This is a genomic window from Alistipes sp. ZOR0009 (assembly GCF_000798815.1).
GTDB lineage: Bacteria > Bacteroidota > Bacteroidia > Bacteroidales > ZOR0009 > Acetobacteroides.
This window is the reverse complement of the sequence record NZ_JTLD01000031.1, coordinates 1-57,671: the sequence shown is the minus strand read 5'-3', so window position 1 is coordinate 57,671 and position 57,671 is coordinate 1. Positions and strand designations below refer to the sequence as shown.

At 42.7% G+C, this 57,671-nt stretch carries 57 protein-coding genes and 1 tRNA gene (1 of these 58 running past the window's edge); 34 read left to right on the top strand and 24 right to left on the bottom strand.

The features are described 5' to 3' along the window. On the bottom strand, positions 1–184 hold the 5' portion of the coding sequence (gene pncB, locus L990_RS09535; protein WP_047448077.1) for a nicotinate phosphoribosyltransferase. Its footprint begins 974 nt before the window's first position; only the first 184 of its 1,158 coding nucleotides appear in the window; its start codon is at positions 182–184; the stop codon falls past the left edge of the window. A gap of 3 nt (positions 185–187) precedes the next feature. Beyond that, positions 188–967 carry an isochorismatase family protein gene (locus tag L990_RS09530; protein ID WP_047448075.1) on the bottom strand — a complete coding sequence of 260 codons (780 nt, stop codon included), beginning with the start codon at positions 965–967 and terminating at the stop codon, positions 188–190. Between the two features lie 244 nt (positions 968–1,211). Between L990_RS09530 and L990_RS09520 the strand changes: the two genes are divergently transcribed. The 6 genes from L990_RS09520 (at position 1,212) to L990_RS09495 (ending at position 6,977) form a co-directional block, all read left to right on the top strand. Then, on the top strand, positions 1,212–3,368 hold the full coding sequence (locus L990_RS09520) for an elongation factor G (RefSeq protein ID WP_047448071.1): 2,157 nt from the start codon (positions 1,212–1,214) through the stop codon (positions 3,366–3,368). 182 nt (positions 3,369–3,550) lie between these two features. Next, positions 3,551–4,258, top strand: coding sequence for a DUF6090 family protein (locus L990_RS09515; protein WP_047448065.1), 708 nt, complete (start codon positions 3,551–3,553; stop codon positions 4,256–4,258). Between the two features lie 11 nt (positions 4,259–4,269). Then, positions 4,270–4,779 carry a GNAT family N-acetyltransferase gene (locus L990_RS09510; RefSeq protein ID WP_052180885.1) on the top strand — a complete coding sequence of 170 codons (510 nt, stop codon included), beginning with the start codon at positions 4,270–4,272 and terminating at the stop codon, positions 4,777–4,779. Positions 4,780–4,952: 173 nt separating this feature from the next. Then, entirely contained in the window at positions 4,953–5,777 is an 825-nt protein-coding gene (locus L990_RS09505) for a hypothetical protein (protein ID WP_047448062.1), read from the top strand. 105 nt (positions 5,778–5,882) lie between these two features. Then, positions 5,883–6,152, top strand: coding sequence for a DUF4884 domain-containing protein (locus tag L990_RS09500; protein ID WP_047448059.1), 270 nt, complete (start codon positions 5,883–5,885; stop codon positions 6,150–6,152). A gap of 84 nt (positions 6,153–6,236) precedes the next feature. Continuing rightward, entirely contained in the window at positions 6,237–6,977 is a 741-nt protein-coding gene (locus tag L990_RS09495; protein ID WP_047448054.1) for a DUF6090 family protein, read from the top strand. 51 nt (positions 6,978–7,028) lie between these two features. On the opposite strand, the gene dnaJ is transcribed toward L990_RS09495, so the two are convergent. The 4 genes from dnaJ to L990_RS09475 all read right to left on the bottom strand — a co-directional run bounded on the left by dnaJ (position 7,029) and on the right by L990_RS09475 (position 10,904). Next, the gene (dnaJ, locus tag L990_RS09490) at positions 7,029–8,189 is read right to left on the bottom strand and encodes a molecular chaperone DnaJ (RefSeq protein ID WP_047448048.1); all 1,161 of its coding nucleotides are present in this window, start codon (positions 8,187–8,189) and stop codon (positions 7,029–7,031) included. Between the two features lie 26 nt (positions 8,190–8,215). Next, positions 8,216–8,806 carry a nucleotide exchange factor GrpE gene (locus tag L990_RS09485; protein WP_047448045.1) on the bottom strand — a complete coding sequence of 197 codons (591 nt, stop codon included), beginning with the start codon at positions 8,804–8,806 and terminating at the stop codon, positions 8,216–8,218. Between the two features lie 110 nt (positions 8,807–8,916). Beyond that, on the bottom strand, positions 8,917–10,224 hold the full coding sequence (murA, locus tag L990_RS09480; RefSeq protein ID WP_047448038.1) for a UDP-N-acetylglucosamine 1-carboxyvinyltransferase: 1,308 nt from the start codon (positions 10,222–10,224) through the stop codon (positions 8,917–8,919). A 26-nt stretch (positions 10,225–10,250) separates the two neighbouring features. Then, positions 10,251–10,904: a DUF4290 domain-containing protein gene (locus L990_RS09475; protein WP_052180884.1), complete on the bottom strand. Its 654-nt coding sequence runs from the start codon at positions 10,902–10,904 to the stop codon at positions 10,251–10,253. Positions 10,905–11,191: 287 nt separating this feature from the next. On the opposite strand from L990_RS09475, the gene hydF reads away from it, so the two are divergent. After that, positions 11,192–12,394 (top strand): [FeFe] hydrogenase H-cluster maturation GTPase HydF, encoded by a 1,203-nt coding sequence (hydF, locus tag L990_RS09470; protein WP_047448033.1) that lies wholly within the window; start codon positions 11,192–11,194, stop codon positions 12,392–12,394. Positions 12,395–12,444: 50 nt separating this feature from the next. On the opposite strand, the gene L990_RS09465 is transcribed toward hydF, so the two are convergent. The 3 genes from L990_RS09465 to L990_RS09455 all read right to left on the bottom strand — a co-directional run bounded on the left by L990_RS09465 (position 12,445) and on the right by L990_RS09455 (position 14,551). Further along, positions 12,445–12,861: a hypothetical protein gene (locus L990_RS09465; RefSeq protein ID WP_047448030.1), complete on the bottom strand. Its 417-nt coding sequence runs from the start codon at positions 12,859–12,861 to the stop codon at positions 12,445–12,447. Positions 12,862–13,035: 174 nt separating this feature from the next. Further along, positions 13,036–13,111: transfer RNA gene (locus L990_RS09460), tRNA-His, on the bottom strand. Positions 13,112–13,279: 168 nt separating this feature from the next. Then, the gene (locus tag L990_RS09455) at positions 13,280–14,551 is read right to left on the bottom strand and encodes a lipopolysaccharide biosynthesis protein (protein WP_047448028.1); all 1,272 of its coding nucleotides are present in this window, start codon (positions 14,549–14,551) and stop codon (positions 13,280–13,282) included. Positions 14,552–14,677: 126 nt separating this feature from the next. On the opposite strand from L990_RS09455, the gene L990_RS09450 reads away from it, so the two are divergent. The 7 genes from L990_RS09450 to L990_RS09420 all read left to right on the top strand — a co-directional run bounded on the left by L990_RS09450 (position 14,678) and on the right by L990_RS09420 (position 22,336). After that, positions 14,678–15,361, top strand: coding sequence for a DNA alkylation repair protein (locus L990_RS09450; RefSeq protein WP_047448026.1), 684 nt, complete (start codon positions 14,678–14,680; stop codon positions 15,359–15,361). Between the two features lie 53 nt (positions 15,362–15,414). Further along, complete coding sequence (locus L990_RS09445) at positions 15,415–16,164, top strand: Bax inhibitor-1/YccA family protein (protein WP_047448024.1); 750 nt, start codon at positions 15,415–15,417, stop codon at positions 16,162–16,164. Between the two features lie 144 nt (positions 16,165–16,308). Continuing rightward, on the top strand, positions 16,309–16,569 hold the full coding sequence (locus L990_RS09440) for a type B 50S ribosomal protein L31 (RefSeq protein ID WP_047448021.1): 261 nt from the start codon (positions 16,309–16,311) through the stop codon (positions 16,567–16,569). Between the two features lie 75 nt (positions 16,570–16,644). Beyond that, positions 16,645–17,832: a putative sugar nucleotidyl transferase gene (locus L990_RS09435; RefSeq protein ID WP_047448018.1), complete on the top strand. Its 1,188-nt coding sequence runs from the start codon at positions 16,645–16,647 to the stop codon at positions 17,830–17,832. 86 nt (positions 17,833–17,918) lie between these two features. Next, on the top strand, positions 17,919–20,375 hold the full coding sequence (lon, locus tag L990_RS09430) for an endopeptidase La (protein ID WP_047448016.1): 2,457 nt from the start codon (positions 17,919–17,921) through the stop codon (positions 20,373–20,375). A gap of 81 nt (positions 20,376–20,456) precedes the next feature. Next, positions 20,457–20,933: a pantetheine-phosphate adenylyltransferase gene (gene coaD / locus L990_RS09425; protein ID WP_047448014.1), complete on the top strand. Its 477-nt coding sequence runs from the start codon at positions 20,457–20,459 to the stop codon at positions 20,931–20,933. Then, a complete protein-coding gene (locus tag L990_RS09420) occupies positions 20,933–22,336 on the top strand; it encodes a TlpA family protein disulfide reductase (RefSeq protein ID WP_047448012.1) in 1,404 nt (467 codons plus the stop codon). The genes coaD and L990_RS09420 overlap by 1 nt, the downstream gene beginning before the upstream one ends. A gap of 79 nt (positions 22,337–22,415) precedes the next feature. On the opposite strand, the gene L990_RS09415 is transcribed toward L990_RS09420, so the two are convergent. Then, on the bottom strand, positions 22,416–23,030 hold the full coding sequence (locus L990_RS09415) for an NUDIX hydrolase (RefSeq protein WP_052180883.1): 615 nt from the start codon (positions 23,028–23,030) through the stop codon (positions 22,416–22,418). 1 nt (position 23,031) lies between these two features. Here L990_RS09415 and pyrE point away from each other — a divergent pair, with 1 nt between their 5' ends. Both pyrE and L990_RS09405 read left to right on the top strand, forming a co-directional pair. Beyond that, positions 23,032–23,664, top strand: coding sequence for an orotate phosphoribosyltransferase (gene pyrE / locus L990_RS09410; RefSeq protein WP_047448010.1), 633 nt, complete (start codon positions 23,032–23,034; stop codon positions 23,662–23,664). Positions 23,665–23,671: 7 nt separating this feature from the next. Then, on the top strand, positions 23,672–24,085 hold the full coding sequence (locus tag L990_RS09405; RefSeq protein ID WP_047448008.1) for a hypothetical protein: 414 nt from the start codon (positions 23,672–23,674) through the stop codon (positions 24,083–24,085). A 1-nt stretch (position 24,086) separates the two neighbouring features. Here the strand turns inward: L990_RS09405 and L990_RS09400 are convergent, their stop codons facing one another. Then, the gene (locus L990_RS09400; protein WP_052180882.1) at positions 24,087–24,854 is read right to left on the bottom strand and encodes a biotin--[acetyl-CoA-carboxylase] ligase; all 768 of its coding nucleotides are present in this window, start codon (positions 24,852–24,854) and stop codon (positions 24,087–24,089) included. A gap of 151 nt (positions 24,855–25,005) precedes the next feature. Between L990_RS09400 and rsfS the strand changes: the two genes are divergently transcribed. From rsfS to L990_RS09370, 6 genes are all read left to right on the top strand, one after another. Further along, the gene (gene rsfS / locus L990_RS09395; RefSeq protein ID WP_052180881.1) at positions 25,006–25,383 is read left to right on the top strand and encodes a ribosome silencing factor; all 378 of its coding nucleotides are present in this window, start codon (positions 25,006–25,008) and stop codon (positions 25,381–25,383) included. 85 nt (positions 25,384–25,468) lie between these two features. After that, on the top strand, positions 25,469–27,484 hold the full coding sequence (gene ftsH / locus L990_RS09390) for an ATP-dependent zinc metalloprotease FtsH (protein ID WP_052180893.1): 2,016 nt from the start codon (positions 25,469–25,471) through the stop codon (positions 27,482–27,484). Between the two features lie 93 nt (positions 27,485–27,577). Beyond that, complete coding sequence (locus L990_RS09385; protein ID WP_047448007.1) at positions 27,578–28,456, top strand: phosphatidate cytidylyltransferase; 879 nt, start codon at positions 27,578–27,580, stop codon at positions 28,454–28,456. Between the two features lie 9 nt (positions 28,457–28,465). Beyond that, a complete protein-coding gene (locus tag L990_RS09380; RefSeq protein ID WP_047448005.1) occupies positions 28,466–29,116 on the top strand; it encodes a phosphatidylserine decarboxylase family protein in 651 nt (216 codons plus the stop codon). Positions 29,117–29,225: 109 nt separating this feature from the next. Beyond that, positions 29,226–30,326 (top strand): AI-2E family transporter, encoded by a 1,101-nt coding sequence (locus tag L990_RS09375; protein ID WP_047448003.1) that lies wholly within the window; start codon positions 29,226–29,228, stop codon positions 30,324–30,326. A gap of 18 nt (positions 30,327–30,344) precedes the next feature. Continuing rightward, positions 30,345–30,668, top strand: a complete 324-nt coding sequence (locus L990_RS09370; RefSeq protein ID WP_047448001.1) for a gliding motility-associated C-terminal domain-containing protein — start codon at positions 30,345–30,347, stop codon at positions 30,666–30,668. A 9-nt stretch (positions 30,669–30,677) separates the two neighbouring features. On the opposite strand, the gene L990_RS09365 is transcribed toward L990_RS09370, so the two are convergent. Both L990_RS09365 and L990_RS09360 read right to left on the bottom strand, forming a co-directional pair. Continuing rightward, a complete protein-coding gene (locus tag L990_RS09365) occupies positions 30,678–31,559 on the bottom strand; it encodes an NAD-dependent epimerase/dehydratase family protein (RefSeq protein ID WP_047447999.1) in 882 nt (293 codons plus the stop codon). Then, on the bottom strand, positions 31,556–32,224 hold the full coding sequence (locus L990_RS09360; protein ID WP_047447997.1) for a phosphoadenylyl-sulfate reductase: 669 nt from the start codon (positions 32,222–32,224) through the stop codon (positions 31,556–31,558). The genes L990_RS09365 and L990_RS09360 overlap by 4 nt, the downstream gene beginning before the upstream one ends. Positions 32,225–32,568: 344 nt before the next feature. Between L990_RS09360 and L990_RS09355 the strand changes: the two genes are divergently transcribed. The 4 genes from L990_RS09355 to L990_RS20515 are packed head-to-tail and all read left to right on the top strand — an operon-like array spanning position 32,569 to position 35,656. Further along, positions 32,569–32,802, top strand: a complete 234-nt coding sequence (locus L990_RS09355) for a DUF4492 domain-containing protein (RefSeq protein WP_047447995.1) — start codon at positions 32,569–32,571, stop codon at positions 32,800–32,802. A 7-nt stretch (positions 32,803–32,809) separates the two neighbouring features. After that, complete coding sequence (locus L990_RS09350) at positions 32,810–34,369, top strand: cytochrome ubiquinol oxidase subunit I (protein WP_047447992.1); 1,560 nt, start codon at positions 32,810–32,812, stop codon at positions 34,367–34,369. 1 nt (position 34,370) lies between these two features. Next, positions 34,371–35,522 carry a cytochrome d ubiquinol oxidase subunit II gene (gene cydB / locus L990_RS09345; protein ID WP_047447990.1) on the top strand — a complete coding sequence of 384 codons (1,152 nt, stop codon included), beginning with the start codon at positions 34,371–34,373 and terminating at the stop codon, positions 35,520–35,522. Positions 35,523–35,533: 11 nt separating this feature from the next. Next, positions 35,534–35,656, top strand: a complete 123-nt coding sequence (locus L990_RS20515) for a hypothetical protein (protein ID WP_262480646.1) — start codon at positions 35,534–35,536, stop codon at positions 35,654–35,656. A 204-nt stretch (positions 35,657–35,860) separates the two neighbouring features. Here L990_RS20515 and L990_RS09340 read toward each other — a convergent pair whose 3' ends face one another. The 3 genes from L990_RS09340 to L990_RS09330 form a co-directional block, all read right to left on the bottom strand. Further along, on the bottom strand, positions 35,861–36,430 hold the full coding sequence (locus L990_RS09340) for a hypothetical protein (protein ID WP_047447987.1): 570 nt from the start codon (positions 36,428–36,430) through the stop codon (positions 35,861–35,863). Positions 36,431–36,641: 211 nt separating this feature from the next. After that, positions 36,642–37,994 carry a cyclic 2,3-diphosphoglycerate synthase gene (locus L990_RS09335; protein WP_047447985.1) on the bottom strand — a complete coding sequence of 451 codons (1,353 nt, stop codon included), beginning with the start codon at positions 37,992–37,994 and terminating at the stop codon, positions 36,642–36,644. An 802-nt stretch (positions 37,995–38,796) separates the two neighbouring features. Next, positions 38,797–39,771, bottom strand: coding sequence for a hypothetical protein (locus L990_RS09330; protein WP_156121479.1), 975 nt, complete (start codon positions 39,769–39,771; stop codon positions 38,797–38,799). Positions 39,772–40,438: 667 nt separating this feature from the next. Between L990_RS09330 and L990_RS09325 the strand changes: the two genes are divergently transcribed. Further along, a complete protein-coding gene (locus tag L990_RS09325; protein ID WP_047447981.1) occupies positions 40,439–41,008 on the top strand; it encodes an acyltransferase in 570 nt (189 codons plus the stop codon). Between the two features lie 119 nt (positions 41,009–41,127). Next, positions 41,128–41,763: an ACP phosphodiesterase gene (locus L990_RS09320; protein ID WP_052180880.1), complete on the top strand. Its 636-nt coding sequence runs from the start codon at positions 41,128–41,130 to the stop codon at positions 41,761–41,763. Here the strand turns inward: L990_RS09320 and rodA are convergent. Genes rodA through purH form a run of 6 tightly spaced genes read right to left on the bottom strand, consistent with a single transcriptional unit; the run spans position 41,726 to position 49,081 of the window. After that, complete coding sequence (gene rodA / locus L990_RS09315; RefSeq protein WP_047447979.1) at positions 41,726–43,141, bottom strand: rod shape-determining protein RodA; 1,416 nt, start codon at positions 43,139–43,141, stop codon at positions 41,726–41,728. The genes L990_RS09320 and rodA overlap by 38 nt on opposite strands. Next, positions 43,128–45,149 carry a penicillin-binding protein 2 gene (mrdA, locus tag L990_RS09310; RefSeq protein ID WP_081981661.1) on the bottom strand — a complete coding sequence of 674 codons (2,022 nt, stop codon included), beginning with the start codon at positions 45,147–45,149 and terminating at the stop codon, positions 43,128–43,130. The genes rodA and mrdA overlap by 14 nt, the downstream gene beginning before the upstream one ends. Positions 45,150–45,167: 18 nt before the next feature. Further along, a complete protein-coding gene (locus L990_RS09305; RefSeq protein ID WP_047447977.1) occupies positions 45,168–45,674 on the bottom strand; it encodes a hypothetical protein in 507 nt (168 codons plus the stop codon). Further along, positions 45,667–46,494, bottom strand: coding sequence for a rod shape-determining protein MreC (gene mreC / locus L990_RS09300; RefSeq protein ID WP_047447975.1), 828 nt, complete (start codon positions 46,492–46,494; stop codon positions 45,667–45,669). Before mreC ends, L990_RS09305 begins: the two co-directional genes overlap by 8 nt. A gap of 15 nt (positions 46,495–46,509) precedes the next feature. Next, complete coding sequence (locus L990_RS09295; protein WP_047447973.1) at positions 46,510–47,532, bottom strand: rod shape-determining protein; 1,023 nt, start codon at positions 47,530–47,532, stop codon at positions 46,510–46,512. Positions 47,533–47,560: 28 nt separating this feature from the next. Next, positions 47,561–49,081 (bottom strand): bifunctional phosphoribosylaminoimidazolecarboxamide formyltransferase/IMP cyclohydrolase, encoded by a 1,521-nt coding sequence (purH, locus tag L990_RS09290; RefSeq protein WP_047447971.1) that lies wholly within the window; start codon positions 49,079–49,081, stop codon positions 47,561–47,563. Between the two features lie 214 nt (positions 49,082–49,295). Here purH and L990_RS09285 point away from each other — a divergent pair, with 214 nt between their 5' ends. Next, the gene (locus L990_RS09285) at positions 49,296–50,564 is read left to right on the top strand and encodes an ABC transporter permease (protein WP_052180878.1); all 1,269 of its coding nucleotides are present in this window, start codon (positions 49,296–49,298) and stop codon (positions 50,562–50,564) included. A gap of 21 nt (positions 50,565–50,585) precedes the next feature. Here the strand turns inward: L990_RS09285 and rsmA are convergent, their stop codons facing one another. Further along, positions 50,586–51,365, bottom strand: a complete 780-nt coding sequence (rsmA, locus tag L990_RS09280) for a 16S rRNA (adenine(1518)-N(6)/adenine(1519)-N(6))-dimethyltransferase RsmA (RefSeq protein ID WP_047447969.1) — start codon at positions 51,363–51,365, stop codon at positions 50,586–50,588. A 58-nt stretch (positions 51,366–51,423) separates the two neighbouring features. Here rsmA and L990_RS09275 point away from each other — a divergent pair, with 58 nt between their 5' ends. Beyond that, on the top strand, positions 51,424–52,392 hold the full coding sequence (locus L990_RS09275; protein WP_047447968.1) for a lysylphosphatidylglycerol synthase domain-containing protein: 969 nt from the start codon (positions 51,424–51,426) through the stop codon (positions 52,390–52,392). An 11-nt stretch (positions 52,393–52,403) separates the two neighbouring features. On the opposite strand, the gene L990_RS09270 is transcribed toward L990_RS09275, so the two are convergent. After that, positions 52,404–53,351 carry a diacylglycerol/lipid kinase family protein gene (locus L990_RS09270; protein WP_047447966.1) on the bottom strand — a complete coding sequence of 316 codons (948 nt, stop codon included), beginning with the start codon at positions 53,349–53,351 and terminating at the stop codon, positions 52,404–52,406. A gap of 221 nt (positions 53,352–53,572) precedes the next feature. Between L990_RS09270 and L990_RS09265 the strand changes: the two genes are divergently transcribed. From L990_RS09265 to L990_RS09250, 4 genes are all read left to right on the top strand, one after another. Beyond that, on the top strand, positions 53,573–54,373 hold the full coding sequence (locus L990_RS09265) for a ParA family protein (RefSeq protein ID WP_047447963.1): 801 nt from the start codon (positions 53,573–53,575) through the stop codon (positions 54,371–54,373). 33 nt (positions 54,374–54,406) lie between these two features. Next, entirely contained in the window at positions 54,407–55,321 is a 915-nt protein-coding gene (locus L990_RS09260) for a ParB/RepB/Spo0J family partition protein (protein WP_047447961.1), read from the top strand. A 17-nt stretch (positions 55,322–55,338) separates the two neighbouring features. Next, positions 55,339–56,286 carry a DUF5683 domain-containing protein gene (locus tag L990_RS09255; RefSeq protein ID WP_156121477.1) on the top strand — a complete coding sequence of 316 codons (948 nt, stop codon included), beginning with the start codon at positions 55,339–55,341 and terminating at the stop codon, positions 56,284–56,286. Between the two features lie 21 nt (positions 56,287–56,307). Continuing rightward, on the top strand, positions 56,308–57,671 hold a 1,364-nt coding region (locus L990_RS09250), incomplete at its 3' end, for a lytic transglycosylase domain-containing protein (protein ID WP_052180876.1).

The following is a 57,671-nucleotide window of genomic DNA, read 5'->3' as shown; positions in this document are numbered from 1 at the left end:
AAAGCGTCAGGTTGGCCATAGAATCGACCTCGGCCCTTAGCGCACGGTCAAAACCCTCCGGAAATTTGGTCTTCGCACGATTAACAAAGCGGTAAACCACCTCGGCATTCGGAAACTTCTTCTGAATGGCGTTCATGGTGGTAAATTTATATAGATCGTTGTCTAAAAATTCGGTAATAATCATTGTTTACAGGGTTAAGTCGTTAGACAATACGGAAACCATGCCCAGCGCATGCGCCTTCTGGTAAATTGGATCGGCAATGGTCTCGAAGGAGGGCACGTTGCTGGTACAATCGGCCAACAAAATGGTTTTGGAGATGACGGACGGAAAATCGGCCATTTGGCGGATGGTATTGGCCACGCAGTGCGACTTAGCCTCACCGGCAACCACAATACGATCGTAGCGCATGAGCTCGGCCAGCAAGGATTGGTTTAAGCAAGTCTCGGGGGCATCCTCTAAAGGGATGTTGGCCCTTAATGCTCCAAAATGTTCGGTAAGCGGATTAGCACCCTTGGCAAAAACCGAGTAGTATCGGCCATCGCGCGCCCAAGTGGCCAACGCGTCCATCAGCGCAGGAACAAACGCCGCGCCCTGGCTGCCAATCAGGCAGTGCTCGGGCCAAATTGTGTGCGGATACTCGCCCTGCAGCTCGAGCTGCTCGATGTAAATGCGCACCCGATCGGCCTCAAAGCGCGGCATCCATCGTCCCGAGGCGATATCCTGCGAAGAAATCCCCGTAAACGGAGCTGGCGAATGGCCCTGGGCATCCATCCAAAACGACGGATGCGAAATATCGAGCACGTGGTGCGAATCCTGCGTAAGAACCACCCCGTCAATCTGCGCGGAGTTCTTCTGGATAAACGCAACGAGGTTATCCACGTCGGCTTCGGCGTTAGGAACGTAAAGAGCCCCCTGTGGCGAGCAGAAATCGTTCTGCATATCGACGATAAAAAGCAACGTTTTCATTAAAGCAGCAGGTTACGGGTGATCAATCCTAAAAATTGACGCGCAATTTAGTAAAATATAAGGCGATGCTTCGCCGCAATACAAGCGCTCTATTAATCCAAATAGATTATTTTCAAAATTCCTTCAAATTATTTAAGAAAAAAGTTCACCGAGTCGTTCTTTTTGATAACTTTCGAGACGTCCAACCCCTCATTTTCCCCAAAAACGAGGGCGGCGTGTTTGAAATAACTAAAACATGTTCCTTATGAGAACGTACCAAACTAACGAAATTAAAAATGTTGTTTTGCTTGGGAACTCAGGTTCGGGCAAAACGACCATGGCGGAAGGGATGCTTTACGAAGGCAAAGTCATCGACCGTAGAGGTAGTATTGACGCCCAAAATACCGTATCAGATTACACAGAGGTGGAACATATTTACAAGCGTTCTATCTACTCTACGGTGCTCTTTACAGAATATCTCGACCACAAGCTAAACATCGTAGACACTCCCGGTTCCGACGACTTCTCGGGAGGAGTTTTTTCCGCCTTCCGTATTGCCGACACGGGCATAATGGTTATCAACGCCGTAAATGGTGTTGAAGTAGGCACGCAAATCTTCGGGCGCTACGCCGAGGAGAATGAGAAGCCGTTTATCCTTGCAGTTAACCAGCTCGACCACGACAAGGCGAACTGGGATAACACCATCGAGTCGCTACAAAAAACTTTTGGAAAGAAGGTAGTTATTATTCAGTACCCATTAACCACCGGAGCCGACTTCGACACTTTCATCGACGTGCTAACCATGAAAATGTACAAGCACGACGGCGATTCGGGCGTGGTACACGAATTACCAATCCCCGCCGATGAGGAAGATCGCGCCAACGAGCTGCACAACGCGCTCGTAGAGGCTGCCGCCGAGAACGACGACGCCCTAATGGAGATGTTCTTCGAAAAAGGAACGCTATCGGAAGAAGATATCCGCATCGGGTTACGAGCAGGAATCGCTCACCGCGACGTATTCCCTGTTCTTTGCCTTTCGGCCAAGAAGGATGTCGGAATTCGCCGTATGATGGAGTTTTTAATCAACAATACTCCTAGTCCAAACCAGAAACCAAAGCCAACCACCATAGATGGCACCGAAGTAGCCTTTGATGCTGCTGGTGCTCCTTGCCTATTTGTTTTCAAGACACAGATAGAGCAGCACTTGGGCGAAATCAGCTACTTCAAGGTAGTCTCCGGAAAAATTTCGGAGGGCATGGAGCTTATCAACAACAACAACGGAACAAGAGAGAAGATCTCGCAAATATTCGCAACTGCCGGAAAGAACCGCGTAAAGGTTCCCGAGTTGGTAGCTGGCGACGTAGGATGTACCGTGAAGCTCAAAAACACCAAAACCAGCCACACCCTTGCGGGCAACGGCAAAACTTGGGAATTTGCGCCTATGGCATTCCCCGAAGCAAAGTTCAGAACGGCAATCAGACCCAAGAACCAAGCCGACGAGGAGAAGCTCGGTGAGCTGCTAAACAAGGCCCACCAGGAAGATCCTACCATACTGGTAGAATACTCGAAGGAGCTAAAGCAAACCATCGTATCCGGACAAGGTGAACACCACCTTAACATCCTAAAGTGGCAGCTGGCAAATATCAACAAGCTCGAGATAGAGTTCTATCCGCCCAAAATTCCTTACAGGGAAACCATAACCAAAATAGCCAACGCCAGCTACCGCCACAAGAAGCAGTCGGGCGGTGCCGGACAGTTCGGAGAGGTGCACATCATCATCGAACCAATTGTGGAAGGCGTAGAGGCGCGCTCGAAGTTTAAGATCGACGGAAAAGAGCTTAACCTCAACCTTAAAGGTAAGGAGGTATACCCTCTCGACTGGGGCGGCCACCTCGAATTCTACAACTGCATTGTTGGCGGAGCAATCGACGCACGCTTCCTTCCTGCCATCCAAAAAGGAATAATGGAAAAGATGGAAGAAGGACCGCTTACTGGCTCCTACGCTCGCGACATCCGTGTTTACGTTTACGACGGTAAGATGCACCCGGTAGACTCCAACGAACTTTCGTTTAAGCTGGCAGGTCGCTACGCCTTTAAGGATGCCTTCAAGAACGCCGGACCAAAAATCATGGAGCCAATCTACAATGTCACCATCCTTGTCCCAGCCGAAAGAATGGGCGACGTGATGAGCGACTTGCAGAACCGCCGTGCCATGATCGAAGGAATGAGTTCGGCCAAGAGCTTCGAGAAAATTGTAGCTAAGGTACCTCTGTCCGAAATGCACAAGTACTCTACCACGCTCAGCTCGCTGACTAGCGGTAGCGCAACCTACTCCATGAAATTCTCTAGCTACGAGCAGGTTCCTTCCGAAGTGCAAGAAAAGCTGCTAAAGGCTTACGAGGCCGTTGCTGTAGAAGATTAATCCACGTATCCATACTAATCAAAGAAGGAGAGCTGCAAAGTTCTCCTTTCTTCATTCCTATAGCAAGGAAAAAATGCATTTTAATTAAATAAAAGACTATTTTCGCCTCACACAAAATGGAAAATACCATTAAAATGTGGCTTGAAAACTATTAGATAAACCATAACAACGTAATTAAAACAATGCAAGAAGAGGTAAGCAAGCATGTTCGAAAAATACACAGCGTTGCAAAATCAAAGAAGCTTTCTATCCGCAACAAGATCACGGATATTCTTATCGAGATTTTTATTATCGTATTTGCCGTAAGCCTTTCCATTTACCTCCACGGATGGAACGAGCACCGCAAGGAGCAAAAAGAGGTAAAGGTATTTCTTGCCAACCTAAAGGAAGACTTAGAAAAAGACATCAAGCTATTCGAAGATGATAAGAAAGAGTACAAAATGATTGACAGCATCTACAATAAGATGCTAGCGCTCACCCAAAAGGAGCTCGACGCCTACGACAAGCAAAACGGGAAGCTGCAATTTGCCATGCAAGCATTCTCCGACAAGTACAGTAGCGCCAGCTACGAGGGCTTCAAGTCGAGCAGCAAGCTGGGACTCATCGAAAACGAATCCCTTAAAAAACAAATCCTACTCTACTACCAAAACTACGCGCAAACCATACTAGAACTCGATCGATTCTACAATCAATCATCGTCCAACACCTTCGACCAGTTTATGCGTATGGCCTCAAAAAGCAACAAGGCAACATATCTCGATCCGGAGTTTAGAATGAGGATCAACTTCCTTCTATTTTTATCGCAAAACAACAAATCGCTGTACGACAAGTATGCCATAAATCCAGCAAAGAAAATAGTAAAGATGATAGACAAGGAGTTGGCCAACTAAAGCAGGTTATAATGATAATCATCTCCCAACGTTTAATCGTACGAGCGCTTACCTACGGGCAGGTCATCAAGTACCTCCAAAACGATGGATCTCTCGAAAAGGAGCTAACGCTAAACATAGCCCCCCGAAGCGTAGATCCTGAGCTTAGGGAGGCTGTAGAGTCGGTGCTGCTGCCAAACATTGCAGAGCTATGCACCGACGTTCTATACTCCACCATTTGGACTGTAATCGATACAGAAAAAAACGTAATGGTAGCCGACCTCTGCTTTTACGGAGAGCCCAACAAGAAGGGCAAAGTAGAAATTGGCTACGGAACCTATCCCCAATATCAGGGCAAAGGTTACATGACAGAGGCCGTAGGAATGATGGTTAGGTGGGCGGAAGGTCGCGAAGAGGTAAAGGTTATTAAAGCCAGAAACGAAAAAGAAAACGAAGCCTCCGCCAAGGTGCTCGAAAGAAACAACTTTAAAATAGTAGCCGAAACCGAAGATCTCTTTTACTGGGAGCGGGCTGTAAAATAGCACATGGTAATTTTTCGAATAAAAGGTGTAAAACTAACACAGGTTTACACCTCAAAAAAGGTGCTAAAAGCAAGTACAAAGCACCTTTAGGCATCTCTTTTTAATAAAGCAACACAGGTTAATATCAGTAAGTAATCAAAACCAGCATCTCTGGTATCAAACAGAACAGGCCCATGAATTTTTCTCTTAAAGCAGCCGCAACAATCCTCTTAGCCAGCTTCGCAAGTAGCATCTACGGTCAAAGCAAGCTCAACTCATCAAAATCAGAGCTAAAGTCGGAAAGAAGCTCTGGCAGGCAAAGCTACAGCTCATCCCACAGGCACGGATCGTACCGAGACGAATCCTTCGATCCGTTCTTCTTCGAAGCATTTATGTTCGTTACCTACTACTCCATGGTGGGCAACTACGCTGCAGAGGAGCATCTAGGCAACGATTTAACGCCGTATCCCTATTTTAATGGAACAGCGGGTAATTATCTCACGCTAGATGAATATACGGCACCTCCTAAGCCTGTAAGAATTGATGTAGACAACAAATTTATGATTGGAGACGACAACGTACTAGGAAACCGCCTAAACATAAGCCTCCGCCCATTCAAATACGCCTACCTACAAGCCGACTACCTGCAGCTGGCAGAAGTCTACAGCAACAGTTCAAAACTTTCGCGCCTCTCCGTATTCAACTTCGACTTCTGCTACGACCGCCTTCGCTTTAGCCAGTTTAACTTAGGCTGGACAATAGGTGTAACCTACGTAGCCAACGATGTAAATAGAGCCGGGTTCACTTTTGGACTCAACGCATCGGCCTTCCTTGGGGGCAACTTTAGCCTAAACGGCGTAACACGATGGAGCATTATAAACGCATGCAACGTAAATCAGTTTGATGTAAATTTAAAGTACCACTTCGGCTGGTTCTACACTTCGATAGGCTACGAAAATCTTAAGATAGCATCCCCATCCTACAACTTCCTAACTGTTGGATTTGGGTTATACTTATAAATCAAAACGTGTAATAGTTCTTTTAAAACCTATTGCACGGCATATCCCAAATAGTACATTTGCGATAGTAACCTAGTCCTAAAAGTATCTTTAAAGAGAAATACCATGAAAAGAACCTGCCTAATTTTAGTAACATTTGGTGTAGCATTAATGCTTACATCATGTTTTGTTCAACGTCCTATTTCAGAAGCACCTCCAGCAAACAACAAAACCTACGAGGTTAGCTACCTTTTCGAACATGACGGCTGCAAAGTATACCGTTTTTACGATCAGGGGCACTGGGTGTATTTCACCAACTGCAAAGGAGAAGTTACAAGCATAAAGGCAGATTCTACAGCCAGCAGGGTTGTTAATATCATTAAGACTCAACCTTAAAAAACAAAGCCTCCCTCAAGAATTATAGAGGGAGGCTTTGTTTCATTAGCTAAATAGCAGATAAGACTAAACAATAATAAAATCATGGCAGAGTTAGAGGTTAAAAAACATCTCAAAAAAATTATCGGTGTCATTAAACTCCCAAACAACGGAGGCTGGCTAAAAAAACTAGGAGCCATAGCAGTGGAAGTTGCGATTATCGTCTTCTCCTTAGTCCTAGCCAACGCGCTACATAATTACAGCCTAAGAAAACATCAAGAAGAGGAATGTAAAATTTTTCTACAAGGCCTTAAAGAAGATCTTAAAGCAGACATTAGCACTCTCAAAGAAAACATTCTCTTTTACAAAGAAGCAGATTCTAGCTACCGCTATCTTAACAATCTACCCTCCATTTCAGAATTGGATAAAGGAAGGCTAAACTACAGCTTATCTGGAATCAACATATCCTGCTCCTTTAGGCCACATAGCAGCAGATATGAAGGATTTAAATCGAGTGGGAAACTTCTCCAAATTGAAGACCAAAAACTTCTATACAACATACTACTGCTCTATCAGGAGAAGATACAAAACCTTGGCCTGTCTGAAAATGCATGGTTGTCATCTCACAACAGACTTATGAACTACCTAATGGAAGAAACGGACATCGATATTAACAACATCGAAACGGCAGTTGCCCATAAAATATTTAATCAAAGAAAGGTGAAGAACTACACCTCGGTGCTGATTCCATGGGATCAGCTACTAGAAAGGTATCAGGAGGTACTCACACTAGAGCAAACAATTATAAAACAAATAAACCAGCACTACCCAGAAAACGACAAATAGCCATAAAATAAAAAGAGAGAAGATTACTTCTCTCTTTTTATTTCGTTAGACTTATCTGCTAAACATTCCTTTAATTCTCTCGAAGAAATTTTTCTCAGCCTTATCTGGTTTTGGAACAAAGCTACTTGATGATTTCATCTTTTCAATCATCGCTTTCTCTTCGGATGTAACATTTTTGGGAACCCAAACATTCACGTAAACCAGAAGATCTCCTCGACCATAGCCATCCACATCAGGAATCCCTTTCCCTTTTAATCGAAAAACGCGTCCTGGTTGTGTTCCTGGATCTATTTTGATTCGAGCCTTACCATCTACGGTTGGAATTTCGGAATTGCCACCAAGCACCGCTTCTGGAAATCCTAAAAACAGCGTATACACCAAATCGTTACCATCACGAATTAGATCCTCATCCGGCTCCTCCTCGATCAGCACAAGCAAATCTCCATTCACACCACCACCACGAGCGGCATTACCTTTGCCCGAAACAGTTAGCTGCATTCCTTCGGACACACCTGCTGGAATACGGAATGAAACAACTTCCGAATCATTCACAACACCATTCCCACTACATGAAGAACAGGGTTTAGTTATAATCTTTCCAGCACCATTACAGGTTGGACACGTATTTTGTGTTTGGATACGTCCAAATATAGAGTTGGCAACACCTATAACGGTTCCGTTACCGTTACAAGTAGAACAAGTTGTAAAAGCGGTACCATTATCAGCACCGGTTCCATTACACGAGTTACACTTTACCTGCTTATTTAGCTTCAGCTTCTTTTCGACACCATGGGCAACTTCCTGCAAGTTCAGACGAACTTTAACACGAATATCGCCTCCTCTATTGGTACGGCGTCCTTGACTGCGACCAAACCCGCCAAATCCGCCAAAATGGCCACCAAAGATATCGCCAAACTGGGAGAAGATATCGTCCATAGACATTCCACCTCCGCCGAATCCGCCAAATCCACCACCAGCATCAGAAGAGCCAACTCCAGCATGACCAAACTGGTCGTAACGAGCACGCTTGTTCTCATCGCTAAGAACACCAAATGCCTCGGCAGCCTCCTTAAACTTTTCTTCAGCTTCCTTATTGCCCGGATTCTTATCGGGGTGAAACTTTATGGCCATCTTTCGATAAGCCTTTTTTAACTCCTCTTGGGTTGCATTTCGCGAAACACCAAGCACTTCGTAGAAATCTCTTTTTGCCATCGTCGGTTTATGACGCTTAATATTTACTATTCGCCTACTACAACTTTGGCGAAACGAATTACTTTGCCATTTAGGGTATATCCTTTTTGGATAACCTCAATCACTTTACCCTTTAGTTCGGGTGTTGGCGCCGGAAATTTGGTAATAGCCTCCTCGAAATCCGTATCAAAATCTTCATTCACACGGTCGATTGCCTCAACACCCTTTCCTTTTAAGGTAGACATAAACTTATCGTAAATAAGTTTAACGCCATCAAAGCCTGCGGTATCTTCCAATTTCTCAAGAGCTTGTAGGGCTCTTTCAAAATCGTCAACAACCCCTAGAATATCTTTTATTGTACTTTCGCCAGCCGTCTTTCTAAGCTCATCCATCTCATTGCGAGTGCGCTTTCTGTAGTTATCATACTCGGCGGTTAGGCGCAAATACTTGTCTTTCCACTCTGCAATAGTGGCATTCATGCGGTCAATCTCTTCAGACGTACTGTCAGCAGAAACATTCTCTTTTTCATCAGCCGCAACAGTATCTTCTGCCGCAACCTGCTGTTCTTGATTTTCCTTAACCTCCTCTGATTGTTGTTTTTCTATATCTTTCTCTGCTGTATGCTTCGATTTACTCATAATTGTGGATTTTTCTTTCTAACTAATGCCTGTTGTTTGCAAATTGCTTGCCACATCCTACTTTTATGACAGAATGTCGCAACTACAAGCCTTCCAACTTCTTTTACGCCCTATATTCCACGTGTTATATTAGCCCCAAGAGCATTCAACCTTAAATCTATATTTTGGTAGCCTCTATCTATCTGATCGATATTATGAATAACGCTAGTTCCATCAGCAGAAAGTGCTGCAATAAGTAGTGCAACCCCTGCACGAATATCGGGTGAAGTCATTACTGTAGGGCGCAACTTAATCTTGTTATCGTGGCCAATAACGGTTGCCCGATGCGGATCGCAAAGAATGATCTGAGCCCCCATATCGATTAACTTATCGACAAAAAACAAGCGGCTTTCAAACATTTTTTGATGAATAAGCACACTCCCTTTCGCTTGAGTAGCAATAACCAGAAAAACACTTAATAAATCGGGAGTTAACCCAGGCCAAGGCGCATCTGCAATGGTAAGTATCGAACCATCGATGAAAGTATCTATTTCGTAATGTTCTTGTGCTGGGATGTAGATATCATCGCCTCTCAGCTCCATCTTTATACCCATTCGTCGAAAACTTTCAGGTATAATACCCAGCTCTGGATAAGATACATCCTTTATCGTTATCTCACTTCCAGTCATTGCAGCAAGACCAATAAAGCTTCCTATTTCAATCATATCAGGTAGCAAGCGATGGGTTGTTCCTCCCAACGAATCAACACCCTCTATAGTCAATAGATTTGAGCCAATCCCAGAAATTTTAGCCCCCATTCTATTCAGCATCTTACAAAGCTGCTGTAGATATGGTTCGCAGGCTGCATTATAGATGGTTGTTGTGCCTTTAGCCAACGAGGCCGCCATCACAATATTCGCGGTTCCTGTCACGGATGCCTCATCCAAAAGCATATAAGTTCCTTTCAACTCCTCTGCCTCAACGGTAAAGAAGCTTTCACCTTTGTCAAAATTAAACTTGGCTCCTAACTTTTCAAAACCTAAAAAATGGGTATCTAACCTACGTCTTCCTATTTTGTCGCCTCCTGGACGAGGAATATACCCCTTTCCAAAGCGGGACAACAATGGTCCAACAATCATTATAGAACCTCTTAAACTAGAAGCATCCTTTTTAAAGTCTTCGCCTGACAAGTAGTCAAAATTGATATTCTTTGCTTCAAAGGAATAAGTAGACTCGTCAATTTTGTCTACAATCACCCCCATTTTGCTAAGCAGCTGTATCAGCTTAACAACATCAAGAATGTTAGGTATATTCGAAATGGTAACCTTTTCTGAAGTAAGCAAAACAGCGCTAATAACTTGAAGCGCTTCATTTTTTGCACCTTGAGGCGTAATTTCTCCCTTTAAAGGTTTTCCACCTTTTACTACAAAAGTGCTCATAACGTAAGATTTCGTAGGTTAATCAACTATTTTTTTCGGCCACCCTTTTGGTGCTTCCGCTTATTGTTATTAGAAGTATTTGAAGCATTGCTAGGCTTAAACTCTCTAGTATCCATCAACTTTGTCGTAAGGCTAAGCTGAATCTTCCCGCCCGAAAGCACCTTCAAATCTTTAATAATAGTTTCATCATTTACAGCATCCTTATTCCAAGTAAGATAAGCCTTCTTCATTTGGTTTGCTACAGATGTTATATAGAAGGTTTTTATCGGACCTTCCTCCATATCTGCAACATCCTTAACCATCTGCTCTATCACACGACCATAATGCTTTATCTTTATAGGATGCGAAGGATAGTCGATACGCTTGGGCGGCTCACTTATCGATTCTCGGCTAGGCTTGGGATACGGTGAATTAATATCAATTTTAAAATCAGAAATCACATGAAGGTGATCCCACAACTTATGCTTAAAATCATTAATATCACGCAGGTGTGGATTCAAATTTCCCATTACAGAAATCAAAATCCTTGCCATCCTATCCCTCTCTACAGGGTCGTCAATTTCGGAAACATAGTCAACCATTTTCTGAATATGGCGCCCATACTCGGGAAGGATTAACCTACTGCGCTGAGAGTTGTAGTCCTTAAATTCGTTCTCTTCTTTGCTATCGATTTGGCTCATAAATAATGTGCACGTAAATGTCGTAAGAAATAATGCATTCAAAATTTGCCATCAAAGGAAGTAGCTACGTGGCAATTAATCTATAGAATGTTGACCCACAAAAATGAGAAAAAAGTTTGATGAAAACACGGTTCTAGTTCTATTTTTAAATAAATCACAACAAATATTCTCACAATTAAAACTATAGCCCTAAAAAAGTGGCTTCGTACGCCCCTTAGACACTATTTATAAAAACCGCTTACAATATTCTGAAACCTTTGTATATTAGCATCATTAAATCAAAAGCGATGTCTGTAACTAGAGATAACAAGCCTCACATTGGCATTTACGGCCGCAGGAACAGCGGCAAAAGCACCCTAATCAACCTTCTTGCAGGACAGGAGGTAGCCATCGTATCCAACCATGCAGGAACCACCACTGATCCAGTAAAAAAATCAGTAGAAATACTAAACTTAGGCCCAGTTATTCTGGTAGATACGGCAGGCGTTGATGACGAAGGAGAGCTGGGATTAAAAAGGGTTAGCAAAACCCGAGAATCTATAAAAATGGTAGACCTGGCACTGCTAGTTATTGCGCACAACCAGTTTGGCGAACATGAAGAAGTGCTTATAAACGAATTCAATCGTAATGACATCCCCTTCATCATTGTCTTTAACATGGTAGATGCGACCCCGCCCTCCTCCGAACTTATCTCCTCTTTCAAGTATAAAAATCTTGCGTTTACAGAAATAAGCGCAATAAACGGGAACGGGTTTGACGAGCTGGTAAAAACCATAACTTCGCACATGCCTGAATCTGCGTATACCACACCGTCCATGTTTAAGGGAATTGTAAAGAAAAACGACATCGTCCTCCTAATAACCCCAATAGACACAGAAGCACCAGCAGGCCGCATGATACTTCCACAAGTACAAGCTATCAGAGACGTCCTAGACAACGACGCCATTGCCATTACATTAAAAGAAAATGCAGTAGAGCACTTCCTTGCCTCGCATAAAATAAAACCGGCCCTAGCAGTAACCGACAGCCAAATATTCGACAAAGCCGATAGGATGATCCCTCTAGACATCCCTCTAACATCCTTCAGCATCACCTTATCTAGACTAAAAGGCCCTTTTGACGAATACTTAAAAGGCACACCCAAAATTGGAACAATAAAGGAAGGAGATAGAATTTTGATCCTAGAAAGCTGCACGCACCACACCAGCTGCGATGATATCGGAAGATATAAAATACCTCGTTGGCTAAAAGAATTCTCTGGAAAGAATCCTGATTTTGACATAGTTGCAGGACTGAGCGCCATATCAAGACCCATTACAGATTACTCACTTATTATACAATGCGGAGGCTGCATGATAACTCGCAAACAAGTCTTCAACAGACTCCGGCCAGCCATCGAAGCTGGAATCCCTATCACCAACTACGGCATGGCTATCGCATATATGAAAGGCATTTTTAATAGAGCTGTGGCGCCCTTTAAACCGCTATAAATAGAAACGGGACTGCAATAATACAGTCCCGCTCTTCACTTTCTCCAAATTTAGATTTTAAAAGGCATCAGCAGGCTTAGCACCCCATAAGATGAGGCTGCAGAGCTATCGCCCTTAACCGCCAATTCCTTTATAAAACCATACACAATTAGAGCACAAACATATGCATCTCGCACGGCTACATACTCTAATATACCATTAGGATCAACTAAATCCCAATCAACTTTTCTAATGTTTTCAATACATATTTTGAACTCCTCCTTTTCGATATAAGGAGGAAACAGATTACTCGATGACGCGTGAAGGTAAACCATATCAATAAAGTAACGCAACTCACTTGTCATCAATAAATTCCTTTTCATCTGATTAAAAGCAGAACCATCTGTCTCACAGGATGCTATTACAGACACATCTGAACTAGATGTAGCGCAATTTAATTTGGCTGCAGAAGATATGTTATCACTCATAACGGCTGTTTTTCTACGATTAAAGAAACAAAAAATCAATGCTCGCTCGAAAAAAGTGACGCTTTATTAGTTAACTGGTCAAAAAAAGAGGATAAATGGTCGATACAGGCCGTTTTCTGGTCGTTTTTCCCAGTTTTATGAAAACAAAAAAGGCAGCGTTATGCTGCCTTTTTAGGGTGGAAGATCGGTCTCGAACCGACGACCCTCAGAACCACAATCTGATGCTCTAACCAACTGAGCTACATCCACCGTTTTGTAATTCGTGTGCAAAGATACGTTCTTTTTCTTTACTAGCAATACCTTCATTCTTTTTTTTCCGGCCATCCAGATTCAAAACGGCATTCAACAACTCTAATCGCTAAAAAAACAAACAAATAACACACGACAAAACAAATATTAAAACAACATCTTCATTCACCTATTCATTGCGCCCTTCCCCTTTTAAAGAGAAAAATACATATACAGCCAATAGGAATTGTGAAAGCCCTGTAAGGACGGCATAAGTTTTTACAATAAAAAGAACACCATGATCATGAAAAAGAAGAATCCAGCTGATTGACATAAATAAGTAAGCAAGCTGCCAAATGAGCATTACTCTATTCTTGCTATCCTGCAAAAACACCAAACCGACACATTTAGTACCAAAACTCAAAACAACCATCGGAGCCAAATAACGAGCAATAACACCTCCCAATATCCATCCATCCCCTAACACAAACTTAAATATAAGCGGACCGTAAAAAATCACAGGCAGGTAAAGCAGCAAACCAAGGAGCAATGCTAAGGCATATATTTGGAGATATAGCTTTCGTTCAGCTCCTTTTTTTTGATGCACTTTATAAAAAATGGTCCCCAAAAAAGAACTAAGCACATCCATCGGCGCACCTATAAGTTTTGAAGAACGGTCATATAAGCCTACAAATCCAGCTGAAAAATTAAAGGCAAGAACAAAAACAAGTAAGTTTGAAGACAGATTATTAAGCAACGAAAATGGCATCGAAAGAATCGGGAAATTCAAGTATTTAAGCAAATTCTGCTTAATTCCGCTAACGGTTACCGATCCGAGTAACTTCCTGTCTTTTTTAAAGACAGAAATCACACCCCAAAAGAAAAAGAGCAATTCCGAAACTACAAAACCAAACCACAAACCAGCACTTCCACTCGAATATGAATATCTAGGCAAACGAGTTCCATTTAAAACGATAGAATAAAATACCTTACCGGCAGAAATACTCCGGGAGCGCCTTCTCCGTGCTTCCCACATAACAAGTAATTGCCTAATAGAAAGAACAAAACCAACAACAGGAAGAATCCACACCAAACTTTCATAAATTGGCTCTTCAAAAAAAAGAGACAACCGACTGCGTTCAATATATATCGCAACCGCTACAAAAATTGACATGCAAAAAGAGAACACCACACCGCCCAGAGTAAGTTCCAACGCGTCGCTATTCTTCTTTGGCTGCAAAAGCGCATAATTAAAATTCCCTGTAACAGTTACAACAATAGCCTGAACGATGGCCAAATAAAGAGCGAACTCACCAAATTCCGCAGGGGTGTACAATCGAGATAAAATAGGCAATGCGGCTATATTTACCAACAAGGCAAGCCCTGTTCCTGTAAATAGCGAAACAATGCCTTTTTTAAAGTCAAACTTAACAAGATGTTGAAGTTCAGCCGCACTAACCATCCGTATTTTATTTAAAAGTAAATACAGTTCTCAACAACAAAGCTAATTAGAGCATTACGTTTATAAGTTATAGTTAATTCCTTATTTTTGTCAATTCAACGAAACGGAGATGCCAAATCACAAACTATGGAAAACAGCATTGCACTAGAACTCCTTTCCCTCATTCTAAAACACAAAAATGGCGAGGTTGTTGACAGCATGTTTAAGAAAGGGATTATATACAAGTTAAACTATGGGGTCTCAACTCATACCATAAAAAAAATCACAGCCCCATTTATTGGCAACCATGAACTCGCCGAAGAGCTTTTTGCACTAGACTATCGCGAGGCTAAACTTGCTGCCATATTCATTGAAACTCCAGAAAATGTTTCGGCAGAACAAATGAACCGTTGGGCTACAGATTTTATCAACAGCGAAATTGTAGAGCAAGCGGTTATGACTTTGTTTTGGAAAAGCAAATATGCGCTATTCAAAGCTACAGAATGGTCGTTAGGCGCTGATGTATTCTTACAAAAGGCCGGGTTGATGACAATTGCCAAAATAGCAGCAGAGAAGCCAACCATTAGAGATGAGATATTCGAGCCCTACTTTGACATTATCGAAAATGCCTCTACAACAAGTTCTCCGCATGTCAGAAATGCCGCAGCCTATGCTCTCCGTGAAATAGGGAAGCGCAATCGGAGCCTAAACGGTGCTGCCGTCAATTTGTCCGAAAGGCTAGCAAAAAGCGACAACTTTTCAGCAAAATGGATTGCAGAGGAAGTTACATGGATCCTTACAGACGAAGAGCTGCGTAAAAAATTATCTTAGGCACGCGAATTGCTGGAAAAAACAAACTCGATTATAATTTAAAACTAAAGAATATGTTCAATTCATCGAATCCGGTCTTTGGACGCAATATTTTCGAAAACACCGCCAGAGATTTCACCTCATCGAATACCATGACTGTGAAAGGAACCATGGGAAAAGCCCTGCTAATGCTAGCATTGGTTGTTCTGGGTGCTTCTTATACATGGAAGATGTTTTTTGGTCTCGAAACGACAAACGCAGCCATGGGCTGGATGATTGGTGGGGCTATCGGAGGTCTAGTTACAGGACTAATCATTTCATTTGTCCCCAAAACAGCCAGCTGGCTATCGCCAATCTACTCTATCTTGCAGGGACTATTCCTAGGCGCCATATCTGCAGTTTTCGAAGCTCAGTTTCACGGAATTGTAATTAATGCTGTAGGACTAACACTTGCCGTTGCATTCCTCCTATTCTTCATTTATAGGACAGGAATTATAAAGGTTACGGATAAGTTACGAGTTGGAATTATTGCAGCAACAGGAGCAATAGCGCTATTTTATTTAATAACATGGATTGTTAGCCTATTTGGAGGCAACACCAGCTTTATGATGGACAGCAGCGCACTAAGCATTGGAATTAGCGTTGTAATCGTAATTGTGGCAGCTCTAAACCTACTTTTAGATTTTGATTTCATTCAAAAAGGAGAGCAAGCAGGTGCACCAAAGTACATGGAATGGTATGGCGCATTTGGACTAATGGTAACCCTAATCTGGCTTTACCTTGAAATACTAAAACTTTTAGCAAAACTTTCACGTAGGGACTAGCATTAAACCATTCTACTAAGGCAAAAAACGAGCTTCTTTTCGAGATAAAACAAAACAGCCATTAATTGTTTTGTTATTTGGAAATAAGTATATAACTTTGCAAGCCGTTAGAAAAGACAGAGAAGAGTAAAAAAGATTTATACAATGAAACAAGGTATCCATCCTGAGAACTACCGCGTTGTGGCATTCAAAGACATGTCAAACGAGCAGGTATTTTTGACTAAGTCAACTATCAACACAAAAGAAACCATCGAAATTGATGGTGTAGAGTACCCACTTTACAAACTTGAAATTTCGAGCGCATCTCACCCCTTCTTTACCGGAAAGATGAAGCTTATCGATACTGCTGGTCGCGTAGATAAGTTCATGAACCGTTACAAGAAGCACTACGACAACAAGAAGTAGTATTTACTCTATACGTCAAAAAAGCTCCGCTCGCGGGGCTTTTTTTGTTTACCTTTGTCTCTAAGTTTTGAAAATATGGGAATTATTCTATTTGACGACAACTCTTGGCAAACACTTAAGCCTCTTTCTTTTACTCGTCCTGTGGCGAATATCCGAATAGGGATTCTTACCATTCAAGAAAAATGGGAACTACATCTTAGCAGTCCAACATCATCGTATCTAACGCAAGAGTACCTTTCAAAAAAGTATGTCCCAGTAGTGGAAGAAGAAAATCTGCTGGTTAATGGGTCTATACTGCCATCTGCGTCACTAGTTAGTACCATCAAAACACTCGAACTTGGACAGATCCTTACCAAGGGAAACATTGTTATTGCTGCAAAATGCACTAAAAGTCAAGCCTCCAATTTCAAATTTGACCAAACTCACGAATTTCAACCTAAGACTTTTGATGGCGAAATTTCAAAAATCACCCATCCTTGGGATATTTTCGCGTTAAATAGCCAGGAGATACAGGCAGATTTCCAACTTCTGACAAAAGGCAGAACAAGCGCAGCAATATGCCCATCTAACAAAGTAATTGGCAACAACATTTTTGTTGAAGAAGGCGCAACAATAACCTGTGCTACATTAAACAGCACTACAGGTCCAATTTACGTTGGGAAATCTACAGAAATAATGGAAGGCTCTTTAATTCGCGGCCCTTTTGCTCTTTGCGATGGCTCTAGCGTCAAAATGGGAGCTAAAATATATGGAGGCACAACTATAGGGCCACACTCCAAAGTTGGAGGAGAGATATCTGAAAGTGTCATCCTAGGCTACTCCAATAAAGCTCACGACGGATATCTAGGAAACTCCGTAATAGGAGAATGGTGCAACCTTGGAGCCAACACCAACATTTCAAATCTTAAAAATAACTTCGCGCTAGTAAAGGTGTGGAGCTACTCCCAAAAACGATTTATTCAAACAGGTCTTCAATTTTGCGGCATCATAATGGGAGATTATAGCAAAAGTGGCATAAATTCCATGTTCAGCACAGGAACTTCAATTGGTGTTTGCACCAACTTTTTTGGTTCTGGATTCCCTCGTAACATAATACCATCCTTTGCATGGGGTGGAACCCAAGGATTTATCACGTACAAGAAATGCAACTTCCTGCCAGCAATTAGCGCTACCTTAGCACGCCGAAAAAGGGAACTCACCGATGAAGACAAGGAGATATTAGACTCCATTTTTGAAATGACAAAATCCGATCGTTCCTTTTAAGTTTGGCATGGTGATTGACCTTGTTAATACCATCAAATAAAAGCATCGCATTACAGACAAATTGTCAGCAACCGTAATAACACGATATGAGTAACAAAATAGATATATCGCTCGAAAGTTTGCTGCTTTCAAGCGCAACCGAAGATAACAATGAGTTCATTCCGTTTATCGCAAACGATAGCGAAATGCAAATAGAAAGCGCCGATATCCCTTCACCTCTGCCAATTTTGGCGTTGAGAAATGCAGTCCTATTTCCTGGAGTTGTAATACCAATTAGCGTTGGTCGCGAAAAATCACTAAAACTTGTTCGCGAGCAGTACACTAAAGACAAGCTGGTTGGAGCCATTTCTCAAATTGACGCAAAAGTTGAAGATCCGGAATTTGAAGATCTATACAAAATTGGAACAATTGGGCAGATCATCAAGATTCTTGAAATGCCAGACGGTAGTACGACCGTTATTTTACAAGGAGTTAAGCGATTTGTTCTAAACGAGCTAGTGCAACAATCTCCATACTTACTAGGAAATATAACTCCGGTAGAGGAATCTAAACCAGAACCTCCTGCGACTGATTACGATGCCATTGTAAGCTCCGTAAAAGACCTTGCACTTAAAGTCATAAAGCTATCGCCCAATATTCCCAACGAAGCTTCTTTTGCAATAAAGAATATAGACAATCCCCATTTTTTAGTGAACTTCATTTGTTCCAACTCCGATTTTCAAAATGAGGATAAGCAAAGATTGCTAGAAATAAACGCGCTAAAAGAGCGCGCCCTGACGCTACTTCAGTACCTCTCTAAGGAGGTTAAAATGATCGAACTAAAAAATGACATTCAGGCAAAAGTTAAGTTCGACCTAGATCAACAGCAGCGAGAATACTTCCTTCATCAGCAGATGAAAACCATCCAAGATGAGCTGGGAGGTAGCCCAACAGATCAGGAGATAGAAGATCTAAGGATGCGAGCCGAAACCAAAAAGTGGAACGCAGAAGTACAAGCGCATTTCGACAAAGAGATTGCAAAAATTGAGCGCATGAACCCTGCCGTTGGGGAGTATTCGATCCAGTTGAACTACCTCCAACTTATGCTCGATTTACCATGGAACGAATATTCGAAAGACAATTTTGATCTAAAACGAGCTAAAAAGGTACTTGATGAAGATCATTTTGGCTTAGATCAAGTCAAGGAACGAATTTTAGAACATCTTGCCGTTTTAAAACTTAAAAAAGATTTAAAATCTCCCATAATATGCCTTTACGGACCTCCTGGAGTTGGAAAAACCTCACTAGGAAAATCCGTAGCCAAGGCGCTAGGCCGCGAATATGGCAGAATTTCACTGGGAGGCTTGCACGACGAAGCAGAAATAAGAGGTCATAGAAAAACCTACATAGGAGCAATGCCCGGTCGCATTATCCAAACAATAAAAAAATCCAAGTATGCCAATCCTGTCATTATTCTTGACGAGATTGACAAAATAGGGAAAGATTTCCATGGAGATCCTGCATCTGCATTACTCGAAGTTCTTGATCCTGAACAAAATTTTTCGTTTCACGACAACTACTTAGAAGTCGATTTTGATCTTTCTAAAGTGCTATTTATTACAACGGCCAACAACATTGGAACCATTGCACCAGCACTCCGAGATAGGATGGAAATGATTGAAGTTAGCGGATATCTTGCTGAAGAAAAGTACGAGATAACCAAGCAGCACCTTATCCCTCGACAACTTGAAGCGCACGGAGTGGAAAAATCGCAGGTGAAATTCCCTAAAAAGGTGGTTGAAACAATAATCGATGAATACACTCGCGAATCTGGAGTTCGATCTTTAGATAAAACCATCGCAAAGGTTGTTCGTAACGTGGCTAAGCATATTGCATTCGAAGAGGAGTACAACACAACCCTTTCTGTTGAGGATATCAGAAAAATACTAGGTGCATCCCGATTCCAGAAAGACCTATACCAAGGAAACGAGTTTGCAGGTGTCGTTACCGGACTAGCCTGGACAGAAGTTGGGGGAGAGATTCTTTTCATAGAGACAAGCCTAAGCCCAGGAAAAGGAGGGTTAACTCTAACAGGAAACCTTGGCGATGTGATGAAAGAATCCGCGGTTATTGCACTTGAGTACATCAAATCGCACAGCAACGAGTTGGGCATTAACCCCGAAATCTTCGAAAAATGGAATATACACATTCACGTACCTGAAGGTGCAATTCCTAAAGACGGCCCATCGGCAGGTATAACCATGTCCGTTGCTCTGGCATCCGCCTTTACCCAACGTAAGGTGCGCAAATCGCTAGCAATGACTGGCGAAATTACCCTTAGAGGAAAAATACTTGCAGTTGGTGGCATAAAAGAAAAAATACTTGCGGCCAAACGAGCAGGAATTACCGACATCATGCTTTCTGTCGAAAACAGAAAAGACATAGATGAAATTAAGGATGAGTACATTAAAGGATTAACCTTCCACTATATGGAAACGATTGATGAAGCGCTAGAGTTTGCACTTATCAACGAACAAGTAAAAAAACCTAAAAAGTTGGATTAGCCGCTAGGCTTAAAAAAATAGAAAAGTTCGAGGATTATCTTCGAACTTTTTACATTTGTAGGAGTCACCATACGTAAAATAATGGAAAAAATTGCCGTATTCCCAGGGTCTTTTGACCCTTTTACAGTTGGACATGAGTCTATTGTGCTTCGAGGCCTAAAACTTTTCGATAAAATAGTTGTAGCCGTAGGTCAGAATACAAGTAAAAACAACCTATTTTCATTTGATCAACGGATGAGAATGCTTCAGGATATTTTTCAAGATGAACCCCGTGTTGAAATTGTAACCTTTGAAGGATTAACCGTCGATTTTTGCAAAAAAATCAACGCGAAGTTTATTCTTCGAGGCTTAAGGACTTCGGCCGATTTTGAATTTGAAAGAGCAATAGGTCAGGTCAACAAAATGCTAAACAACGAATTAGAGACTGTATTCCTACTTACATCTACCAATCACACGCCTATCACCTCCACCATCGTTCGTGAAATTATCAAAAACGAAGGAGATGTTAGTCAGCTGGTTCCAACTGCTCTAGACATAAAAAAATACCTAAAAGAGTAATGCTTAAAATAATTTTTCTTGGAGGATTGACACTCCTCTCGGCTATAGGTTATGCGCAAAAAACTAGAGTTGAAGGTAGTGCCGCTACCTATGCAGGCGACAGCCTCTTCTTTAAAACCTACAGCGACTATATCACCTATAGCGAAGAAAGCCTTAGCAGAATAAAAGTTGATTCGAAAGGAACCTTCAGCACTACGCTTAAGGTTGTTGAGCCAACCTTCGTTTTTGTTGGGTTAGGAGCACAACGTGGCTATTTTTTTGCGGAACCTGGCAAAAGCTACACCCTCATCTTACCTCCTAAAATCCCCAAAACCGAAGAGGATCGCCTAAACCCATTTTTCAAGGAGGAAAGCATACAGTTAGGAATTGCAAACTGCCCGAAAAATGACATCAACTACCTAACGGCTATCTTCGACGATAACTTTAACCAAGAGTTTAGTGCAATAGCCCAAGAAATTTATAAGAAGAAAGGGAAAGCAACTCCAGACACCTCGATCTATAGCCTCGACACAATAGGTAGAAAAGAAAACAACCCCTATTTTAATGCCTACAAAAAATACCGATTCGGGCTCATTCAACATCTAACCATGATGTATAAATCGAAGAGGATTTCGGATAAGTACTTTAGCCAAAAGCCAATACTATACCAAAATCCGTCGTACATGGAACTATTTAACCAGATATACGATAGATACTTCCTCTTTTTTAACAATCCTTCTAAAGAAGACAATGTAGGCTCTAGCATTGGGGCTGCAAGCCTAACCCGATTGAAAAAAGTATTAGCAAAGGACAGCATCTTAAGGGATAACAAGCTCCAAGAGTTAGTTATCCTGAAGGGAATTCATGACGGATTTTACGAAGACAACTTCTCTCGCAAAAACCTACTAATCCTACTCGATTCGCTTTACTTTTCATCAACAATTCCTGAACATAAGTACATTGCAACCAACATAAGAGACAAGGTAATACAACTTCTACCAGGCTACTTCCCTCCTATGCTTAAGCTGTACGATGTTGAAGGAAAAGCAGTATCACTAGATCAATTTAAAGGCAAATTCATTTATCTGAATTTTTGCTCTATCAACAGCTACACCTGCCTACAAGATTTTGCATTACTGCAGAAAATTCACGAAAAGTACGGAAACAAAGTAGAGATTATATCCATCTCCACTGACCCAGACATAGAAGACCTAAAATATTTTGTAAAAAACAAGCCTTACAAGTGGAAGTTTGTCCATTATGGCACCAACCCCGACATTATTACAAGATATGACGTCAGAGCCTACCCGACCTACTTTCTTATCAACCCAGAAGGAAAAATGGAGGTATCACCAGCACCATCTCCTCGAGAAAAACTAGAGATCCTACTCATAAATCAGCTAAAAAATAAGGACATGCTATAAAAAGAAAGCCAGATTTTATTCTGGCTTTCTTTTTATGGTTACGAAATCCTTTTGTTAAATCATTTACTCTCCAATCTTCTCATTTTCGAACATTCAATTGCCTAAAGACATCTCTAATAGTTTCGTAAGTATTTTGCAAATATTGGTCAACTTCATTTTTATCTACCCATACTGCCTCAACTATATCTTCCGCAATTTGAGGGACTAACGGTTCTACTCCTTCATACCGCATTTGATACCAATAGGTTTTCTTTAAAACACTCACATTTTTAAAAAAATACACATGATACGTAGTGGTAATAGAATCTTCCAATATCACGTTAGAAATACCGCACTCCTCCTCCACCTCTCGAACTGCGGCAACTTCAACCGTCTCCTTTTTCTCAACTTTTCCCTTAGGAAGATCCCATTTTTCAAGGCGATTAATCATTAATATCTCGCCCTTACCATTAAAAACGACGCCACCAGCGGCGTCAATTCTTTTAAAACTACCAGAAAAAGCCTCAAACAAAGCCTTCTTGTCGGCACTTTTTAAAATTAGCGCCTCCTTGCTTGGACTTTCTTCAAAGTATTTTATAAGATTTGGAATATCTTTGTAGTCGGTTACAGTAATTTGCTCCACGCTACAGTCCTGCGTGCAATCATCTAGATCTGTAATCCCTATAAAGCGATTATTAAAATAAATTTTCTTCATAATGACAAGCGTTGAAAAAGAAATCGCCCAGAGTTTACTCAAAATCAAGGCGGTAAAATTAAGCCCCAACGAGCCCTTCACTTGGGCTTCTGGCTGGAATTCGCCAATATACTGCGACAACAGGGTTACCCTTTCATACCCAACTATCCGCAAGCAAATTTACCAATCTTTCGCGCAACTTATCAACGAAAAGTATCCCGAGGCAGAACTTATTGCAGGGGTTGCCACTGGTGCTATTGCTCACGGGGTGCTCGTTGCCGAAGAAATGCAAAAACCATTCATCTATGTTCGCTCTGCGCCCAAAGGGCATGGGCTAGGTAATCAAATTGAAGGACAGTACAGCAAAGGGCAAAAGGTAGTAGTCATAGAAGACCTTATTTCTACAGGAGGAAGCAGCCTAAGCGCAGTAGAAGCTCTTAAAGAAGCAGGCGTTGAGGTACTCGGAATGGTTGCCATTTTTACCTACGGATTCGCCACCGCAGAAGCAAACTTCCAAAAGGCAAATCTTAAAGTAGATACCTTAAGCTGCTACAACGCGCTTATTGACGCCGCACTAGAATCGAATTATATCCAAGATAAAGATTTAAACGACCTAAAGGAGTGGCGAACAGCCCCCGATAAATGGAGAAAGTAAGAAAAAAATGACAGAGATTGAAAGCAAAGTTGTTTCGATAAGAAATTCGGCCGAGGTCGTTTTTCGGACCCTCTCGGATTTCAGAAACTTCAACCAGATGGCAACCATGGTTCCAGATGGCCAGCTAACCGACTGGACCGCCGACGAGGACTCCTGCCACTTTAAAATTAAAGGGTTTGATGTTGGACTAAAATTTGTAGAAAAAGAGCCTTTCAAAACACTAAAAATTACAGGTGATGGGAAAGTCCCCTTTGAATTTTTCTTCTGGATCCAGCTCAAAGAGGTAGCCCCATACGACCTCCGTATGAAGCTAACAGTTCATGCCGATTTAAACTTCATGATGAAAATGATGCTAAAAGGCAAGTTACAAACAGGCATCGACCAAATGGCCGATCAAATTGCAATGGCCTTTAGCCGATAGCCTAAATAATAAACGAAACTTCTTTGAAGGCGAACGATCTAAGTTCGCCTTCTTCCGTTTCTAGAATGAGCTCACCGGTATGCTCTATCGAACTAATTTTTGCTTTAAACGGAATGCCGTCAACCTCAAACTCGTAAAAACCGTCCTTTCGGAAAAGAGTTGCAAAGTAAAATTCATCAATTTCCGATTTCAGACCCTTTTTTAACCGCTCATACCAGCCATTCATGCACCTGAGCACTGCATGAAGCACTTCATTTCTATCCAACTCCTCTCCCAACAAATTTACTAGCGAAGTTGGATTAGGAGCGTCACTTCTAAAAATTCTCTGATTAACATTTAAGCCAACCCCCCAAATGCTATGCGAGTGAGAGATCCCCATCAGCCCATTTTCAATTAAAATACCGGCAATTTTGAGATCTCCAACATAAATATCGTTAGGCCACTTTATTCGCGCCTCGACATTCAAACCAAGAAGAGCTTCAGTAACCCCATTTGCAACAACCTTTGAAAGGTAAAAGTGATCATATATCTCCAAGAAAGAAGGGTAAGCTAACACCGAGAATGTAAGATTTTTCCCTGCTTCACTTTCCCAAAAGTTTCCTCGTTGTCCTCTGCCCTTCGATTGATAATCAGCGACAAAGGTTATTCCTTCAGCCACTTTTCCTGCTAAAGCATTTGTTGCTAAAGAGTTGGTCGACTCGGTAATCGGGTTGTAAACTACCTCACATCCGATTACACTATTGTCCATATTGGTAAAATAACTAGCCATATAACATATTTGGTCGAACAAAAGTATTAAACTTTATTTTGTTTTTTTTTGTTTCTTTGTCGATTAATGGGGGTATAGTACGATGCCCTCAGGCATTTTTAAATTATAAATCAGTACATTTGTAAGTTAAAATAAATAAGAAGGTTGTTTAATGGTAAAAAGCCCTATAGCCAATCACACTACCCGCGATTTAGTGAATGCTATCATAGAAGCCGCAGATGACAAAAAGGCAGATTCTATTGTCTGCCTTGATCTAAAAGAGTTGGAAAATGCAGTTTGCCAGTATTTCATTGTTTGCAATGCCAACTCTACAACACAAGTTGGCGCAATTGCCGACGGAGTTCATGACAAAGTGTTCGAAAAACTTGGAGAAACACCATGGCATAGCGAAGGGTACGAAAATTGCTTATGGGTATTGCTGGATTACGGAGATGTCGTTCTTCACGTTTTCCAGACCGAACAGCGAGATTTTTATAAACTAGAAGAGCTTTGGGCAGATGCCAAAAGGGTAAGCTATGAACAAAACTAGGAAAACAATAGAAAAAGAGACCACGGCTTTACTACCCATATTTGGTAGATTCAAGGCGTTTTTTGACACCGATGACAAAGACAACATGAGTAACAACAGCAAATCGGGAGGTAACAGCAAGCTACCTCGTCCTAAATTTAGTATTTACTGGATTTACGCCATAATTGCGCTAGCATTTGTTGGGCTAAACCTATTTTACAGCGGAGGTGGTCCAATAGAAACCAACTTTCAAAAAGTAAAAATCCAGATGCTCGCCAAAGGCGATGTCGAAAAAATGGTAATCGTTAGCAATCAGCGTAGAGTTGATGTTTACCTAAAAAAAGATCGAATTGCCAACTACAAAAAGGACTTTGAATCCACAAATTCCTACAAGTCGCCCTCAAAAGCAGGCCCGCAATTCTACTTCTCAATTGGATCTCCAGACGAGTTCCAAAAGAGTTTGGACGAGTACCAAAAAACATTACCAGCTGATAAGCAAGTTACCATAACATTCGACAACAGTAAAAACTGGACTGGCGATGTCATTTCTATCCTCCTGTACGTTGGATTAATTGTTCTGGTATGGATTTTCCTTTTCAGACGCATGTCCAAGGGTGCTGGCGGTGGTGGTGGAAACATCTTCAGCGTAGGAAAATCGAGAGCACAACTTTTTGATAAAGAAAACCATGTAAGAGTTAATTTCAACGATGTTGCTGGCCTAGATGAAGCGAAAGTTGAAATCATGGAAATTGTCGATTTCCTAAAGAACCCTCAAAAGTATACCGAACTGGGAGGAAAGATTCCTAAAGGAGCTCTGCTTGTAGGACCTCCTGGTACAGGAAAAACATTGCTGGCTAAAGCAGTTGCTGGCGAGGCAAACGTACCATTCTTCTCTCTTTCGGGTTCCGACTTTGTGGAAATGTTCGTAGGTGTAGGAGCGTCACGTGTTCGCGATCTGTTTAAGCAAGCAAAGGAAAAGGCTCCATGTATCGTTTTTATTGACGAAATTGATGCGATTGGACGTGCTAGAGGTAAAAATGCCAACTTTTCAGGAAATGATGAGCGCGAGAATACGCTAAATCAACTTCTAACTGAAATGGATGGTTTTGGCACAAATGTCGGTGTAATTATCCTTGCTGCAACTAACCGTGCAGATATTTTAGACAGGGCGCTACTTCGTGCAGGTCGTTTTGACAGGCAGATCTACGTAGAACTCCCAGATCTTAATGGGCGCGAGGAGATTTTTAAGGTACACCTTCGCCCGCTAAAGCTCGATGCCAAATTAGACACCAGCTTTCTAGCAAAGCAAACGCCTGGATTTTCAGGTGCAGATATCGCCAACGTATGCAATGAGGCAGCGTTAATTGCAGCTCGCAAAAACAAGGCGCAGGTAGACAAACAAGACTTTCTCGATGCCGTTGATCGCATCATCGGAGGACTCGAAAAAAAGAACAAGATAATTTCTCAGGATGAGAAAAAAACCATCGCCTACCACGAAGCAGGCCATGCAACGGTATCTTGGCTTCTAGAATATGCCAACCCTCTTCTCAAGGTAACCATTGTTCCTCGAGGACGTGCTTTGGGTGCTGCATGGTACTTACCAGAAGAGCGACAAATTACCACGACCGAGCAAATAATGGACGAACTGTCGGCCACCTTAGGAGGTAGAGCTTCTGAAGAGATCGTATTTGGAAAAATATCAACAGGTGCCCTTAACGACCTTGAAAGAGTAACCAAACAAGCATACGCAATGGTTACCTACTACGGAATGAACAAGGAACTAGGCAACATCAGCTTCTACGACTCGTCGGGACAAAATGAATACGCCTTAGCAAAGCCATATAGCGAAAAAACCGCAGAGCTCATAGATTCCGAAGCAAAGCACATTATAGAAGTTGCTTATGTCAAGGCAAAAGAGGTTCTAGAACAAAATAGAGAAGGCTTGAATAAACTTGCCGAACTCCTTCTTGAAAAAGAGGTAATATTTAGCGAAGACCTCGAAAACATCTTTGGCAAAAGAAAAGGAGCCAAAGAAATCCTAAGCGTAAAGCCTGCAGAAGAAAGCAAGCCTGCAGAGTTAGCAGAAGGAACTTCAAGTGTAGAAGAATCAAAAGAAGAGTAACATAACTGGTGATATGGCTTTAGCCATATCACCTCTTTTCGTTCTTTACCTTTAGAAAGATAATGTTGAACAGCAAAATAATAGTTAACCGTTTTGAAAATTAACAACCTTACAACAAGAACCCTAAGTGGGGCTGTTTTTGTAGCAATTTTGGTTTCAGGAATAATAATAGGGTACGAAACTTACCTTCTTCTCATGCTTATAATCATTGGGTTAACGCTCAATGAATTTTTCAATATAGTAAAGAAGAGTGGCGTTGCACCCAACTTTTCATTGGGACTAATCGCAGGCCTTGGGACCTTCATCTCCTTCTTCGTATTTGCATTCGGAGGGTATCAGGATGTGGTATACCTAGCCTTCCCGCTTCTTATTTACATTGGGATATTTATTTCCGAACTATTTAGAAATAAATCCAACCCCTTTACCAACGTTGCGATGACTCTGCTGGGGGTATTCTATATTGCAATCCCCTTTTCCATTCTTAATTTTTTGGTTTTCCTTCAGTTCTCCAACTTAGATGGCGTTATTTTTGACTACTACTACATACTAGCGCTTTTTATTCTAGTTTGGACCAACGATACCTTCGCCTACCTTACAGGGATGGCCATTGGTAAACACAAATTTTTCGAACGAATTTCGCCCAAAAAGACCTGGGAAGGAATTATTGGAGGAATTGTTTTTACGGCTGGAATGAGCGTAGCGCTATTCTACTTATACCCTCACGTTGCGCCACTTGGAAAATTAGGCTTTTCTGGATTAACTTTGCAAGTATGGGTTGGACTTGGCGTAGTTGTTTCTATATTTGCAGACCTTGGAGATTTGGTAGAATCTATGCTTAAAAGAAGTTTAGGCATTAAAGATTCTGGTAACATTATCCCAGGACATGGTGGAATGCTCGATCGATTTGATGCAATTTTATTAGCTGCACCCGCCGCGTTTGTTTATCTTATGTTTATGTTTAACCAATTATAGCCGTAGTATATGCGCATTCACAAAGAGGGACATTCAATGCTGCTTAAGACGCTAATTTTAGTAGTCGTGGCCTTGGTTCTGCTCTACTTTTTTACTCCTATCTACGTATACGGAGCGGGAATAGTAGTTTTTTCTCTGCTATACCTATTTTTACTTCGCTTCTTCCGCTTCCCAAACCGTCCACAACTAACCGATGATGGCGTTGTGTATGCTCCTGCTGACGGAACGGTTGTTGTTATTGAGAAGACTTTTGAGGGCGAATACTTCAAGGATGAAAGAATACAGGTTTCGATTTTCATGTCCGTTTGGAATGTGCACATCAACTGGTATCCCATCAAAGGTGTTGTTGATTACTTCAGACATCACCATGGCAAGTTTTTGGTTGCTTGGCATCCTAAATCATCTACCGAGAATGAAAGAACAACCGTCGTGCTAAACAACGGCAAGTCGCAGATCCTTCTCCGTCAGATTGCTGGATTTCTTGCTCGCCGCATCGTTTGTTATGCAAAAGAGGGCGAAAAGATTGAGCAAAACCAACAAATGGGCTTCATCAAATTTGGCTCACGTGTCGATCTTTTCTTCCCCATTGGGACTGAAATAAACGTAGAGTTAAACCAAAAGACAACAGGCGGCCAAACGGTTATTGCAAAGTTGAAGTAACGTTTAAACGCATAAAAAGTAAGGGAGAGCAATCTCCCTTTTTTTATGCTCCCTGAAATAGTTAGCTCCTTAGACGGTTAATTCGTATATTTGTACAAAACTACTCACGATGAATAAACTTGCGAGGTATATCCTAATTGCTGCCGTAGCATCTATCATCATCTTTTTACTTTGGTACTTTAAAGCAATTGTTGCCTACGTACTTATTGCTGCAGTCCTATCCATCATTGGAAAGCCGCTCGTAAACTTACTAATGAAGATTAAGCTCGGGAAATTCAAAATTCCTAAATGGCTTTGTGCAGGAGCAACCCTCGCGCTAATATGGCTCGTTGTCGTCATCTTTTTTAAAACGTTCATTCCCCTTCTTGTCGAAGAAGCCAACAAGCTATCGAATTTGGATGTCTCCTCACTTATCGAGGAGTTCCAGCCAACTTTAAAAAGTTTCCAAGACGGACTTGCCAGATACCTTCCCGATGCAAAAAACTTGAATCTAGAGCAATCACTAACCGATCAGGTTAAATCGGTAGTAAGCATTGGCTCCATTTCGAGCATTTTTAGCGGATTTACAGGGTTTGTTGGTAGCGTTTTTATAGCCATTTTCTCCATATCCTTCATCACCTTCTTTTTCCTTAAAGACGAAAGCCTATTTTTCGAGGGAGTTATTCTTGTTTTCCCCACCAAGTACGAGGAAAATGTAACTCGTGCCCTAAATGCCGTATCGCAGCTGCTGATGCGCTACTTTATTGGAATTGTAACAGAATCGTTTTTAATAATGATTCTCGTTACGCTAGGATTAAGAATTATTGGCGTTCCGATGAGCCAAGGGTTGGTTATTGGATTAATCGCAGGAGTACTCAATGTTGTTCCCTACATTGGTCCTCTTATAGGAACCTTTGTTGGGATATTCCTCGTTATTACCACCAACATCGATGTATTTACAATGGCCGAGATGGTACACCATATCATCTACATTGCCATTGTTTTCTCAATCGTCCACCTTATCGACAACATCGTCTTCCAACCGCTTATATACTCTAACAGCGTACACGCGCATCCGCTCGAAATTTTTATTGTAATTCTTATTGCGGGAAGCATTGCTGGTGTTTTGGGAATGCTCCTTGCCATTCCGACATATACGGTATTGCGTGTTTTTGCAAAAGAATTTTTCAATAACTTTAGGGTCGTCCAGAAGCTTACAGAAAACATTTAACAACCTAAAAAGAGAACAATGAAAAAGCTGCTATTCATACTATTAAGCATTGCTATGTTTGCATGCTCTAAAGAGGAAAAATCTGATTTAACAGTTACGATTACAAAACCTTCTGACAACTACAGTTTCGCGATTACAAATGGAACAGCTCCATTTACCCTAAATGTTTTCAGTAAAAGTGGCAGCCCTGTTTTTGAGGAGAAGTTTGAAAAAACACCCTTCGAATGGAATGGAGAAACTACCGATGGGAATAAGCTAGCAGCAGGAATGTACACCTTCGTTCTTAAAGATAACACAGGAAAATCAAAAGACGGAATAATCTACATCGTTTCTGATAAATAAAAGAAAGCCCTACAAAAGGGCTTTCTTTATTTTTTTTATAGCGGCTGATATTTCACCAGAAGAGCTACACAACTCTCCCGACTTTGCCACTGGTATTCCTTTCGAATCGTAGTGATGGCTAACAAATATCACCTCCAACTCAGGGTATTCGTTTCTAATAGAATCTACCAACTCCAACGACGACAGCGTGTAGTCAACTAGATTGTACGCTCCACTTTTCAGTTTTCCTTCCAAAAAGCAATTTACTTCAGCAGCTACCGATTCTGCGTCGGTAATATTTACTACAGCATCGCCACTTCCAAAAATATCCAGCTTATCGCCAATTGCAGCCCTAAACACCAACGAGTTTATGCGCGATGAGGCCATCCGCGAAGGAACAACTCCACACAAATCGCCAAGTCGTAGGATTACGGCCCTTTCCTGCTTAACCAATCGCATCACATGCTCTTCCGCTCTTAGCAACGACCACTCGTAGGGCGACGCTGGGTTTGGCTTAAGATCATCCGCATTGTTTACCGTTCCAAATATTGCAATGCTACTTACCATTAGCAGCTTCGAAGCCTTACTGCGTTCAAAAGCAGCAACAACCTCGGCAGTTCCCCAGCAGTTTACCTGATCGAACTGATGAGGGTCGGCTGCCAGCTTTATATTTGCCGAATGCACAACCACATCTGCCCCTAAACAAGCAGCATCTAAGCTCCGACCATCCAAAATATCCCCCAAAACAACTCTAACTTTGCTTTTTCCTTCGAAGGATGAAAATAAATAGTCGAAAGAGCCGCTCGAAAGATTATCGTAGGCTACAACCTCGTGTACATTTCTATTTTTTGCCAGCTCCACAACAAGCAATGAGCCAACAAAACCTGCTGCGCCTGTAATTACTACCTTCACCTACTTTCCTCCTTGTTTATTAAAGTGGTATTAAGCCCACACTCCGTCTTCTTTAACCCAAACCATCTCGAATTCCGCTCGTCATCATCAAAACGAGGCTTATGCGTGCAGGGTTCACATCCAATACTCGAGTAACCCAACATATCCAGCGGATGGCGTGGCAGATTATTCTCCCTTATGTACCTATAAATATCCTGCTTCGTCCAATCTAGCATTGGATGAAAGCGTACAAAGTTGCTCCGTACCTGCTCTATATCCTTAAACGACTTCCGTACGTCGGTTTGATCGGCTCGCACCCCATTTATCCAAACATCGTGCTTAGCAATCACCGGTTCCAGCGGCTGCACCTTGTTCAAAAAGCAGCAATGATCCGGATCGCTGGCAAAGAAGAACCTTCCCATACGATCCTTCTGCTCTGCTTTCGTCACAACTGGCGTTGTATCCAGAATATTCAGTTGCAACCTATCCGCAATCTCATTTTTATAAGCAACCGTCTCTGCAAACAGGAAGCCTGTATTAATAAAGTAAACCGGAATCGTACTATCTATTTGGCTAATGATATGCAACAACGGAATGCTGTGCGTCTGAAATGATGATGTTGCAAACATCTTCTTTCCCGCCTCCGAAAATTCGCGAATCGTGCGCTCTATTTTATCAATCGTCATAAAAAATCGTTCGAGGTTCAAAGATACGACAAATTTAACATCTTAAATTTTGTCGATCTGCGGCTAGCGATAGCAGCAGTGGCTCGCGAAGGCTTACAAGCCTCCCTTTTACAGCCATTTGTTGTTAAGAAAAAAGAAGACGCTACTATTGTTTAGATCCAATCTAGAGAAACTTTTTCATTCGCCAGCCTGCGAAATGCTTTACGAATTCTCCGCTAAATATTTAGCCCGTCCCCTACTCCCTTTTGCATCCGAAAATTTTTATACAAAAATTTATTCCTTCATAAAACAAACATCCCAATTAAGTGTTATTTTAGTCTAACACTAATTAACACACAAATTGTATGGAATCATCAAGTAGAGGCAACGTGCTGATGAGAATATTCAGGTTCTACTACGATGGATTTAGGAATATGCAGTTGGGAAAGACGCTTTGGGCTATAATTTTGCTTAAGCTCTTCATAATGTTTGCTGTTATGAAGATTTTTTTCTTTCCGAACATCTTGAAAAAGAATTTCCGCAGCGACAAAGAGCGCAGCGAGTATGTAATTGAACAGCTTACGACACCTAAAAAATAGAAGAACTATGGAGAACATCGACGTATCATTGGTAGATTGGTCGAGAGCGCAATTTGCTCTTACTGCTATGTACCATTGGATATTTGTACCTCTCACCTTAGGATTATCGTTTTTGGTTGCCATAATGGAAACTTTCTACGTAAAGACTGGTGATGAATTTTGGAAAAAGACAACCAAATTTTGGATGACTCTTTTTGGCATCAACTTCGCCATTGGAGTTGCAACCGGCATTATCCTCGAATTTGAGTTTGGCACAAACTGGTCTAACTACTCCTGGTTTGTGGGAGACATCTTCGGAGCACCGCTTGCCATCGAAGGAATTATGGCCTTCTTCATGGAGTCGACCTTTATTGCCATCATGTTTTTTGGATGGAATAAGGTTGGGAAGAAGACCCACCTCGTATCGAGCTGGCTTACGGCCATCGGCGCAAACCTTTCGGCACTCTGGATTTTGGTTGCCAACGCCTGGATGCAGTATCCTGCAGGTATGACTTTTAACCCAGACACCGCGCGAAATGAAATGGCCAACTTCTGGGACGTGCTCTTCTCGCCCGTTGCCATGAATAAGTTTTTACACACCATTTCTTCGGGATATGTAACCGCCGCCGCCTTTGTTATTGGCATCAGCTGCTGGTATCTTCTAAAGAAAAGGGATATTGTATTTGCCAAGAAGAGTATTGTTGTTGCCGCCGTGTTTGGATTAATCACTTCGGTGTTTATTGCGCTAACAGGCGATGGTTCGGCAAAGCAAGTAGCCGATAAACAACCCATGAAGCTTGCTGCAATGGAAGGTCTTTACGATGGTAAAGCAAATGCTGGTCTTGTTGCATTCGGAATTCTAGATCACAGCAAGCAGGTTGGCGATAATAAAGATCCATTCCTGTTTAAAGTTGAGATTCCTAGCGCCCTTTCAATCTTAAGCTTCGGAAATTCGAGCGCCTACGTTCCTGGCATCAACGATATTATTAAAGGTGGCTACATGCACACCAATACCGAAGGCAATAGCGTCATTGCGCAATCAACCGAAGAGAAAATTGCCAGCGGTAAGGCCGCAATTACAGCTTTTGGCAACTATCGTAAAGCAGTTAAGGCTGGTGATACTACGCAAGCGGCCGTAGAAAAGAAGATCCTGTCGGATAATTTCAAGAACTTTGGGTATGGCTACCTAAACAATCCAAAAGAAATAGTCCCCCATGTTCCGCTAACCTTCTACACCTTCCATATAATGGTTGCGTTAGGATTTTTCTTCATCCTATTCTTCCTGCTTGCGCTTATCTTCGCACTTAAGGATACCATCACCAAGCAAAAATGGTTTTTGTGGGTTGGTCCATGGAGCATCCTGCTCGCATTTATCGCTTCGCAGTCTGGATGGATCGTTGCTGAGGTTGGACGCCAGCCTTGGGTTATCCAAGATATCATGCCTACCGTTGCCGCTGTTTCTCGCATCGATGCCAGCTCGGTAATGATCACCTTCTCGCTATTTGCAGCCATTTTCACGTTACTGCTTGTGGCCGAAATTCGCATCATGCTAAAGCAAATCAAAAAAGGACCAGAAGGAGGACATTAATATGGAAATTACATATACATTTTTACAGCAATACTGGTGGTTCATTGTATCGCTTCTAGGAAGCATCTTGGTTTTCCTTCTATTTGTACAGGGAGGCCAAACGCTCATGTTCCGAATTGGTAAGACTGACGAGGAAAAGACCATGATTGTTAACTCCCTTGGTCGGAAGTGGGAATTTACCTTTACCACTCTGGTTACCTTTGGTGGTGCCTTCTTTGCCTCCTTCCCTCTTTTCTACTCCACCAGCTTTGGTGGCGCCTACTGGGTATGGATGGCCATTCTTTTCTTCTTCGTTATCCAAGCGGTTTCGTACGAGTACAGAAAAAAACCGGGCAACTTCCTTGGCGAAAAAACCTACGAGGCATTTTTATTCCTTAACGGATTCTTCGGAACCATTCTGCTTGGTGCTGCCGTGGCAACCCTATTTACGGGAGGCAACTTCTTTGTAGATAAGATGAACCTTGCTAATATTGGAGCCCCAACCATCTCGCGTTGGGCCAACGCTTGGCATGGGCTAGAAGCCGTGGCCGATTACCGTAACGTTCTTCTTGGTTTGGCGGTATTCTTCCTTGCTCGTACGTTGGGTGCGCTGTACCTAATCAACAGCATCGATCATAAAACCATCTTCGAGCGCTCCAAAAAGCAGGTTCTTATCAATGCCATTCCATTTGTACTTACTTTCTTGGGCTTCCTTGCTGCCATTTTCCTAAGCAAGGGCTTTGCGGTTAACCCCGACACCCAAGTTGTATACATGGAGCCATACAAGTACTTCCTTAACTTCATTCAGATGCCAATCTTGCTGGTTATTCTGCTAGTTGGCGTAGTTTTGGTACTATGGGGCATCATCTCAACCATAATCGCTCAAAAAAATACTAAGGGAATCTGGTTTGCAGGACTAGGAACCGTACTTACCGTGCTGGCACTTCTGCTCAGCATTGGCTACAACAACACCGCTTACTACCCTTCGCAGGCCGATTTACAAAGTTCTCTTACTTTAGTAAACAGCTCTTCGAGCCCATACACGCTTAAGGCCATGAGCATTGTCTCCATTCTTGTTCCTTTTGTACTTGCCTACATTTGGTATGCTTGGCGCGCCATGAACAGGAAGCAGATTACCGCTCAGGAGATGAAAGATGAAACTCACACCTACTAACAATTAATGCGATGGAATATCTAAGCGAAATTCTTTGGTTCTTAAGCTGGCCGGTAATGATATACCTAAGCTACAAGCTAAGCGAGCTGGCCATACATAAGTTCGAGAAAAACCCTGCCGACAAGGCGAAGTAAACACCACGGGAGAAGCAATCCCTGAATCCGACATCACGTATTACAGCATACGTATAGTAAAAACAGAAAGGCCCATAGAGCAAACTCTATGGGCCTTTTAAATATCCTTGCACCGCATTAGGCGTGCGGCCATACTTCTTCGAGTATTTTTGTTTCCTACTTCGTTTTTCTGATGCTTTGTTCCCTTTGCAGCTGCCTCTCTAGCTATCGGGTGTAGGCCACTGCCGTTACCACGGCCGACGGTCCCTCGCCATATCCTCTAGTTATGCTTACCTTTTTGATTAGCAGCACCCGCACAGCCGGATCATTCTTAAACGCAATCTCCTTTAGGTTATCAATTGCCATTCGTTCTAAAAAAGAGTTGGTGTAGGTAAAGCTTTCGTACCCAACATAGCGTCCCTCCACCTCTGCTATCTCCCGATAAATCTGCACATCCTCATCCGAGTTCGTAACCTTGATTTTCGAAGCGCCTTCACTCAATTTTCTTTTAAAAACTTGGTTTGGATACTTCTCCACCCGCCCATCTTTGTAGAAAAGCGAGGTGATATTAGTCTTTTGTGTCTTTTGTCGATATCTTTCTCCCTCTAACGAGTAGGTTACATACTCCTTATCTACCTTACGAATGTTTACACGCACGGTATCTCCCCAAATAAAGGCAATCATATCAGATGTTAGCCTTTTAGGTGGCGAAATACTTAACGAATCTTGTGCCTGAACGCCTACCCCCGAGAGCAGAAGTAGGAAGAATAGGTATAGGTTAATAGTGCGTTTCATCCCTTAACAAGTTTTGCATAAAAATATAAAAAAAGAGGTAACTCAAAAACCCTTTATGCCTTCGCAAAGCCCATCAATGCAGTATATTTCGACATTTGTGGCTTTGCAAAGCCATTTGTTGCGAAAAATTTACCCGTTGTAGCCCATGCTAAGCCGTTTGTCGTAAAAAAGGCACCGATTTCTCGGTGCCTCGCCCTATTAACCTAACGCACTAAGCCATCACCTTTTTGTTTACTCGCTCGGTAACAAATTGGCTTAGTACACCACTCAAATCTGGCTTGCCTATTTCAGCCAAATCGTAGTAAACGCGTGTACAAGGCTTCTTAATGTTTATGATACGCTGTAAATCAATCGGCGTACCTATTATTACAGTGTCGCAGTTTGTATTGTTGATTGTTTCTTCCAAATCCTTGAGCTGCTGCTCGCTGTAACCCATTGCTGGAAGTATCGCGCCAATATTTGGATAGATTGCGTAAGTTTCCTTAAGCTTTCCAACGATATATGGACGTGCATCCACCTCTTCCGAAGCGCCAAACTTGCGTGCGGCAACGGTTCCGGCTCCAATTTTCATCTCCCCGTGGGTTAATGTTGGACCATCCTCTACGATTAGGCAGCGCTTGCCTCTGATTAGCTCTGGGTTGTCTACCTGAATTGGCGATGCGGCATCTACAACAATTGCGTTGGGATTTACTTTACGGATGCTCTCGCGTACGGTTTGAATTCCCTCTGGCGAGGCAGAATCCATCTTATTGATAACAACTACCTCGGCCATGCGAAGGTTTACCTCGCCTGGATAGTAGCTTAGCTCGTTGCCGGGACGGTGTGGGTCGGCCACGGTAATAGTTAGGTCTGGCTTGTAGAAGGCGAAGTCGTTATTTCCACCATCCCAAAGGATAACGTCGCAGCCATCTGGATCGTTTTCTGCTGCCCGGAGGATAGCTTCATAGTCTACGCCTGCATAAATTACGTTTCCTCTAACTACGTGAGGCTCGTACTCCTCCATTTCTTCTACCGTACACTTATGTTTTTTAAGATCTTCAACCGTTGCAAAGCGTTGCACCTTTTGCTCTACAAGATTGCCGTAAGGCATTGGGTGACGAACGGCCACAACCTTCAATCCCTTTGCCATTAAATACTCTACCACCTTACGCGATGTTTGAGACTTGCCGCATCCGGTACGGGTAGCAACAACGGCAACCACAGGCTTCGTACTTTTAATCATTGTTTCCTTTGGTCCGAGTAGCATGAAGTTGGCGCCATTGGCATTAACAAGCGCGCTCATTCCCATAACCTTATTGTAGGTTACATCGCTGTAAGAGAAAACGCAATCGTCAGCTTTTAGCTCCTTGATGAGCTTAGGAAGATCCTGCTCCTGATGAATTGGAATACCTGCGGGATAAAGTTTTCCTGCTAGCTCTGAGGGGTAAACTCTTCCATCGATATCGGGAATCTGAGCAGCGGTAAATGCAACTACATTGTACTGCTCATTATCCCGAAAAAAGGTGTTAAAGTTGTGAAAGTCTCTACCGGCGGCACCGATAATAATAACATTTCTTTTAGTCATGGTTTTATCCTCCTTACAATATGTTTTAAAAAGATTCCTAAATGTAAAAATTGTTAACCAAACACCAATATTTTAACGCACATTTTTTAATCAAACCCCTCATATTTTTTTTCACCATACGATGTCGATCCAAATATGTTCGATGTAGTCTTAAAGCTATCGGCTGATTACCATGCTTAGTATCGAATAAAAGAAAACATAAAAACACCCGTAAAATACGTATACGCCTGTTTTCATAATACGTAATATGTACTAACTACTTTAGCTTATCAATACATATACGCCCTTGATGTTGCTTTTGATTTGATGAGCGCGCCCCATGCTGCCGCCTGCATGGAAGCTGCAGCAGCGCCTGCTACGGCCAACCTACCGCAATACGCCCAAAACAGCGGCTGGGTGACCAATTTTTAATACCGCGCTGCAGGATATAGCTGCTGCGTGCCCATTGCTTACCCTCCGCCTTAATCCACGATGGGCTACGAGTAGTATTTTTTATATGATAACGATGATTCTAAAGTGCCCGCACCCCATGCCAGCTCAACAGCAGGCAGCGAAAAACAGCTCGGACAATTTGTCCTATCCAATTGCCGCACCACGGCATAAAACCTAAGCTAAAATCTACTACAAGCACATGCCAATATGTCAGTTTAGGCGTATACCGAAGAGGAAGACGCCCACAAGCTGCTCCCAGTAGCCGTAAATAGAGCATACAAGAGCCATTACCAGTACGCAGCTCACAAAACTTGCTCGTGCATCACCATTTTTTACAACTACCTGCAGCCCTACAAGCCATAGCTTACCGCTAGCTAACTATGCTACTGCGCTGCAGCTCCACTTGCAGCACAAACGTGTTGTTTTGGTTGATAAAAATCCGCACCGCCTCCGGATTGTAGCCAAACATCGATACCAGCGCGGTATAGCTGCCATCTTCCATCGTTCGGCAGTAGGCAAGACCGTTAGGCGTGGTTACTTTTTTGTACGCTAACGCTTCGGCAAGATCAACCTCAGCGTTTCCGGCCTTTAGGTTATCAAAAAGTAGCCCCTTCTCGTCCTTGAAAATTTGAATGCTTGCGTTGCTTAAGGGGTTTTGCATCTGGCTGTCGACCACCTTCATTCGGAGGCTTAGCCCGCCCCGCTTTTGATGGCGCATCTGGGATCGGATGGCGGCATACTCCTGGTAAACGGCCTCATTGTTTGCCTTGGCGGCCAGCATGTGGACATCTAACAGCCGTAGTTCCTCCTTTAATTGCTGTATTAAGGTTACGGAAAACTGCCGCCCCAACCCGAAGCTAGTGTTGTGCTCTCTTTTTTCGGCAAAGCACCTCGATATATTATCGGCGGCACTGGTAAGGCGCTCCACGTCGGCATCGGTTATGCCCTGCTCCTTTAGCGCCTCCATATGCTGCGCTGCCAAAGCCCTAATGCTGCTGCTTTTTTCCAGCAGCTTGTCGTCGCGAAGCTTAAGCAGCGATGTTTTTGTCATATGCGCCACCCCCTGCATCTTTTTATCCGAAATTTGAAGCGCGTACGACTTAAGATGGGTACCGAAAAGAAAAAGTTCTCCGAGCAGCTCGCTTCGCAGCGCCCGCCGCTGCGCGGTAAAACAGTGCTTGCTGCCTGCAAGGTAGGGTTGTGCGCTATCTGTTGTGCCTAGCAGCATTTCTATACGCCCCACCGAAAGCCTAACACCTGGATTGCTGGCAATTTTTGCATCGTACGTTGCAATGGCTACTACCCGCTTACAAAGGTCTAAGGTTGTCCTCATTCTTCGTTTCATAAGCTCCCCTTTTTTAGGATTCCTACTTCCGAGCATTGCCCTTACTGCAAGTATTAGCTTCGCGTCCTCGTTTCTGCATCAGTTGCCGTTAATACCAAGGCCTTTTGCTCGAATTACTTACTACTAGTAACTTCCGACTATCTCATTTTGTTTGATTATATCCCTTTTTTCTTCATCTCTTTACACATAGTACCTATTTATTCGCTCACCCTGCTCATTTATATATTCACCTGCCTCACTTATTTATAATATCAAACCATTTATTTTATGCACCTGCTCATTAATATTCTATACTGGCTCTCCTCTTTATGCTTCTTTTATATTTACTCGAGCAGCTATACCGTTTATATATTCACTTCATCCATTTACTTATACACTCGTATCATTTATTTTTTACCAGCAAGTTCAAAATAGCACACTAACTATTGTTTTTCAACACATTACAACACACCAACCTCATTTATAGTCATTGTAGAGTCTCTAACCTCCACCCCAACGCTACATACGGCTCAACCAGATAGCTCGTTATCTAAAATTTCGCATTCGTAGCCCAATATTAGCAGGTTGTAGGCGTAACCACGTAATATTTAACGCCATAAAATTCTCCTTTTTTCGATGCAATACGCTAACTTTACAAAAAAAGTTAACGCAATACATAGTAGCTACCATGACATCATTTTACAGTGCAGAAGAGCTGGCAGAATTGGGCTTTAAGTCGGTTGGAAACAACGTGCAGCTAAGCAGAAAGGCAAGCCTCTACGGTATTTCGAGAATCTCCATCGGAAATAACGTGCGCATCGACGATTTTTGCGTCCTTTCGGCGGGTAAAGGCGGCATCGAGATTGGCGATTACGTGCACATTGCCGTTTACTCCTCCATCATGGGCGAGGGAAAGGTTACCTTCGAAGATTTTTCGGGCATCTCGTCGCGGGTGGCCATTTACTCGAGCAACGACGACTATTCGGGCAACTTTTTAACCAACCCAACCGTTTCGTCGGAGTACACCAACGTAAAACATGCCGACGTTACGCTTTGCAAGCACGTTATTGTGGGTTCCAACTCCATCATTCTTCCTGGTGTTACCCTTGGTGCGGGCTGCGCAGTAGGCGCCATGAGCTTAGTTAACCGCGATTGCGACGAATTTTTCATTTACTCCGGAACGCCAGCCAAAAGGCTCAAGGAACGAAGCCGAAACGTCCTCGATTGGGAGCAGAAGCTACGTGCAGCCCTCGATTAGGGGAGAAATTTTATCCCGGTGCCTGCTGATTTTACGCCAGCAGGCCAAAACAGCACGCCCGTACCGGCTGCCTTTAAACCTTTCGCCACTTTTTCCGTTTCGATACCTAAAAATAGGCCATGAATTTTGTTGGACACATCTACCTCTCGGGCGAAAATGAGAAGCTTGCCATTGGCAACTTTATTGGCGACTATGTAAAGGGCCGAAAGCACGAATCGTACCCCGACGAGGTGCAAAAAGGCATCCTCATCCACCGCGATATCGACGCCACGATGGATGCTCACCCCGCCTTCTTGGCTACGCGCGAGCTTTTCCGCAAAGATTATGGCCGATATGCCGGTGTTATTGTGGATATGGCCTTTGATCATATACTTACCAAGAATTGGAACGACTGGCACCCTACCCCGCTTCGCCGCTTTACCCGAAACTTTTACAAGATCCTCATAAAAAACTTCCGGGTGCTGCCTACACCGGTTAAGGAGTTCCTGCCATTCATGATACAGAGCAATCGGCTCTACTCGTACTCCAATCTTAAAGGTATCGAAAAGGCGCTTTCCATCATGTCCACCTATACGTCGCTTCCGGACAACCATCAGCAGGCAATAATGGTGCTGAAAAGCCATGAAAAGGAAATCGCCCAACACTTTTACCAGCTGCTGGGCGATCTGTCCGTATATCTTAATAAGAAGTATGCGCTACCAATAAATGAGCTGGCGGCTACTCAAATCGCGAAGAGTCAAATTTCAGAAGAATAAAGAGCAACATCGTAAACGACCATAACGACGAACCTCCGTAGCTAATAAACGGCAACGGAATCCCAATTACGGGCGCCAATCCGATGGTCATGCTCACGTTTACGGCAAAGTGGAAGAAGAATATCGCGAGTACGCCGTAGCCAAATATCCGTGCAAAGGGCTCCCTTTGCCTGTCGGCAATAAGCATTATGCGAAATAATAGCAGCGTAAACAATCCAACAATAACCAGCGATCCTACAAAGCCCCACTCCTCGCCAATTGTGCAGAAGATGAAGTCGGTGCTCTGTTCGGGCACAAAGTTGTACTTGGTTTGCGTTCCCTGAAGGAATCCTTTGCCAATTAAACCTCCCGAACCGATGGCGATTTTACTTTGGTTCACGTTGTAACCCCATCCCAACGGATCGCTTTCTATTCCGAGCAGATCGTTAATACGCTTCTGCTGGTGAAGAGCTAGCACCTTATGAAAAACAAGGTCAACCGAGTAGTTTACCCCTATCGAGCCTATTACAATAACGATAACCAGCCAAAGGCGCTTGATGTGGCGCGTAAAGCTAAGCACCAGCATTACCAATGCGGCCAGCACCGACCAGCCTGCAATGGCATAGTACAGCTCTATTGGGTAGCCCAATGCCTCTGCAATAAAGTATGTGCCCGCCGATAAGGCCGCAATAGCCAGCGCAATAGACGCCGCAACGCCGTTCCGACGGTACACGTAGCCCGAAAACATCAACGCTCCAACCGTTAAGGCAATTACTATGTAAACCTTATCAAACAGCAGCGAAAATATGAACAGAGCGGCGGTCGAAATGGTAACGGCCAGCACCCATCCGGGCATTCCTTCCTTATATAGTAGGATAATAAGCGCTCCATAAACAAGCGTCGATCCTGTATCGGGCTGAAGCATGATTAATGCGGCAGGAGGTAGCAATACGGCAGCCACTTTTAGGTATCCGCCAAGCGTATTGAGCACAAAATTGTGCGCGCTCATCACCCGCGAGAGCAACAGCACGGTTGCCACCTTGGCAAACTCGGCCGGCTGAATCTTTAAGCTTCCCAACTCGAACCAAGCGCGCTGCCCGTTAACCTCCTTTCCCAATACTAGCACCAGCAGCAGGAGTAATATGGTAAATCCATAAAAAATTTCGGAGAAGGCGTAAAAAAGCCGCGTATCCAGCAGCATTATCACAAGCGCAATAACGAATGCGGCACCAATCCAGATCATCTGAACGCCATACTTCTGCGTAACATCGAATATGCTTGCATGCTCCTCGTTGTAAACAGCCGCATAAATATTCAACCATCCAAAAAATACGAGGAATAGGTAGATAAATATGGTCGTCCAATCGAGCTTTCCTGTTATTGTATTATTTTTTCTCACCGCTCACTACTTTTGGAGTTGGATTTCGCTTTACACCGGGGAATATTTGCCTCTTTTGAGGTGCCACCTCCTGTTTTACAGGACGAATGAACTGATTTTTTTGAGACTGAGCACGCTTTATCGAGTCTTCACGCTCCTTGCGGGCCTTCATCTTGGCGTCGTACTTTGCCTTTTGGGCTGCAAATACCGCCCTGATATCGTTTGCCAAGTTCAATGCCGTAACTCTCTCCTCCAATGCAGGTCGAGAAACGCTATCCTTCAGGTATTTTTCCATCATCAAGCTGGCAATTGGCGCCGCGTAGGTGGCTCCAAACCCTGCGTTCTCCACGTAAACGGCAATGGCAATCTTCGGGTTGTTCATGGGGGCAAACCCAACAAACACCGAGTGGTCTTTTTTCGTTCCGGTTGGATTTTGAGCCGTTCCAGTCTTTCCGCAAACCTCTAAGCCGGGGATGTCTGCTATTCGGGATGTTCCGCCCGTAGCCGACATGCGCATACCCTGCACTACGGTGTTAAAGTGCGACTGGTCGATGCTCACGTAATGCTTTTCCTTAAATCGCTTATCAATTTCGTGCCCCTCAATTCCTTTTACTACGTGAGGGATATAGTAGTAGCCTCGGTTGGCTATTATTGATGTCATGTTGGCAAGCTGTAGCAGCGTAACCCCAAGCTCTCCCTGTCCAATCCCCATCGAAACGATGGTATATCCGTTCCATCTTCCCTTGTGCAGCTTGTCGAAGTAGCCCGCACTTGGTACAATCCCCGTCTTTTCGAACTTCATGTCGGAATTGAGATGGCGTCCCAAACCAAATTCGTTTAGGTACTTCGTCCAAACCTCGTACGCGTGGTGCGACGAACCGTATTTGGGATGGTTAATCATGGTTACAAACTCGCGTGCATAAAAGGTGTTGCACGAAACCTGTATCGACCCTAGCACATTTACGGGCGAGTAGTGGGCGTGGCACTTAAGCACCCGGCCTCCGTAGGCAAAACCGCCGCCGCAACCCCAGCTGGTATTCTCGTCAATAATCCCCTCCTGCAAACCAATTAGCGCATTAAGCAGCTTAAAGGTCGATCCGGGAGGATACATCGCCTGCGTTGCCCTGTTAAACATTGGGTTTAGCGGATCGAGTGCCAATCTAGCCCAGTTTTTCCTTCTATTTCGTCCTGTTAAGTCGGTTGGGTCGTAATCCGGACTCGACACCATTGCCAAAATCTCCCCAGTCGAAGGTTCGATGGCAATAATGCTCCCCACCTTATCCTTCATCAGCTTTTCGCCGTAATTCTGTAGCTGCGCATCAATCGAAGCTACCAAATTTTTTCCCAGTATGGCAAGCGTATCAAAACGCCCGTTCTGGTACGATCCTTTAATCCTATTGTGCACGTCAACCAACGAAATGGTAACGCCTTTTCTTCCTCTCAAAACCTCCTCGTACCCCTTCTCTAGCCCCGATACGCCAATGTAGTCTCCCATTTTGTAGTAGGAATCCTTTTGGATGATAGCGTCGTTTACTTCGCCAACATAACCGAGCAGATTGCCGGCCATGCGAAGCGGGTAGGTACGCAACGTACGTGGTTGAACGAAGAATCCGGGAAATTTGTAAAGCCGTTCCTGCAAGGTTGCATAGGTAAATGCAGATACCTGCTTGGCAAAAACGTAAGGGCGGTAGTAGGAATCCTTCTTTGCCGCCTTTATAGTTGTTCTGATCTGGTCTATTGGCATTGCAATAATGCGGCTAAGCTCCAGCGTATCGAAACTTTTTAGCTGCTGCGGAATTACCATCAAATCGTAGGCTGCCTCGTTGCATACCAGCAGCTCCCCTTTACGGTCGTAAATCAAACCGCGCGATGGATACTGGGTGATATAACGCAGCACGTTATTGGAGGCGGTAACCTTGTAGGACGGATCGACAACTTGAATATAAAAAAGACGCAAGATGATTGCCAGTGAAACTACGGTAATCATCATGCCAATAACATACTTCCTATTGAAGCTTCCACCTATCATTCTATAACCTCTCCTAAATTACTGTTTTGAGAAAGCGTACGCACTAAGCACCACAAAGAATAGCGATAACAACGAGCTTAGAAAAATTCTTACAAGCGTTGTGAAATATCCAACAAACGTAAATGCCTCCAACGAGAATAGTATAAAGTGATGTATCACCACCAGCACTGCAGCATAGCGAATAAACCACATTAGCCCGTAGGCCGAAATTGTTGGCGCCACCTCCTGCTCAAAATCTTCGCGCGATATGAATATCGAAAGGATAAAAGGACGTATGTAGCCAATCGCCACGCATGCGGCCGAATGCAATCCCAATGTTCCAGACATCATATCGATAGAAAACCCAAGCAAAAAAGAGAGAAGCAGCATCACCGAGCGGTTGATGCTAAACGGCAGAATCAAAATAAAAAGTACGTAAACGTAAGGATTCATGTAGGTGTTGAGCTCGATATTGTTGAATACAAACTCCTGCACCAGCACCAATGCCACAAAAACAAGCGAATATTTTACGATATTATTATTCATTTGGAACAGCGCTTTCTAACTTTTGAATTTCTTCCTTACGATAGCTGGTAACCACATCCACATAGCGAAGCTTTTTAAAGTCGATCTTCAGCCTAACCCTAAGCTGAAGGAAGTTACCTCCCTGTACTTTATACGACTCCACCAATCCGATAAATACCCCCGGAGGAAACAGGGAAGAGTAGCCGCTCGTTTCGACGGTATCTCCAACCTTAATTTTGACGTGTTGTGGTATATCAGAAAGATTCATGTAGCGGTAATCTTTGCCATCCCATGCTAGAGAGCCAAAGTACTCCGAATGCTTCAACCGGGCGCTGGCCCTAAAATTTTGGTTAAGCATGGAAACTACATTCGCATAATTTTTTGATGTAGACAAAACAACTCCAACAATACCGTCGCTTGTCACGATTCCCATTTCGGGCTTAATTCCATCTACCTGTCCCTTATCTATAACGAGATAGTTATGCTGCTTATTAATTGAGTTGTTAATAACCTCAGCTTTAAGGTACGAGTAGTTTAACCCTCTTGTAGAGTCAATCCTGTTTCCACGAATGGTTGTGTCCTTCGACAAATACCAATCGAGCTTATTTTTTAAGCGAGCATTTTCTTCGGCTAAAGAGGTATTTACCTCCTTCAGATGAAGGTACTGTGTAAAACTAGTGATATGGCCATTGATAACACTGGCCATATCACTTGTATATCTTACTACCTTTGCTCTTTGGAAATAGGAGTTGTTTACTAATAAAACTACTGATAAAACCTCTAACAGCAGAAAAAGTAAAAAAACCTGATATTTTAAAAAGAACCTCAGTAAGTTACCCATAGCTTATTTGAAGTTCTATCTCATCAAGAATGAGAACCTATTTACGTTTTTAAGAGCGATGCTTGTTCCTCTGGCCACTGCGTGAAGTGGATCTTCTGCCACGTGGAAAGGAATGTTAATCTTATCTGTCAAGCGCTTATCTAAGCCCTTAAGTAGCGCACCGCCACCTGCAAGATAGATACCACGATTTACAATATCGGCATACAATTCGGGTGGAGTCTTCTCCAACACTTCCAGAATTGCTGTTTCTATCTTCATTATAGATTTATCCAAGCAATGAGCAACCTCCTGGTACGAAACCGGTACCTCAATTGGAAGTGCAGTCATAATGTTTGGACCACGAACTATAAAATCGTCTGGGGCATGCTCAAGCTCAGGAAGAGCCGAACCTACAGCGATTTTAATATCCTCGGCAGTACGCTCACCCACCTTAATATTGTGCTGGTAGCGCATGTATGCCTGAATGTCGTAGGTAAATCCATCCCCTGCAACACGAATACTCTTATTGCAAACAATACCACCAAGTGCAATAACAGCAATCTCAGTTGTTCCTCCACCTATGTCTACAACCATGCAGCCTTCGGGAGCCTCTACATCGAGTCCAATACCAATTGCGGCTGCCATTGGCTCATAAATCATGTAAACATCACGACCACCAGCATGCTCTGCTGAGTCGCGAACCGCACGTACCTCCACTTCGGTAGACCCTGAAGGAATACAAACTACAATACGAAGGTTGTTGGGGAATAGACGGCTACGGTGATTAATCATCTTAATCATCCCACGAATCATCATCTCTGCAGCCTTAAAGTCTGCAATAACGCCATCGCGAAGAGGACGAATTGTTCTGATATTCTCGTGAGTCTTTCCATGCATCTGTCGAGCAGAGTTCCCAATTCCTACTAATCGACCAGTGTTTTGGTCGATGGCAACAATTGAGGGCTCGTCCACAACAATCTTATCGTTATAGTAGATAATGGTATTTGCAGTACCAAGATCTATAGCGATTTCAGGTGTTAGGAATGAAAACAAACCCATATTTTACTCTCTTTATTTTGTTCTGACTTTAGTGTTTAAAATGTCTTACGCCGGTAAATACCATTGCCAAGCCGTTGGCGTCGCAGTATTCGATAGAGTCGTTATCTCTTACCGAACCTCCTGGCTGAATTACCGAACGAATGCCTTCCTTGTGAGCGATCTCGACACAGTCGGCAAATGGGAAGAACGCATCCGATGCAAGTACGGCACCTTCGAGCGAAAATCCAAACGATTTAGCTTTTTCTATAGCTTGTTTTAACGAGTCAACCCTCGAAGTCTGGCCAATACCCGACGCAAACAGCTGTCCATTCTTTGCTAAAACAATAGCGTTAGACTTGCAATGCTTAACCACCTTATTCGCGAAAATAAGATCGTCTACATCCGATTTGGCAGGAGCAACATTGGTAACGACCTTCATATCGCCCAACTCTTCCACGGCCGTATCGCGTTCCTGAACCACCGTACCATTTAACAACGAGCGGAATTGCAACTCAGGAAGAGCAAACGTTTTTGCTTTTAGTATAATTCTATTCTTCTTCGATTTTAACAAATCCAATGCCTCTGGAGAATATTCTTCGGAAATAATAACTTCAAAGAACAACTTATTTATTTCCTCCGCTGCTTCCTTGTTTATTGGCCTATTCGCAATCAGCACGCCTCCAAATGCAGATACTGGATCGCAAGCAAACGCATCAACATACGCCTTTTCAATTGTCTCGCGAGTTGCTAGGCCACAAGCGTTGGTATGCTTAAGGATTGCAAAGGTAGGTTCATTAAATTCATTTATCAAGCCTACTGCAGCATCGATATCAAGCATATTATTGTAAGAAACCTCCTTACCATTCAGCTGCTCGAACATATCTGCAAAGTTACCAAAGAACGCCGCCTTTTGATGAGGATTTTCTCCGTAGCGAAGAGGCTTACCCCCCTCTAAACTTTGCTTAAAGACAGGAAGCCCAAATTCTCCATTAAAGTAAGAGAATATAGCAGTATCGTAGTGCGAAGAAACGCTAAAAGCCAATGCGGCATGCTTACGACGCTGCTCGTAAGTAGTTTCTCCTCCATTTTTTAAAACTTCTAGTAAATCGTCGTACTGATCGCGAGATGCTACAATTAGTACATCCTTATGATTCTTAGCCGCTGCACGAATAAGCGAAATACCACCTATATCAATTTTTTCGATGATGTCCTGATCGGGTGCGCCAGATGCAACAGTCTCCTCAAAAGGGTACAAGTCAACTATTACAAGGTCAATTTCTGGAATTTGATACTCACCAAGCTGTTGGATATCGTTGGGGTTTTCTCTTCGAGCAAGAATTCCTCCAAAAACCTTAGGGTGAAGAGTTTTAACCCTACCTCCCAAAATCGAAGGGTAGCTTGTAAGCGATTCCACCGACTTTGCTTCTACCCCTAAATCATTAATGAACGAGAGCGTTCCTCCTGTAGAATAGATCTCAACACCCAGCCTAGATAGTTCTTTAACAATTAAATCGAGTTTGTCTTTGTAAAAGACCGAAATTAGTGCACTACGAATTTTCTTACTTTCCACAGCTTAGTAATTTTTTCGCAAAGATAATTATCTGTCCTTTTTAAAACGATTTTAAAGAATCTTTTTTCGTAATTTTTACCATGTAATTCAAACTTTTATGAGTTTCAACGCCTACTGATTATGTTTTCTTCCATTAACACTCAATATGCCATAGCAATGTTAATTTTCAAAACTTTTATACTAAATTGGGGAACTCAACAAAGAACGATTTAACATGTCGTATAAAACAGCATATCGTAAACAAGCAAACATCATAAAAGAAAGTTTCCTTTTTGCCATTTCATCTGTATCTGTCAATAAACTACGCACTTTCTTATCCTTATTTGGTATCACCATTGGCATTTTTGCAATTATCTCCGTATCCACTCTTTTAGATTCGCTTGAATCCAACGTAAAACAGTCTATAGCTACTTTAGGTGAAAATACGCTTTATATAGATAAGTGGGATTGGGTTGGTGGCCAAGATTACCCTTGGTGGGAGTACATGAGGCGCCCACTTCCCAAAATAGAGGAAGCCCGCAAAATAGAGGAGATGTCGCAAACTGCCGATGCGGTTTGCTTCACCGCGAGCCTATCTTTCCCCGTTAAGTACAAAAAAAACGCAACCAGCAACTCAACCATCACAGGAGTCAGCTACTCATACAACAAAGTACGCTCGTTCGACATCCAAAATGGCCGATACTTCACAGAACTAGAATCAAGAAGCGGTAAGGGCGTTGCAATTGTAGGAACCAATATCGTAAAAGATCTTTTTGAGGGTGAAAATCCTCTTGGTAAAAGCATCAAAATAGGAGCTCAAAAAGTATCCATAATAGGTGTTTTCAAGCGTGAAGGTAAAATGCCGTTCAGCAGTTCCATCGACGATGAGCTAATCATACCCGTAATGTTCGCCCAAAAGCTGGTAAACTTAAAAACCTACGAAGGAGGCGTTAATATTGTAATTAAAGGCAAACAAAACATCGCCCTAAGAGAATTAAAGGATGAAATAAGAATGCTTATGCGTAAAATAAGGCGCACTCCTCCAATAAAAAAAGACGATTTTTCTTTAAACGAAATGGCAACCATAACCCAATCGGCAGATGCCATCTTTGCATCTATCAACATAGGAGGAATCATCATTGGGGGGCTATCAATTATTGTTGGAGGATTTGGCATTGCCAACATCATGTTTGTGTCGGTGCGAGAAAGAACAAATATCATAGGTATCCAAAAGGCTCTTGGCGCTAAAAAATCATTTATACTCCTTCAATTTGTCTATGAGGCGGTTCTTCTTGCGGTTGCAGGAGGAGCCATCGGACTTCTCTTGGTATTCCTAGGCACCTTGATCATAAACCAAGTATTCACCGATTTTACAATATCCCTCACCATTTACAATCTAGTAAAAGGGTTAACGATATCTGCTGTCATTGGATTCATATCCGGACTTTTACCCGCAATGAATGCAGCAAACCTAGACCCGGTAGTTGCCATTAACACAAAATAAAAAAGCCCCTAGGGGCTTTTTCTATATCATATACTTCGAAACATGGTTCGTTAACGCCACAAACTGCTCCACGGAGAGCTGCTCCGGACGCTCATTGTACAGCTCGTGCTCGGGAGAATCTTTACCCACAAACTGTTTAACTGTATTTCTAATTGTTTTCCGGCGATGGTTAAATGTTGCCTTAACAACTTTCTTAAATAGCACCTCGTCGCAATCAAGACTAGCTACCCCATTTCGTTTTAACCTAATAACGGCGCTTTTAACCTTCGGAGGTGGATTAAAGACATGCTCATGAACCGTAAACAGGTACTCTATATCGTAGTAAGCCTGCAAAAGAACGCTAAGAATACCGTATGTTTTTGTTCCTGGGGGCTCGGCAAGCCGTTCCGCAACCTCCTTTTGTAGCATGCAAACCACCTCGTCTACCTGATACTTATAATCGAGCACCTTAAAAAATATTTGCGACGAAATGTTGTACGGAAAATTTCCAATCACCCCAAATTTTTGAGGAAATAAATCGTCCAACTTCATCTTAAGAAAATCGCCAAATAGCAGATGCTCCTTTGCAAATTCAGGATGCCTTACCTTCAAATATTCGACCGATTCTCCATCGACCTCCGCAGCAAACAGCTCAATATCGTTACGCTGCAACAAAATATCAGTAAGCACCCCCATCCCTGGGCCAATCTCAATTACTTGCTGATAAGTTTCAGCCTTCAATCCCTCTACAATTTGCTGGGCAATACCCAAATCTTTAAGGAAGTGTTGACCTAGATTCTTTTTAGGGCGAACGTAGTTCATCTAAATTCTTTTACTTAATTTGTGGCAAATTACGCCAATTAACCCACAAGTAGGACATATGAACGTTGCAAAAGATAAAAAAAAGCAGCTAATACTCATTTCTATAAAACTTTTATTCGCACTTCTATGCATCGTTCTGCTTGTGTACAATATTAAAACGGCCAGCCTTCTTGCTGCATTTAGCAAAATAACGGCAACTAAAGGCTGGGTGATTATTTTCTTAACCACGGCAATAGCCCTTTTTCTAGCGGCAAATTTAACTATAGAAACGGTAAAATGGCATCTACTTGTATCTCAATACGGAGGGAAATTTAAAAATTCATTCAAACAGGTACTTGGTGGCATTGCAGGGGGCTTCGTTTCGCCTAACCGCATTGGCGATCCTTTCACCAGAAGCTACATGCTGCCCCAAAAATTCAGGGTTAGAGGGCTGCTACCAGCCACATTCTGCTCTTTTTCGCAGCTGCTAGCGACCGCCATTTTTGGTTCTCTAGCGCTAATTCATATAAGCAGCAGCACTCTTCCTGGCATTTTCAAATTGGCCATATCACAACTCATAATCGTAGCGCTAGCCGCCATTCTCATTTGGTTTGCCATGCGATTCTTCGAAAACAGAATTGGAAAACTTCGAATGAGCAGAGCGCTACTCGTTGTTGCGCTCTCCTTAGTCCGATACTTCGTTTTTTGCACTCAGCTTTGGCTTATATTCCTACTTTTTTCTCCTAGCGTCAGGTTCGAACCAATGTTTTTTGCCATCGCGCTTACCTTTTTAGCAAACGCAGCAATCCCGTCCTTTTCCTTCACAGAATTAGGCGTACGGGCCGCAGGAGCATCCCTTTTCTTTCCCATGTTTGGTATTGATGCAACACTTGCCGCCTTAGCAACTGTTTTACTCTGGTTCGTCAACATGATGATTCCAGCAATACCAGGAATGCTATTTCTTATTTCCCATGGGATATCGCTTGAGGAGCTCAAAACATTCAAAGAGGAAGTATTAGGAAAAACGCCATTACAGCAACCCGAGTAATGGCACCTTTATTACAAGGCTGGATTAAAATCTTTACCAACAACAACGTTTATTCCTCGTGGCACTACGGAGATATCAAAAGGAGAATAACCGACACTTTCGCCATCAACCTCAATAGGAATTTGAGGGATTGAATGAATGCTAATCTCCTTACCTCGATGCCCCGTAATCCGAGAATGCTTATGGATAGTACCATTATATAATATAGGCATATTCCAAAGAACGTTCAGCCCGCTAATTTTTCGAATTAAAGTAAGATCAAGCAAGCCGTCGTTGGCAACAGCATTAGGGAGCTGAATCATACCTCCCCCGTTATACTTACCAATCCCCAACGTTATGCTATAGACATCATCAGAGATTTTCTCATCATCGATTCTTAGAGCAACCTTCGTTGCCCTATACCTAAGCACCGACTTGATCATGCTTATCACATAAAGCCACTTACTTTTCTTCCCGGCCTCTTTCAACCTATTAAACCCAATAGCGACATACCCATCAAACCCAATACCCACCGCATTGGCAAAATAGCGAGTATGATGAACCTTCGCCTCGTAATACTTCACCATTCCCACATCCTGGAGAAAGGAGTGGCTCTCCTTTATAGCAATTGTTGCATCTGCATAAGTGCGAGGGATACCGTACATGCGGATCCAGTCGTTTCCAATACCCAAAGGCATCATCGCCAGCAGAACGTCTGTCGTCTTAACCTCCTGCTGAATAAAAATTCCATTTACAATTTCATTGAGCGTACCATCTCCACCAACCGATATGATTTTTCGGTAGCCGTTGCGAATTGCCCTCACCGTTAGCTCTACAGCATGGTACTTTTTTTGAGTAAAAACGTGGTCAAAATCGATTCCAGCATCGGTTAGCATCCACGAAATCCGGGGCCAGTCTACCACGGCACGCCCCTTACCAGCTTTAGGGTTCACTATCGCAAACCACTTGTCATTTGCCATCTTTTAAAACAGTATTAAATACAGCCCGAGCAAAGTTAAAATAAAAGATGAGTTATCAACACAAAATCCACAACTGATTCTGGGCTCAAAAAAAGTAATACCTTTGCCCTGGAAACTATTTCTAAGCAATCGCTGTAAAATATGAAAGTGTAGAAATGCCAACCTCATATTTTAGAGTTTTATTGCTATTATTGCAGTCAGTAATATAAAAATATTAGGGAATGGCCAAAGTTATTGCATTAGCAAATCAAAAGGGAGGGGTTGGTAAAACAACCTCTGCGATAAACCTCGCTGCAAGCCTTGCTGTACTTGAGAAAAAGGTCTTACTGATCGATGCCGATCCTCAGGCAAACGCAACGTCAGGCAACGGTTTTGACCTTCGCACCATTAAAACAAGCATTTACGAATGTTTGGTTGATGAAGCGGAAGCCAAAGACGTAATACTTAACTGCGAGATAGGCGGACTTGACCTAATCCCATCTCATATTGATTTAGTTGGTGCTGAAATAGAAATGCTCAACCTTCCTAATCGGGAGAAAATGCTCAAATCGGTAATCGAAAAGGTAAGAGATCAGTACGATTACATACTTATAGATTGCTCTCCTTCACTTGGTTTGATTACCGTTAACGCGCTAACTGCCGCCGACTCTGTTATCATTCCTGTGCAATGCGAGTACTTTGCGCTTGAAGGTTTAGGTAAACTGCTTAATACCATTAAGATTATCCAAAGCAGACTAAACCCACAGCTTGCCATCGAAGGTTTCCTTTTAACCATGTATGATGCTCGTTTAAGACTCTCCAACCAAGTTGTAGACGAAGTAAAGAAGCACTTCCAGCAAATGGTATTTGAAACAATCATTCAGCGCAACATTAAGCTTAGCGAGGCTCCAAGTTTCGGAAAGCCAGTTGTTCTGTACGACGCATCCTCAACAGGAACAACCAACTACCTAAATTTGGCCAAGGAACTTCTTCAAAAGAACGATCCCGCTATGGCCAAAAAGCAAGAAAAAGAAACCGTATAATTCGTTATCAATCAATAATTCTACAAAGATAGCATGAGTAAAAAAATGGCATTAGGTCGCGGTCTTGGCGCTCTTATAGAGGAGGCTTCTACAACCCAGAATACGGCACCAGCCCCAACGACCGAAAGCGTTTTACCAAAATCTGAGCTGATTAACGAGATTGAAATCGAGAAAATCGTAACCAATCCGTACCAACCTCGTACCCATTTTGACGAAGATGCGCTCAACGAGTTAGCTGCTTCGATCAAAGAACTTGGGATTATACAGCCTATTACCGTACGTAAGGTTGACGACAACCAATACCAAATCATCAGCGGAGAACGCCGTTTCAGAGCGTCTAAAATTGCTGGTTTAAAGGCTATTCCCGCCTACGTCCGCACTGCCGACGACCAAGGTATGCTGGAAATGGCGTTGGTTGAAAACATTCAGCGTGAAGATCTTGATGCTATCGAAGTTGCCATAAGCTACCAGCGTCTTGTTGATGAATGCTCGCTAACCCAGGAAGTTTTGGGTGAAAGAGTTGGAAAAAAACGGAGTACCGTAACCAACTACCTCCGCCTCCTAAAACTACCAGCAGAAGTGCAGCTTGCCATCCGCAAACGTCTTCTTTCAATGGGACATGCGAGAGCTCTGGTAAACATTGATGATCAAGAATTGCAGCTGGATCTTCTTCGTAAGATTATAGAGGAGGATCTATCGGTTCGACAGATAGAGCAGCTTGTAAAAAAGATTGCAGAAGGCAAAAAGGACGAAGAAGATAAAAACGGAGAAGAAGACCTCCCAGACTCCTACTTTAGAGTTGTGGAGCACCTCGAAAAAATGTTCACTTCAGACATCAACATAAAAAAAGGTGCAAAAGGAAGTGGAAAGATTATCATAGGATTCAAATCTGAAAAAGAGATTAATACAATCCTAAAGAAATTAGAACAACTAGACGGCTTGCTTTAGGGCTTAACATACGAACATTGAAAAAGAGTATCTTAGGACTTATTTGGTTGACCATCCTGCTGATGCAAAATCCGGTATTTGCACAAAAGGCCAAGAACGTAGAGCAACCTAAAAAAGATTCCCTTACAGCCATAAAGGTGTGGGGGCTTTCTGCTATTTTGCCAGGTTCTGGTCAATTTATCAACAAGCAGTACTACAAGATCCCCATTTTTTATGCGGGTATCGCTGGATTTGGATACATTGGCTATAGAAGCAATCAGCTTTACAAGGAAACCTACAATCGCTACAAAATAGCGACAACAGATCCAGCCAACTTTGCTGCTTTTAATGGCAATTTCAGCAGCATTGGAGGCAGGCTTCCTGATGCCAACAACCTTAATGATCTACAGAATCATTACATCAGGTATAAGCAATATCGAAATATTTCTTACGGAGCCGCCAGCGCAATATACTTACTGAGCATTGCTGATGCCGTTGTTAACTTTAAGGACAACCAAGAGCATTCGCCCACAAAAGCAACCATCCTTTCCACCATTTTCCCGGGACTTGGACAAGTCTACAACGGGAAATACTGGAAAGTACCGATCCTATATGGAGGTTTTACTGCTTTTGGCTATGCCATATCGTTTACAGGAAGCGAATACAAAAGATACAAGAGAGCCTACAACTATGCAACAGATAATGATGCAAACACAGTTGATGAGTTTAACGGGAAACGCTCTCCGGATCAGCTTAAATCTGTAAGAGATTACTACAGGCGAAATCGAGATTACGCAATAATCGGATGTGCTGCACTTTACGTTCTAAACATTATTGATGCTAACGTAGATGCCAGCCTGTACGATTACGAAATAGACGACAACCTTTCAGTAAAAATAGAACCAACTTTTGTCAACGATGGCTATTGGGTAGCTCAACAAAGCAACCCTTTTGCTCCAGGAATGAAGCTAACCTTCAAATTTTAGAAACTTTTTAATTTACCTTTTATGCCAACCTTCAAGAGTGTTCTGATCCTTGCTACCTCCATTACGATTGGTGGCTTGACTGCATTGCCGAGTAAAACTTTATCGGCAGAGCAAATTCCTGACAAGTATCACACTCCTGATGAAGTTAAATTAAAACACTACGAAAAAAGTGCGGATAGCTTAATTCTTGCTTGGTCAAGCAAAAGCGCCTTAGACACGACAAATCTTGCGGCAGACTTCTTAGGTAACGACGCCGTAATTCCTTCTGATATTCCCGATTCCGTTTTCATAAAAAGATTAGCGAAGGTTCCATCCCTTATTGATCTCCCTTACAACAATGTTGTTAGAGCATCAATTCTATGGTACACCATAAGACGTCGCCATGTAGCCGAGAAGATATTAGGGTTAACCGATTACTACTTCCCCATTTTCGAACAAACACTTGACAAGTACGATCTCCCCATAGAATTAAGGTATCTTCCAATTATAGAGTCCGCACTAAACCCTATTGCGGTATCGAGAGTTGGTGCAACAGGCCTGTGGCAGTTTATGTATGGTACTGGCAAGCAGTACAACCTGAACATAACTTCATTTATTGACGAGCGCCGCGACCCTATTGCGGCAAGCGAAGCTGCCGCCAAATTTCTAAAAGATTTGTATAAGGTATACAAAGACTGGACTCTTGTAATTGCCGCCTACAACTGCGGTCCTCGCAACGTAAATAAAGCAATACGTAAGGCTGGAGGAAGTAAGAACTACTGGGCTATTTACAACTATCTGCCCAAAGAAACCCGAGGCTATGTGCCCAACTTTATTGCTGCGGCGTACCTTGTAAAATACTACAGAGAGCATAACCTTACCCCTCGTACAATGACTGTTCCTAGAGCGACAGATTCCATTCAGGTAAATAGAATGCTCCATTTTCAACAAATAGCAGATGTCCTCCCTGTATCTGTCGATCAACTACGAGAACTCAATCCTCAGTATAAAAAAGATATTATTCCTGGAATTGAAAAAACGTACACCCTTATTTTACCTCTAAGCTCTGCTTCGCAGTTTATTGCTAAAGAGGACGAAATTTATAAGAGAGACTCCCTCTACTTTGTCCAAAATAACTTCCCTTCCCTAATGGCTTCGAATGGGGAAGACTCCGCGACTAACGAACATAAAACCATCTACCACAAGGTTCGCAAAGGAGAAACTCTTTCTGTTATTGCAGATAAATTTGGGGTAGATGTAGCCTCTATAAAAAAATGGAATAAAGGGAAAATACGTAAAAACAGGCTAGTAGCAGGACAAAAGTTAACCATAAAAAAAGAGGTCATAGCAGCGAGTAGCAAGCCCAACTCTGCAATAGCACAAAATGCCAATAAAAAAGTTCCTGC

Excerpts from the sequence above, each read along its gene's own strand:
- L990_RS09530 (WP_047448075.1), bottom strand. The coding sequence starts at position 967 with ATGAAAACGTTGCTTTTTATCGTCGATATGCAGAACGATTTCTGCTCG.
- L990_RS09520 (WP_047448071.1), top strand. The coding sequence starts at position 1,212 with ATGAGAACGTACCAAACTAACGAAATTAAAAATGTTGTTTTGCTTGGG.
- L990_RS09515 (WP_047448065.1), top strand. The coding sequence starts at position 3,551 with ATGCAAGAAGAGGTAAGCAAGCATGTTCGAAAAATACACAGCGTTGCA.
- L990_RS09510 (WP_052180885.1), top strand. The coding sequence starts at position 4,270 with ATGATAATCATCTCCCAACGTTTAATCGTACGAGCGCTTACCTACGGG.
- L990_RS09505 (WP_047448062.1), top strand. The coding sequence starts at position 4,953 with ATGAATTTTTCTCTTAAAGCAGCCGCAACAATCCTCTTAGCCAGCTTC.
- L990_RS09500 (WP_047448059.1), top strand. The coding sequence starts at position 5,883 with ATGAAAAGAACCTGCCTAATTTTAGTAACATTTGGTGTAGCATTAATG.
- L990_RS09495 (WP_047448054.1), top strand. The coding sequence starts at position 6,237 with ATGGCAGAGTTAGAGGTTAAAAAACATCTCAAAAAAATTATCGGTGTC.
- dnaJ (WP_047448048.1), bottom strand. The coding sequence starts at position 8,189 with ATGGCAAAAAGAGATTTCTACGAAGTGCTTGGTGTTTCGCGAAATGCA.
- L990_RS09485 (WP_047448045.1), bottom strand. The coding sequence starts at position 8,806 with ATGAGTAAATCGAAGCATACAGCAGAGAAAGATATAGAAAAACAACAA.
- murA (WP_047448038.1), bottom strand. The coding sequence starts at position 10,224 with ATGAGCACTTTTGTAGTAAAAGGTGGAAAACCTTTAAAGGGAGAAATT.
- L990_RS09475 (WP_052180884.1), bottom strand. The coding sequence starts at position 10,904 with ATGAGCCAAATCGATAGCAAAGAAGAGAACGAATTTAAGGACTACAAC.
- hydF (WP_047448033.1), top strand. The coding sequence starts at position 11,192 with ATGTCTGTAACTAGAGATAACAAGCCTCACATTGGCATTTACGGCCGC.
- L990_RS09465 (WP_047448030.1), bottom strand. The coding sequence starts at position 12,861 with ATGAGTGATAACATATCTTCTGCAGCCAAATTAAATTGCGCTACATCT.
- L990_RS09455 (WP_047448028.1), bottom strand. The coding sequence starts at position 14,551 with ATGGTTAGTGCGGCTGAACTTCAACATCTTGTTAAGTTTGACTTTAAA.
- L990_RS09450 (WP_047448026.1), top strand. The coding sequence starts at position 14,678 with ATGGAAAACAGCATTGCACTAGAACTCCTTTCCCTCATTCTAAAACAC.
- L990_RS09445 (WP_047448024.1), top strand. The coding sequence starts at position 15,415 with ATGTTCAATTCATCGAATCCGGTCTTTGGACGCAATATTTTCGAAAAC.
- L990_RS09440 (WP_047448021.1), top strand. The coding sequence starts at position 16,309 with ATGAAACAAGGTATCCATCCTGAGAACTACCGCGTTGTGGCATTCAAA.
- L990_RS09435 (WP_047448018.1), top strand. The coding sequence starts at position 16,645 with ATGGGAATTATTCTATTTGACGACAACTCTTGGCAAACACTTAAGCCT.
- lon (WP_047448016.1), top strand. The coding sequence starts at position 17,919 with ATGAGTAACAAAATAGATATATCGCTCGAAAGTTTGCTGCTTTCAAGC.
- coaD (WP_047448014.1), top strand. The coding sequence starts at position 20,457 with ATGGAAAAAATTGCCGTATTCCCAGGGTCTTTTGACCCTTTTACAGTT.
- L990_RS09420 (WP_047448012.1), top strand. The coding sequence starts at position 20,933 with ATGCTTAAAATAATTTTTCTTGGAGGATTGACACTCCTCTCGGCTATA.
- L990_RS09415 (WP_052180883.1), bottom strand. The coding sequence starts at position 23,030 with ATGAAGAAAATTTATTTTAATAATCGCTTTATAGGGATTACAGATCTA.
- pyrE (WP_047448010.1), top strand. The coding sequence starts at position 23,032 with ATGACAAGCGTTGAAAAAGAAATCGCCCAGAGTTTACTCAAAATCAAG.
- L990_RS09405 (WP_047448008.1), top strand. The coding sequence starts at position 23,672 with ATGACAGAGATTGAAAGCAAAGTTGTTTCGATAAGAAATTCGGCCGAG.
- L990_RS09400 (WP_052180882.1), bottom strand. The coding sequence starts at position 24,854 with ATGGCTAGTTATTTTACCAATATGGACAATAGTGTAATCGGATGTGAG.
- rsfS (WP_052180881.1), top strand. The coding sequence starts at position 25,006 with ATGGTAAAAAGCCCTATAGCCAATCACACTACCCGCGATTTAGTGAAT.
- ftsH (WP_052180893.1), top strand. The coding sequence starts at position 25,469 with ATGAGTAACAACAGCAAATCGGGAGGTAACAGCAAGCTACCTCGTCCT.
- L990_RS09380 (WP_047448005.1), top strand. The coding sequence starts at position 28,466 with ATGCGCATTCACAAAGAGGGACATTCAATGCTGCTTAAGACGCTAATT.
- L990_RS09375 (WP_047448003.1), top strand. The coding sequence starts at position 29,226 with ATGAATAAACTTGCGAGGTATATCCTAATTGCTGCCGTAGCATCTATC.
- L990_RS09370 (WP_047448001.1), top strand. The coding sequence starts at position 30,345 with ATGAAAAAGCTGCTATTCATACTATTAAGCATTGCTATGTTTGCATGC.
- L990_RS09360 (WP_047447997.1), bottom strand. The coding sequence starts at position 32,224 with ATGACGATTGATAAAATAGAGCGCACGATTCGCGAATTTTCGGAGGCG.
- L990_RS09355 (WP_047447995.1), top strand. The coding sequence starts at position 32,569 with ATGGAATCATCAAGTAGAGGCAACGTGCTGATGAGAATATTCAGGTTC.
- L990_RS09350 (WP_047447992.1), top strand. The coding sequence starts at position 32,810 with ATGGAGAACATCGACGTATCATTGGTAGATTGGTCGAGAGCGCAATTT.
- cydB (WP_047447990.1), top strand. The coding sequence starts at position 34,371 with ATGGAAATTACATATACATTTTTACAGCAATACTGGTGGTTCATTGTA.
- L990_RS20515 (WP_262480646.1), top strand. The coding sequence starts at position 35,534 with ATGGAATATCTAAGCGAAATTCTTTGGTTCTTAAGCTGGCCGGTAATG.
- L990_RS09340 (WP_047447987.1), bottom strand. The coding sequence starts at position 36,430 with ATGAAACGCACTATTAACCTATACCTATTCTTCCTACTTCTGCTCTCG.
- L990_RS09335 (WP_047447985.1), bottom strand. The coding sequence starts at position 37,994 with ATGACTAAAAGAAATGTTATTATTATCGGTGCCGCCGGTAGAGACTTT.
- L990_RS09330 (WP_156121479.1), bottom strand. The coding sequence starts at position 39,771 with ATGAAACGAAGAATGAGGACAACCTTAGACCTTTGTAAGCGGGTAGTA.
- L990_RS09325 (WP_047447981.1), top strand. The coding sequence starts at position 40,439 with ATGACATCATTTTACAGTGCAGAAGAGCTGGCAGAATTGGGCTTTAAG.
- L990_RS09320 (WP_052180880.1), top strand. The coding sequence starts at position 41,128 with ATGAATTTTGTTGGACACATCTACCTCTCGGGCGAAAATGAGAAGCTT.
- mrdA (WP_081981661.1), bottom strand. The coding sequence starts at position 45,149 with ATGATAGGTGGAAGCTTCAATAGGAAGTATGTTATTGGCATGATGATT.
- L990_RS09305 (WP_047447977.1), bottom strand. The coding sequence starts at position 45,674 with ATGAATAATAATATCGTAAAATATTCGCTTGTTTTTGTGGCATTGGTG.
- mreC (WP_047447975.1), bottom strand. The coding sequence starts at position 46,494 with ATGGGTAACTTACTGAGGTTCTTTTTAAAATATCAGGTTTTTTTACTT.
- L990_RS09295 (WP_047447973.1), bottom strand. The coding sequence starts at position 47,532 with ATGGGTTTGTTTTCATTCCTAACACCTGAAATCGCTATAGATCTTGGT.
- L990_RS09285 (WP_052180878.1), top strand. The coding sequence starts at position 49,296 with ATGTCGTATAAAACAGCATATCGTAAACAAGCAAACATCATAAAAGAA.
- rsmA (WP_047447969.1), bottom strand. The coding sequence starts at position 51,365 with ATGAACTACGTTCGCCCTAAAAAGAATCTAGGTCAACACTTCCTTAAA.
- L990_RS09275 (WP_047447968.1), top strand. The coding sequence starts at position 51,424 with ATGAACGTTGCAAAAGATAAAAAAAAGCAGCTAATACTCATTTCTATA.
- L990_RS09270 (WP_047447966.1), bottom strand. The coding sequence starts at position 53,351 with ATGGCAAATGACAAGTGGTTTGCGATAGTGAACCCTAAAGCTGGTAAG.
- L990_RS09265 (WP_047447963.1), top strand. The coding sequence starts at position 53,573 with ATGGCCAAAGTTATTGCATTAGCAAATCAAAAGGGAGGGGTTGGTAAA.
- L990_RS09260 (WP_047447961.1), top strand. The coding sequence starts at position 54,407 with ATGAGTAAAAAAATGGCATTAGGTCGCGGTCTTGGCGCTCTTATAGAG.